The organism is Qipengyuania sp. R86523, from assembly GCF_044596365.1.
Classification (GTDB): Bacteria; Pseudomonadota; Alphaproteobacteria; order Sphingomonadales; family Sphingomonadaceae; genus Qipengyuania; species Qipengyuania citrea.
Genome location: NZ_CP138997.1, coordinates 58,506 through 112,709 on the forward strand (window position 1 = coordinate 58,506; position 54,204 = coordinate 112,709).

Genomic DNA, 54,204 nt, shown 5'->3' on the forward strand with positions numbered 1-54,204 from the left:
GTCTTGCCAAGTTCAAGGTGCCGGTGCGCATCGCCTTCGTGCAGGACACGCTGCCGCGCAATGCCAACGGCAAGATCCTCAAGAAGGATCTGGGTGCATTCTTCGCATGATCCGGCCAGCGGCGACCCGCAAGTTCGGCGAGAAGCGCGAAGCGATCGTCCATGCCGCGGCGGTGTTGATAAACGAGGTCGGGGTCCAGGCGACCACGCTGGCCGAAGTGGCGCGCGCAATCGGGCTCAACGCCACCAGCGTCACCTATTACTTCCCGCGCAAGGAACAGCTGGTCGTTGCCGTATACGACCAGACGCTGACGTTGATGGAAGACATTGCGCGCGATGCGCTGTCGCAGGCCGATCCCGCCGCGCGGCTGCGCCATTTCATCGCTGCGCATGTCGAGCTGAGGAAGCGTATCCGCGCGGGCGAACGCGGGCTGACGGTGGCGCTGTCGGAAATCCGCACGCTCGATACCGAAGTGCAGGATCCGCTGATGGCGCATTACCTGCGCGTGGTCGATCTGGTGCGGCGTTTCTTCGGCGAATGGCACGACAACGCCGAACGCGCGCTGTTTTCGGCGCGCGCGCATATCCTGCTCGAAGCGGTGATGTGGTGGCCGGTGTGGTCGATCCGCTATTCGGTGCTCGATTTCGCGCGCATCGAGGAACGGCTGTTCGACGTCCTGGCGCACGGCCTGCCGGCGCAGCGCGGCCGGTTCGAACCCGAACCGCTGACGGGCGGCTGGCGGACGGGGGAAGACGACGATGCGACGCAGAACGAGGCCTTCCTGCGCGCCGCGACCGTTATGATCAACGAGCGCGGCTATCGCGGCGCCTCGGTCAACCGCATCGCGGAAAGCCTGAATGTCACCAAGGGCAGTTTCTACCACCACCACGAGGCCAAGGACGATCTGGTGCTGGCCTGTTTCCAGCAGAGCTACGACCGGCTTTCCACCGTGCAGATCGCGGGCCGCGATATCGGCACCGATTACTGGAAGCGCCTGTCGAGCGTGCTGGCGGAGCTGGTCGACCTGCAGTTCTTCGACCGCACGCCGCTGCTGCGCACCACCGCGCTGCAGGCGCTGGATACCGAACACAAGAGCGGCGTCGTCACGCGGTCCAACCGGCTGGCCCGCCGCTTTGCGGGCATGCTTATCGACGGGATTGCCGATGGTTCGGTGCGCCCGATCGATCCGCTGGTGGCGGGCCAGGTGATCATGTCGACGGTCAACTCGGCCTATGAGGCGCGGCACTGGGCGGCGCGTTTCGAACAACCGGAAAAAGCGATCGAGACCTATCTGTCGGTCATGTCGGAAGGCGTGCTGGCACCGTCACGCTGAGGTGCGCGGTTCGCGCACGCGCCACAGCATCAACGCGAGGCTGGCCAGCAGCGAAGCGAAGGCGGCAACGATCAGCGGGGCATAGCCCAGTGCCGCGATGCTCAACCCGACGAGGATCGGGCCGACCGAGGACACGCCGCCCTCGACCGTGGTCGTCAGCGCCAGTCGCATGGGAATGTCCTCGTGCTCGCCGAATTCGAGCACCAGTGTGACCGCGGCCATCATCCAGCCCGAAAACCCGAAGCCGAGGAAGACGAAGCTGGCATAGACCAGCCAGCCTTCGCCCAGCACGAGCAGCAGCATGCCCACCAGGCTGCTGATCAGCGCGCCGAGATAGACCGCGCGGAAACCGAAGCGGTCTCCCAGCGAGCCCCAGACGAGGTTCGACATTGTGTCGGCCGCGAGGAAGGCGAAGCTCAGCGTCCCGATCAGCGCGCCGTCGAGGCCCAGCCGGTCGCCGACATAGAGCGTCCAGAAGGGCAGGCCGACGCGCGCGATCGCGGCGAGCCCATGCGCCCACAGGAACGCGCGGAAATCGCGGTGGCGAAGCAGTTCGCCGAACTGGCCGATCCGTTCACGCAGCGGGATGGCGGGCCGCCGCCGCGGGGCATCGGGTTCGCGGATCCCCAGCCGCAATACGAACAGCCCGACCGAGGTCAGGATGAAAGCCAGCAGGAAGGTGGTGGCATAGCCATTGCCCAGCCATTGCTGCTCGATGAAATAATGGCCCGCCACCCAGGCGAGCACGGCGGCAATGAGGCCGCCGACCATGTTGCGTATGCCCTGGAGCCGGCCGCGCCGGTCGATCGGGATCAGCTTGGCCATCAGCATCTGGAACGCCACCCGCTGCGCCCCGCTGAAGAAACCGAGCAGCAGGAAACTGGCGAGCGTGACCACCAGCAATGCGGTGCCTTCGAGCGTCCAGGCCGCGATCGCCAGCACGAGGACCATCACCCGCATCATCGACCCCACGGTGATCGCATAGGGCAGGATACGCTTGCGGCTTTCGACCTGCGCCCCCGACAGGATCGGCGATACTGTGCCGCCCAGCTGCAACAGCGCGGTGCCGAGGCCGACTGCGGCGGCGCTGCCGGTCAGCAGGTAGAGGTAGGCGGGGATGATCGTGGGGGCGTAGATCAGGCGAAAGCCCGTCATACCGAATACGCCATGCGTCAGGTTGGTAGTGTAGTTGCGCCGGAGATTGGCTTCCATGAAGGCGCTGTGGCGCCCCCAGACATCGTCGTCCGGGAGCGCCCCTGCGGTGTCGCCCGAAGAGGCGTTAGCGTCGCTCAATCGCCGGTCTCAATAGCTGGACAACTTGGCGAACCGGTCCTTGAGATAGCTCGTCGATCCCCAGCTCGCCTCGAGCACGCGCGCGCGCTTGAGGTAGAAGCCGATGTCGTATTCATCGGTCATGCCGATGCCGCCATGCAGCTGGATGCCCTGGTTGCTGATCACGTGCAGCACGCGGTTGGCTTCGGCCTTGGCGATCGTGGCCGCGCGGGCCACACCGAAGCCGCCATCGACCGCCTGCAGGCCGGCTTCCACCGCCGAGCGCATCTGCGCGAGATCGGCGAACAGGTCGGCCATGCGGTGCTGGAGCGACTGGAAGGTGGCGAGCACCTGGTTGAACTGCACGCGCTGCTTCAGATAATCGAGCGTGGTGTCGAACACCTGCTGCGCCATGCCGAGCATTTCGGCAGCCGCCAGCACGCGCGCCCGGTCGAGCACGTCGTCGAGCAGCGTATCGCCGCCGCCTTCGAGCTTGTCCGCCGCGGCGCCATCGAACGCCACATCGGCATGGCTGCGCTGGTCGGTCAGCTTGCGCGTGGTCAGCGTGACGCCGTCACCCTTTTCGACCAGGTAGAGCCCGTCCGTGGCCGCGACCACGAACAGGTCGGCGCCATGCGCTTCGTGGACGAAGGCCTTCTTGCCCGACAGCTTGCCGCCCGACACGCTGGCTTCGATGGCGGAGGGATCGTGATGCGCGCCTTCATCGACCGCGAGCGTCGCCACGGTTTCGCCGCTGGCGAGTTTGGGCAGCCACTTGGCTTTCTGTTCGTCGCTGCCGCCGAGGATGATCGCGCTTGCGGCGATCGTCGTTGCGACCAGCGGGCTGGCGGTCAGCGTCTTGCCCAGTTCCTCGACCACGAGGCCTGCCGACATGAAGCCGAAATCGGACCCGCCATGCGCTTCGGGGATGATCACCCCGGCCCAGCCCATTTCCGCCATCGTGGCATAGGCTTCGGTATTATAGGCCTGAGGTTCGCCGGCCGCACGGACCTTGCGAAATTCGGCCACGGGGCTTTCATTGGTCGCCCAGTCGCGCGCCATGTCGCGCAGCATTTCCTGTTCTTCGTTGAGAACTGCCATTGTCTGTGCTCCCCTATCTTACTGGTGGTCGAGCATGCCGAGCACACGCTTGGCGATGATGTTGTTCTGGATTTCGGTCGAGCCGCCGTAAATCGTGGTGGCCTTGCCGAAGAGCCAGCCGCGCACTGCTTCGAGTTCGCCGTCGGTGAAATCGTCGCCTTCCCAGCCGAGCCCCTGCAGGCCGCGGATCTCGATCAGCAACTCGCTGCGTTCCTGGCTCAGCTTGGTGCCGAGCTTCTTGAGCACCGAGCTGATTTCCGACACGCCGCCCTGCGCCTTGCTTTCCTCCACCGCGCGGCGCGCGGTGAGCAGGAAGCTGTTCCAGCGGATTTCGAAGTCGGCGATCTTGTCGCGCAGGACCTTGTCGGCCAGTTCGCCATCGGCATCGGTCTTGCCGTAGCGCTTGGCAATCTCGCCGAGGCTGCGGCCCATCATGCTGGCGAGCCGCCCGCCGCCCGAAATATTGGTCCGCTCGTGTTGCAGCAGGCGCTTGCCGATCGTCCAGCCCTGGCCTTCCTCGCCGACGAGGTTTTCCTTCGGCACCTTGACGTCGCTTAAGAAGGTTTCGCAGAACGGGCTGGTGCCGCTGATCATGGTGATCGGGCGCACTTCCACGCCGGGGGCATCCATGTCGATCAGCATGAAGCTGATGCCGCGGTGCTTGTCGCTCTTGTCGGTGCGGACGATGGCGAAGCACTTGTCCGCCCACTGGCCACCGCTGGTCCAGGTCTTCTGGCCATTGACGATGTAGTGATCACCCTTGTCTTCGGCGAAGGTCTGCAGATTGGCGAGATCGGACCCGGCATTGGGTTCGCTATAGCCCTGGCACCAGCGGATTTCTCCGCGGCAAATCGGCGGGATATGCTCCTGCTTCTGTTTCTCGCTGCCATATTCGAGCAGCGTCGGGCCGAACATCATCACGCCCATGCCGCCGATCGGGTTGTAGGCCCCGACCTTGGCGAATTCCTGGTCGACGATCTTCGCCTGCGCCTTGGTCAGGCCGCCCCCGCCATATTCCTTCGGCCATGTCGGGGTGCCCCATCCGCGCCCGCCCACGGCTTCGCGCCATCTGGTCTGCGCAGGCGTTTCGTCGGTCGGGCCGTCGACCCCGGCCAGCGCATTGGCCTTGCCTTTCAGTTCGGCAGGGAAATTGGCCGCGAGGAATTGCTGCACTTCGGTGCGGAATGCCTCCTCATCGGCATGAATGTCCGGTTCTAGCTGGGTTGCCATGGGTCTCTCCTCCTTCTCCGTCGCAGTGCATATCGCAAAGTTTACGCTTACGGAAATACGCTAGGGCATGCTTGACGAACGCTCCGCTTTGCGTCTCAAGCGCGCGGATGACCGATATTCAGCCTACCCGAATCCGCATGCGCAGCTGGCTGTTCGCTCCCGGCGACAGCGTGAAAAAGATGGCCAAGGCCGCCGAAGGCGACGCCGATATCGTGATCTTCGATCTCGAGGATGCGGTGGTCGAAAGCGGCAAGGAAGGTGCACGCGCGAGCATCGCCGAATTCCTGTCCGGCAAGAGCGAGGACGAACGCGCGCGTCTGTGGGTGCGGATCAACCCGCTCGACGGACCGTGGGCCGCCGACGATCTGGCCGCCGTCATACCCGCCCGGCCGGGCGGGATCATGTTGCCCAAGTCGCGTGGCCGCCACGATGTCGAAGAACTCGACCGGCTCATCACTCCGCTCGAAGACGAGAACGGGATCGCGACCGGATCGACCCCGGTGATTGCACTGGTGACCGAAACCGCCGCAGCCATGTTCACCACCGGCGACTACGGCGGTGCGCCGCGCCTGGCGGCAATGACCTGGGGCGCGGAAGACCTGGCCGATTCGCTCGGCGCGCAGAGCAACAAGGATTTCGAAGGCGATTTCGCCTTTACCTACAAGCTGGCACGCAGCCTGTGCCTGCTGGGCGCCGCGGCGGCCGAAGTCGTGCCGGTGGAAACGATCGACACCAATTTCCGCGATCTCCAGGCGCTGCGCAAGCGCGCGATCGAGGTGCGCCGTCAAGGCTATCGCGGCATGCTGGCGATCCACCCGGCGCAGGTGCCGGTGATCAACGAAGCCTTCACTCCCTCCGATGAGGAAGTGGCCGAAGCGCGCGAGATCGTCGATCTGTTCGAGGCCAATCCCGGTGCCGGCACGATCGGCTGGAAGGGCGGCATGCTCGACCGCCCGCACCTGTCCCGCGCCCGGCAATTGCTGGCACAGGTAGAAGACTGATCAGCCCAGCCGGGCGACCTCTTCAAGCACCCGGTCGGCCCATTCGGTCCGGCAGATAAGCAGGTCGGGCATGTAGGTGTTGCGCTGGTTGTAGGTGAGCGGAGAGCCGTCGATCCGGCTGGCATGCAGGCCATGCGCAAGCGCCACCGCTGCGGGGGCGGCGCTGTCCCATTCGTACTGGCCGCCGGTGTGCAGGTAGATTTCCGCTTCGCCGCGAACCACCGCCATCGCCTTGGCCCCGGCGCTGCCCATGCCGACCAGATCGGCGCCGATCGTTTCCGCCACGCTGACCGCCTCGGCTGCCGGCCGCGTCCGGCTGACCACCATGCGAGGCGTTCCGGCTGCGTCGGGCACCGCGGCAGGCGTGTCGGTGCGCAGCACCAGGCCAAGACCGGGCAGGGCGACGGCCCCGATTTCGGGCCTGCCGTCGATGCATAGGGCGACATGCACGGCCCAGTCGGCGCGCTCCTCGCCATATTCGCGCGTGCCATCCACCGGATCGACGATCCACACGCGGTTCTTCGCCAGCCGTTCGTCGGTGTCCTTGCTTTCCTCGCTGAGCAGGCCGTCTTCCGGCCGCTGTTCGCGTAGCGCATGGACGAGGAACTGATTGGCGGTCTCGTCGCCCGCCTTGCCCAGGCTCTTGCCCTGGAAGACCCCGCTACCGCGCACTTCGAGCAGGATCTTCCCGGCAACCTCGGCCAGGTGGGCGGCGAGTTCGGCATCGGTCATCACGGCAAGGTATTCCTGGCTGGTAAGGGTGGCCGACGCGCATGGCAGAGACCGCCCGCGCTGCGAACCCCCTAAGGCAGGCCAGATGCAATTTTGCCCGCCCCGCGCTGCAGCTTTCTTGCAGCTACGGGCTTTGCGCGTCTCCATGGTTGCCCAAATGCCGGGGCGCGACTAGCTGGGAAGCCGATGTTCGATCCCCAAGCTTTCCGCGATGCGCTCGGCAGCTTCGTCACCGGCGTGACCATTGTGACCGCGCGCGACGAAGCAGGGCGGCCGTACGGGCTGACAGCGAACAGCTTCAATTCGGTCAGCCTCGATCCGCCGATGGTGCTGTGGAGCCTGTCGCTGCGCTCGGGCAGCCTCCCGGTCTTTCGCGATGCCGACAATTGGGCGGTGCACGTCCTCGCGGCGGATCAGCAGGCGATGTCCGACCGGTTCGCCCGCCCGGGCGATGGCAAGTTCGCCGGGGTCGAGGATGTCGATGGGCCGGAGGGCGCCCCGCTGCTGGCGGGTTATGCCGCTCGGTTCGGTTGCCGCGCGCGCTTCGAATATGAAGGCGGCGACCATGCCATCTTCCTCGGCGAAGTCGTCGATTTCGATCGGCGCGAGGCTGACCCGCTGATCTATCACGGCGGGCGCTACGGCCGCGTGATGCGGGCTCCGACCGGCGAAGACCTCGAGCGCGAAGGGCTGGCCGAACGCGCGGGCACTGGACTTTCCCTTACGGCGAGCGGGGCCGACCTGCTGGCCGCTCTCGAAGCTGTGGCGAAGCGCTAGACTCAGCGCGTTTGCGCCGATACCCGTTGCGAAAAGCAACCAAGGGAAGAGGCACAGCACATGAAAACCCGCATCACCGAAATGTTCGGCATCGAGCATCCGATCATCCAGGGCGGCATGCACTATGTCGGTTTTGCAGAAATGGCCGCGGCGGTTTCGAATGCGGGCGGGCTGGGCATCATCACCGGATTGACGCAGGGTACGCCCGAGAAGCTGGCGAACGAGATCGCGCGCTGCAAGGATATGACCGACAAGCCTTTCGGCGTGAACCTGACCTTCCTGCCGACGGTCAATGCGCCCGATTATCCCGGCCTGGTCAAGGCGATCATCGACGGCGGCGTCAAGGCGGTCGAGACCGCGGGCAACAATCCCGCGCAGGTGCTGCCCTATTTCAAGGACGCCGGGGTCAAGGTGATCCACAAGTGCACCAGCGTGCGGCACAGCCTCAAGGCGCAGTCGATCGGCTGCGATGCGGTTAGCGTCGACGGCTTCGAATGCGGCGGGCATCCGGGCGAAGACGATATTCCCAACATGATCCTGCTGCCGCGCGCAGCGGATGAACTCGACATTCCCTTCGTCGCCAGCGGCGGCATGGCCGATGCGCGCAGTCTCGTTGCCAGCCTGGCGATGGGCGCGGAAGGCATGAACATGGGCACGCGTTTCATCGCCACCCAGGAAGCGCCGGTGCACGAGAACGTGAAGAAGGCGATCGTCGCGGCGAGCGAGCTCGACACGCGGCTGGTCATGCGCCCGCTGCGCAACACCGAGCGCGTCATGACCAATGATGCCGTCGAACGCCTGCTGGAAAAGGAACGCAAGCTGGGCGACGACCTCAAGTTCGAGGACATCATCGAGGAAGTCGCGGGCGTCTATCCGCGGATCATGACCGAAGGCGACATGGATGCCGGCGCTTGGTCGTGCGGCATGGTGGCAGGTCTGATCAACGACATCCCCACCTGCAAGGAACTGATCGACGGGATCATGGCGGAAGCGGAAGAAATCATCCGTGGCCGCCTTGCCGGTTTCCTGAACTAGGGGACTGACGCCGCCTTGCCCTACGGCTGATACGTCTTTTTCAGTATAAGGATACAACCTGGATGAATTCGATTGTTTCGGCCGACCGGCCCGCATGGGCGGCGCTGGTTCTGCCGATTGCCTTACTGGCGGCAAGCATGCTGTTGTTCGTCGCCGTCGGGGCGGCGGACTATCCCGGTAAGATTGCCAAGGAGATGGGCCACAGTACCGCGCAGGTGGCGATCGCTGCCGGGCTGGTAGTGCTGCTGCATCGGACAGGACTTGCCCGTCAGACGGGGCTCACGCGGCCCGTGCGTGAGTGGCCGAGGGGGTGGCCGCTTGCAGTGATCCCCATGGCGCTTATCGGATTGATCAATGTGCTGTCGGTCGACTTGCAATCGCTCACATTCGACCTGCCGAGGACCGCAGGCTGGCTCTACAACAGCATCTCGACCGGGCTGTTTGAGGAAATCCTGCTGCGAGGGTTCTGTTTCTATTACCTATATCGCGCTTGGCAGGCGCAGCCCAATGCGCTGGTCAAAGCGGGGCTCGCGCAAGCCCTGATCTTCGGCATAGCGCATGCCTACAACATCTCCCAGGCACCGCTTGGCGATGTGGTCCCGCAGGTCATCTATTCCACCCTGCTGGGCATCGGCTTCGCCGGGATTGCAGCCTATACGCGCAGCCTGTGGCCGGTGATCGGCATCCACGCCTTTATCAACGCGATGGGCGATCTCGATGTGTTTTTCGGCGTTGAAGCACCCGCGGAGGCGGGCAGCGCGTCGGGCTATCTCGCCGCGATCGCGGTCATTTTCGTCGTCTCGACAATCCCCGGCCTGGTCATGCTGCGCCGCAGCCAGGCGCAGATCGATAAGGCGTCGCACAATGCTTGACTTACTGGCGCGTCAGAGTCTGCCGTTGTCGGCCACGGCCCGCCACTCGCACCAGAATTGAGGAGCTCTTCCATGCTCGATACCAGCTATCGTACCGCCTATAACGACGATCACGAGGCCTTCCGCGACACCGTGCGCAAGGTCTTCGCCGAGCACATGACGCCCTATCTCGACCAGCACGAGGAAGAGGGCATCGTCCCGCGTTCGGCGTGGAAGGCGCTGGGCGAGGCGGGCATGCTGTGCCCCACGGTAAAGGAAGAGAACGGCGGGCTCGGCCTCGATTTCGGTTTCAACTGCGTGCTGTGCGAGGAATTGTCCTATCTCGGCAGCTCGGCCGGTTTCACGCTGCAGAACGATATCACTGCCAATTACATCGAGCGTCTCGGAACCGACGAACAGCGGGCGAAATACCTGCCCGGCATGGTCTCGGGCGATGTGATTTCGGCGATCGCGATGACCGAACCGGGCGCGGGCAGCGATCTGCAGGGCATCCGCACCACCGCGATCAAGGACGGCAACCACCTCGTGGTGAACGGGTCCAAGACCTACATCACCAATGGCCAGAACGCCGATGTCGTCATCGTGGTGGCCAAGACCGATCCCGCGCAGGGCGCCAAGGGCACCTCGCTGGTGCTGGTCGATGCGGGCACCGAAGGGTTCGAGCGCGGGCGCAATCTCGACAAGATCGGCCAGCATTCGGCGGACACCTCCGAACTGTTCTTCAACGATGTGCGTGTGCCGATGACCAATATCCTCGGCGGCGAGGGGCGCGGCTTCATCCATCTGATGGAAGAACTGCCGCAGGAACGGCTGGGCATCGCGGTGGGCGCGCAGGCCGCAGCGCAGCGCGCTTTCGACGAAGCGGTCAAGTTCACCAAGGACCGCAAGGCCTTCGGCAAGACGGTGTTCGAGTTCCAGAACACCAAATTCGTCCTCGCCGACCTCAAGGCCAAGATCCAGGTCGGCTGGGCGCATCTCGACTGGGCGATCAGGAAGCACCTTGCGGGCGAGCTCACCACAGACGAGGCCAGCGCGGCCAAGCTGTGGCATACCGACCTGCAATGGGAAGCCTGCGACATGGCGCTGCAACTGCATGGCGGGGCGGGTTACATGAACGAATATGCAATTGCCCGGCTGTGGCGCGATGCGCGTGTCACGCGCATCTTCGGCGGCACCAACGAGATCATGAAGGAAGTGATCAGCCGCTCGATCTGAGGAGCAATACCGCATGACCGATCCGCTCGACTTCTCCGGTAAGACCGTCCTCGTCGTGGGCGGGACGAGCGGGATCGGCAACGGCATTGCGCATGGCTTCCGCCAGCACGGGGCGCTGGTCCATGTCACCGGAACCCGCGCTGCGGCATCCGATTATGCGGCCTCCGAAGGCAGCGATCTGGCGGGGCTGACCTTCCACCGGCTCGACGTGTCGGACGCCTCCGCCACTGCCAGCTTTGAACTGCCCGAGCGGCTCGATGTCGTCGTGCTGTGCCAGGGCACGGTGCGCTATCGCCGCGAGGAATTCGAGCGCGAGGGCTGGGACGCGGTGATGGAGGTCAATCTCAACTCGCTGATTGATTGCGCGCGGATCGTCCGCCCCCGGCTGGCCGAGCGGGGCGGATCGCTGATCGTGGTCAGTTCGGTGGGCGCCTATCACGCCATGCTGGGCAACCCAGCCTATGCCGCCAGCAAGGCGGGTGCGGTCAGCCTGGTGGGCAGCCTCGCGCAGGCCTGGGCGGGAGAGGGCATTCGCGTCAACGGCATCGCGCCGGGCCTTGTCCCGACCAAGCTGACCAAGGTCACGACCGAGAACGAGCAGCGCGCGGCAGGCGCGGTGGCGCGCATACCGGCAGGCCGGATGGGCACCCCGCAGGACATGGCCGGGGCGGCGTTGTTCCTTGCCTCGCCGCTGGCCGATTATATCGTCGGCCAGACCATACGCGTCGATGGCGGAATGACGCTCGCCTGAAACCGGCCTGCTCCTGAAAGGGGATACGATCATGGATTACGTCAATCTCGGGCCTTCGGGCCTCAAGGTTTCGCGGCTGTGCCTCGGCTGCATGAGCTATGGCGACACCAGCAAGGGCTGGCATGGCGACTGGGTGCTTTCGGAGAACGAAAGCCGTCCCTTCATCCGCGAAGCGGTGGAGGCGGGGATCAACTTCTTCGATACGGCGAACATGTATTCGCGCGGTGCCTCGGAAGAGGTGATCGGGCGCCTGCTGCCCGAATTTGCGCGGCGCGACGAGATCGTGGTCGCGACCAAGGCTTTCCTGCCCTGGCAGCAGGCCCCCAACGCGGGCGGGCTGTCGCGCAAGGCGCTGATGCAGGCGGTGGACGACAGCCTGACGCGGCTGGGGATGGACTATGTCGATCTCTACCAGATCCACCGCTGGGACGATGCCACGCCGATCGAGGAAACGATGGAGGCGCTGCACGACATCGTGAAGGCGGGCAAGGCGCGCTATATCGGCGCCTCGTCGATGTTCGCCTGGCAGTTCGCCAAGGCGCAGGAAGTGGCCCGCGCGAATGGCTGGACGCGGTTCATCTCGATGCAGAATCACGTCAATCTGCTCTACCGCGAGGAAGAACGCGAGATGCTGCCGCTCTGCGCCGATCAGGGCATCGGCATCATTCCGTGGAGCCCGCTGGCGCGTGGCAAGCTTGCCCGCGCATGGGACGAAACCACCGTGCGCAGTGAAACCGACGGCTTCGGCAAGATGCTTTACCGCCAGCAGGAAGACGCCGATCGCGCAATCGTAGAAACCGTCGGTGCGATTGCCGCGGAACGGGATGTATCGCGCGCGAGCGTGGCGCTCGCCTGGCATTTCGCCAAAGGCGTGACCGCGCCGATCATCGGAGCGACCAAGACCGGTCATATCGACGCCGCCTGCGCGGCGATGGATCTGGCACTGACCGAGGACGAGGTCCGCCGGCTGGAAGAGCCCTACCTGCCGAAGAACCCGGTCGGCGTGGCCTCCACCGTGGCCCGCGACTGGTCGCTCACGATCGCCAGACCGTAACACTGCGGCGCATTTTGCGCCGCAGTGTTACAAACGCACAGGCGAGGTCACATACGAGTCATATGACTGCGGCATCGCTGCCACCTCACTGGTGGGGTGACGGCTGCGTGCGTACGATCAACATATTCCTGACCGACCCGATGGCAGGCGATTTGCCAGACTTCGAGAACGGCGATCTGTGCTACGCCTTCGCGCGGCTTTATCCCGATGGACCGCGGCGGCTGGTCGAAGGACCTGTCTGCGCTTTCGTCGACTGGGTGATGGATGATCTCTCGGGGCTTGAGATGTGCCGGCGGCTGCGTTCCGACCCGCGAATGCAGGATGCCCACATCACCATCGTGCTCGAGGAAGACGATGCGCAGGACAAGCGCCGCGCGCTCCGCGCCGGGGCCGACGACTACATCACCGGCCCGATCGATCGCACGATGGTGCTCGACCGCGTGATGGCGCTGCAGATGGGCGGCGCACAGCCACGCGTCAACGAACGGCTCGAACTGGGCGCGCTGCTGGTCGATCTCGCGGCCTTGCAGGCGCGGTGGAACGGCCGGGCGCTGGATCTGCGGCCCAATGAATTCCGTCTGCTGCATTTCCTGGCGCAGAATCCCGACCGTGTGCTGTCGCGCGGCGATCTGATCGCGGCGCTGGGCAAGCAGGAGCCGCCGATCGACGAGCGCACGGTCGATGTCTGGGTCGGCCGGTTGCGCCGCGCGCTGCGCAAGGTCGGCGCGGGCGAACGCGTGCGGACGGTGCGCTCGCTGGGGTATGTCTACGACAGCTACGACTGAGCGTCGGGCGAAAGCGGTCTGTCTTTGTACGACCCGATTGGTGACATTGTGGACCTAGAGATCAAAGCCCATAACCTAATCGAATTTACTCGGATCGAGGGGCTACGCATGAGAATGGGGCGAGGAATTGCAGCAGCTCTGTTCATCTCGGCAGTGATTACTGCCTCGTGTTCGAAACAAGAGGTTCCCGGCCTGACCGCCGAGTTTCAGCAGATTTCGATGCGCTCAACACTCTATGCGGAAGCGCCTAAGGTCGTCGCTTCGCCAAAGCCGACTTTTCCAAACGAACACGCCAGCGCAGTCTCTTCTCAGATTGGCATCAGTTATGATGTAAACTTGGCATACTTCGAGACAGTATCCTTGGCCGATAAATCGTATGATATCTACGAGGTGGTCGGGGTGCCTGACACTTTTGTGGGCGTCCCACAAACTGGCAGAAAGCTACTCCTCATCACCCTTTGAACAGAGAAGCTTTAGTCCGCTTCCCACCCAACTTCAGCCGCGCATCAACGAAAAAGGGCCGCCCGAAAGCGGCCCTTTCCGAGGGGTATGGTGGCGTGATCAGAACTCGGCAGATACCGACAGACTGAAGCTGCGGCCGACGTCGTAGCTGTTGTTCTCGATCCGCGTGGTGCCGGTGGTCTGGTATTCGAAATGGTCGCGGCCCGTCAGGTTGCGCGCTTCGAACTTCACTTCCATGTCCGTCCCGGCCAGTTCGAAACCCTGCCGCGCGACGAAGTCGATCGTCAGGCCGGGGTCCTCGAGGATGTCCGGGCGCGACAGCGTGCTGCGGCTGATCACGCGCTTGCTGCCGTAGTTGAACAGGAAGGTCACCTGGCTGACGCGGTCGAGGTCTTCAAGTCCCAGCTGGATGTTGGCGATATGGTCCGACTGACCGGTAAGAGCGGTACCGTCCTCGAAGAAGTTGGACGCCGACTGCAGGCCGCCCAGTTCGGGGACATTGACCTGGTCGCCCGCCTGCACGCTGATGTCGGACTGGGTGTAAGTGTAGTTGGCAATCGCGACGAAGCGCTTGCTGTCCCACCAATCGCCCAGCGTGTAGAGGTCCTTGTTCCACTGGACTTCGACTTCCGCACCGTAGAGTTCGGCCTGGGGCGCATTGGCGAAGCGGCTAACCACGGTGTTGTCGTTGAAGCTCGAAAACACCTCGATCGGGTTCTCGATGTCCTTGTAGAACCCGGCGAGGCTGAACTTGCTGCCCGAGCCCCAGTAATATTCGACGCGGGCTTCGTAATTGGTCAGCTCGCTATCGACCAGCCCGGGGTTGCCGGTGAACTGGCGGTTGCTTTCCGGATCGTAATAGGTCTGCAGGATCAGCTCGCGGAACTGGGGGCGCGCGATGGTCTTGGATGCGTTGAAACGCGCCTGCAGGCTGTCGGCGATTTCCCAGGTCAGCGTGGCTGCGGGCAGCCAGTAATCGTTGTTCAGCAGCGTGGCATTGGCCGATCCGCTGGGCAGGCCGTCGAGCCCGAGCGGCACGACCTGCTGCGTCGCGTCTTCGTAGCGCACACCCGCATCGAGCGAGACCCCGGCAAGCGGTTCGATCCGCGCCTGCGCATAGCCAGCCTTGATCTCGAGCCCGGCGGAAAAGGCCGGGTCGGCTGCGGTGGTATCGATAATGGTGTAGGAGAACGGCCCGATCCCGCCGGCAGTCTGCGCTTCCGTATCGTAACCCAGCGCGATCAGCGCATCGCCCAGCAGATTGTCGGGGCGCAGCGCGCCGAACGCCAGCGGGTAATCGCCCGTCGTGCGAATGTCGAATTCGCGGCGCCGCGACAGGCGTTCGGTGTCGGTATAGGCGCCGCCCACCGTCACGCCCAGCCAGTTGGCCAGCTGGTAACTGACATCGAGACCGCCGTAATAGAGGTCTTCGGTCAGGTCGGAGAACGCCACCGTGGTGCGACCACGCTGCCCGCCGTTCTGCAGGTTGAGATAGATATCGTCGAACCCGCCCGAGGGATTGAGGTCGCGCGAATAGACGAATTCCCATTCGTTCGGCGCTTCGCGCTGCGTCTGGGCATAACCGCCGCGCAGGTCGATCGACAGGTCGCCGAATTCGAGCTCGCCGACAAACTGCGTGTCGATCAGCTCGCGCTCGTACCAGCCGGTATTCTGGAACAGATCGTCATCGTCATCGGTGAGGTCGGAAATCTGCGCCAGCGACGCGCGCTTGAGCGAATCGCGGATGTAGAGGTTCGTCAGGCGGAAGCGGTGCTCGCCCACTTCGAGCCCGAAACCGAGCATGGCATTGGCGAGGATCCGCTGGTCGGTCTGGAACTGGTTGCCCGTCTGGTCGAGGTCGAGATCGCCGTTCAGCGCGGCCTGCCGCGTGATGAAGCGATTGCGGTACTTGTTGCTGAGCGAGGCAGTGGCGATCACGCCGAACCGGCCGTCGGAGAAGACATCGACGCTGGTGCCCGCGGTGATGCCGCCCGACCAGTTGACGGGCAGTTCGTCGGTGCTCTGCAGGAGGATCAGATTGGGATCGCCCAGTTCGGTCAGGATGGCCTGCTGGTCCACGCCGGGGTCGTTGAGCGACTGCCCGCTGTCGAGGAAGGATTGCAGGTTGGGGCCGGGGTCGCGGCGCCCATCGTCGAAGCCGAACCAGTCGTAATCGGACCCGTAATAGGTGTAGCCCGTGCCGAAGGTGGTTTCAGTATCTCCCGAAATGCCCGCGCTGACCTTGACGAAGCTCTCATCGGGCACCGCGCGGGTCGTCAGATTGATGACGCCGCCGCCGAATTCGCCGGGGAAGTTGGCCGAATAGGTCTTTTGCACCAGGCTCGATGCGATGACGCTGGTCGGGAAGATGTCGAGCGGGACCACGCGGCTGAGCGGCTGCGGCGAGGGCAAGGGCAGGCCGTTGAGCAGCGCGAGCGAGTAGCGATCGCCCAGGCCGCGAACATAGACGAGACCGTTGCCCACGGTCGACAGGCCGGTGACGCGGGTCAGCGCGCCGGCGATGTCGCCTTCGCCCGTCCGCGCAATGCTGGCGCTGTCGAGCACCGAGACGACCTGCGACGAGGCGCGGGTAACGTCCTGCCGGCGGCGACCGGTGACGACGATTGCGCCCCCGGGGACCGAAATATCGGTTTCCTCGAACGCTTCCTCCTGCGGCGTGTCGTCGATGCCCTCGGCCTGCTGCGCCATGATGGCGTCGGTGGCGGGATCTTCATCGGCGGGTACGCCTTCGGCGCCGGTGCTCGCTGCCTGGGCGAATGCGGCCCCGGCAGGGAAGGTGAGCGCGGTGGAGAGCAGGAGCAGCGCGGAAAGCTGCTTGCCGGTCGACATGGTTCGAGACCCCCTCATATTCAGGTCTTAAAAACTGTGCTGGAGCCCTGCGAAGGCGCCGATGCGAAATGCGAAACCGGCCGCGGGACGCGCGGAATGCGCGCCCCGCAGCCGTCGATACGGATCAGTAGACCGGGAGGCTGCTGCAGTCGGAGACCGCGGCATCGAAGGTCACCGTTGCCGAATTGCAGGTCCAGCCCTGGATCCAGGTGTCGTTGCCCGGATAGACCGCGCCGATGTTGGTGGGGGTCTGGAAGAACGACGAGATCGCGGTCGGATCGAACACGGCGACACCGTTCTCGTTGGTGCCGTTTACGAAGCCCATCGACAGCGTGTTGGTCAAATTGGCATCGTTGTTCGAACCGGCGTTGAAGCGCGTTTCGATCTGCGCCGCGGTCACCCCGCCCGAACTGTCGCGGAAGTCCACCGAGCAATCGAGCACGAAGGAATTGAACACCACCGGGCCGGCTTCGTCGATCGCGCCATTGGCAGCGCGGTTCAGCGTTTCGGGATTGTCGATGCGCAGGCACGGCGTGGAGCCTTCATTGTCGACCAGGACCGAATTGACGATCGTGTAGTCGGCGAAACCGCGGATACGGATCGCCTGGTCGCCGGTGCCGCTGTTGGCGATGAAGGTGGCGTTCGAGATGCGCGTGTTCTGGCGCGGGGTGTCTTCTTCGAGACCGTTCGACGAGTCGGCTTCGATGATCGTGTCGCCGACGCCGGGGCGCTGAATGGCAATCACGTTCTGCATGTCGACCTTTACGCCGGTGTCGGTGTCGAGGCTGTCGTCTTCGGCGCCGACCACGATCAGGTTGCGCAGGTTGAACTGGCCGCCGAAGAATTCGACGCCGTCATCCGAGCTGTTGTAGCTCATGATGTTGCTGAGCTGCGTGCCCGAACCGGTGCCGCCGGTAGTGAGCGCCTGCAGTTCGCTGTCGCCCGACAGGACGAAGCCCGAGTAGCGGATCTGGACGTAGCTCATGCTGCCCGAGCTGTCGGTCGGGGTCGCGCCGCCGAACAGGGCCGGCTGCGCGGCGCCTTCGACCTGGCGTTCGCAGGCGGTGGTGCCCGAGGTTGCGCCCGGGGCGATGCAATCGGTTACCGGAGCGCGGCCCGACAGGACGACGCCGCCCCACTGGCCCGAGGAATTGGCCGTGTTCAGCCCCTGCACATTGTCGCGGCTGGTGAAGATGATCGGACGCGCGGCAGTCCCGTTCGCATTGATCGTGTTGCCGCGGTTGACGTTCAGCCAGCCGGAGCCCGACGAGAACAGGATCACGCCTGGTTCGATCGTCAGTTCGACGTCGGTGTCCGCGCCGGTATCGGCAGCCCCGCCGTCGGTGCCGACATCGACGCGGCCGTCGATGCGGTAGAGCAGGCCTTCGATGTAGGGCAGGGTCGAAGAAGCGGTGAAGCGCGCGGGCAGAGTGCAGACGCGGTATTCGCCGGTGGGGCCGGTGATGGTGTTGCCATCGGTCAGGCCGACCGGGTCGGAAATGGTCGGGCAGCCCGCGGCCGGGGTCACCAGCGTCGACGTCGGGGTCGGCGTGGGGGTCGGCGTCGGGGCCGGGGTCGGGTTGTTGATGATCACGTCACCGCCGGTACCCGGCGAGACGATTTCGTCGGCGCCGCAGCTGGCAAGAGCCAGTGCAGAGCAGCCAAGGACGAGCGAACGATGGAAATTGGTCACGGGTAACGGTCCCCTCAAAAACCGGATGAATCGGATGCGAAATCTCGGATCGCGAATCCCCCGCTAGGGATCGTTCGTGACAGTTTTTGTCGAAAGATGACCGTTGTGTTGCAGAACCTCGGATCATTCCGGGCGGCCTGGCCGAAATGGCGGAAAACCGTTTCCGTGGGGTCGGATTACGGTTTTATGACAAAGTTACAGATTTGTTGCAGTCGGCAGGGCCGGGGTTCAAACAGGCACTCACAACATAAAAGGAGAGCTGTCATGGCGATCATTACCAGCGTTGCCCTCGTCCTTCTCGCGCAGGGCCCTGTTGCCACCGCGCAGGCCCCGGACACCGCGTTCGACGTCGGCTATGAAGAACTGGTGGCCAACGACAATGCCGCAGCGCGGCAGGCCATCGAGAATTGCGACGAACTGGCCGCGAACGATCCGGCACGCCTGATCAACCACGGTATCGCGCTCGCGCGGATGGGCAATTACGATGCGGCCCGCACCGAATTCGCTACCGCTGCGAACATGCGCAGCAGCGTCGAGCTCGAGACCGCCACGGGCGAATGGGTCGATTCCCGCTGGCTTGCCCGCAAGGCGCTGGCCATGCTCGAGCAGGGCGAATTCGCACGCTATTACGCGCTATCGCTCCGCTGATCTTCGCAACGGCCGAGCCGCAGGGCCCGCCTTCCACAGGGAGGCGGGCTTTTTCATGCGGTCACCGGATCCAGCCCTCACTGATTCGCCGCTTCGTCACGTTCTTGTCATGAAACGTGCCCAGACGCGGTGGGACGGAGGGTGCAATGATTCTCGCACGCTGGGCCTTGGCAATCGGATTGTCCTGCGCCGCGCTTCCCGCCCTTGATGCAAGGGCGGATGTCTTGGAGATTGATGCGGACGGTGCGCGCTGGGTAACCGGCGCAGGCCGCGCGCAACCGGCTGCGCCCGATGAATCGATGACCTTCGGCACGGCCGAGGTCCCGGGCGACATCGTCGTGCCCGACATCGCCGTGGCGGACCCGGTCCGCCACGCAAGGCTGGTGCCCCCGGACTACCAGGCCAAGGTCGCCGAACTCGCCGGACGCTTCGATCTCAGCCCGACGTTGATCGAGGCGCTGGTGTGGCAGGAAAGCCGCTGGCGCGCGAATGCAGTATCGCCGGTGGGCGCGCGCGGACTGGCACAACTCATGCCCGGCACGGCGCGCGATCTGGGCGTCGACCCCGACGATCCCTTCGCCAATCTCGAAGGCGGCGCGCGCTACCTGCGCGAACAGCTCGACCGGTTCGACGGCGATCTCGAGAAGGCGCTTGCCGCCTACAATGCCGGGCCCGGGCGGGTGATCCGCGCCGGCGGTGTCCCGCGCATCCGCGAAACGCAGCTTTACGTGGCGGCCATCATGGGCCGCTTGTCCGATCATTCACGGGAGTAATCAATTGAGTCGCAAGTTCACCCTTCCGGCAGTTCTGGCCGCCTTCCTGACCCCCAGCGCTGCTTTCGCGCAGGCTGCCGATCCCGCGGGTTCGGGGCCGATCGTTGCCGCGCTCGGCTGGCTTCAGGGCACGCTGCTTGGCAATGTCGCAACGGCGGTGGCAGTTATGGCGGTTGCTGCAGTCGGCTTCATGATGCTGACCGGCCGCCTCAACTGGCGTTTCGGGGCGACCGTGATCATCGGCGTGTTCATCCTGTTCGGCGCGGCATCCATCGTGGCCGGCATCCAGGGCGTGGCCGCGTGAGATGACCACGCTCGTGCGCCATCCCGTGCATCGTGCACTCACGCGGCCGCAGATGTTCGCGGGAGTGACATATAACTATTTCATCATCAACGGGATGGTGACGACCGAGGCCTTTCTGATCACCGGCAGCTGGCTGGCACTGCTGGTCTTCGCTGTCATGCACGGGATCGGATATTTCGCCTGCCTGCGCGAGCCGCGCATCTTCGACCTGTGGATCACCAAGGTATCGAAATGCCCGCGGGTGAAGAATTACCAGCGCTGGGGGTGCAATTCCTATGCCGCATAAGACCAAATGGATGGGCGCTGCCGCCTGGAGCGCGAAGGAAGTGCGGGCCGGCGACCGGCTGCCCTATCTACGGCTGATCGACGAAAGCACGCTGCTGCTGCGCGACGGTTCTGTCATGACCGCGATCCAGGTTCCCGGGCTGCTGTTCGAAACCGAGGACAGCGAAGCGCTCAACGCGCATGCGGCCACGCGCGAAGTGGTTCTGCGCTCGACACTCGATGCGCGGTTCGTGCTGTACCACCACGTTATCCGCCGCCGCGTATCGGTCGATCTCGAAGCCGAATTTCCCGATCCGATCAGCCGGCATATCGATGCATGCTGGCGCGACCGGCTGGGTTCGGGCCAGCTGTTCGTCAACGACCAGTTCATCACGCTGATCCGTCGTCCCGCGCGGGGCAAAGCGGGCCTGGTCGAACGGGTCGGCAGGAAATTCCGCCGGCAGGACGGCGACCGGCTTGAACCCGATCCCAAGGACCTGCGCTCGCTGCGCGCGGCTTCGCAGGGTCTCGTCGCAGCGCTGAGCGCATATGGGGCGACCCCGCTGGGCGAATACACGGGCCCGCAGGGCAGCACCAATTCGGAAATGCTCGAACTGCTGAGCGCGCTTTACAATGGCGAAATGCGCCCGGTGCGCAAGCCAGCCGACGATGTCGATATCGGCCATATGCTGCCCTATCGCCGCGTGAGTTTCGGGCTCGATGCAATCGAAACGCGCGGCTCGGGTGCACCCGAATTCGCGGCAATGCTCGGGATGAAGGACTATCCCGAAGCGACTTCTCCGGGCCTGCTCGACAGCCTGCTGCGGCTGCCGTTCGAAATGGTGGTCAGCGAAAGCTATGCCCCGACCGAGCGACAGACCGCGCGCGAGCGGATGGATCTGGCAATGCGCCGGCTCAAATCGGCGGACGAGGAAGCCGCTGCCGAACGCGCGGACATGCTGGCGGCGCGCGATGCGCTGGGCAATGGCGCGGTCGGCTTTGGCGACCATCACCTGACCGTCATGGTCCGCGAGCGGCAGCTCGGCCAGCTCGATGACGCCATGGCCGCCTGCGCTGCCGCGCTGGCGGATACCGGCGCGATCGCAGTACGCGAGGATACCAATCTCGAACCCGCCTTCTGGGGACAGTTCCCGGGCAACGAGGCCTATCTCGTAAGGCGCGCGCTGATCTCGAGCGCGAACATGGCGAGTTTCGGGAGCTTGCACGGCTTCGCGCTGGGGCAAGCCCAGGGCAATCACTGGGGCGAGGCGGTGACGCTGCTCGAAACCACCAGCGCGACACCGTTCTTCTTCAATTTCCACCATGGCGACCTGGGCAATTTCTCGGTCATCGGACCCTCGGGTTCGGGCAAGACGGTGGTGATGAACTTCCTCGCCGCGCAGGCGCAGAAATTCAGCCCGCGCACGATCCTGTTCGACAAGGATCGCGGCGCGGAACTGTTCGTGCGCGGCATTGGCGGACGCTACGACAGCATCCGCTCGGGCGAACCGACGGGGTTCAATCCGCTGGCGCTGCCCGACACGCCTGGCAACCGGGCCTTCCTGCGTGACTGGCTGGGCGTACTGCTCAAGGCCGAGGGCCCCGAAGAAGAGCAGACCATCGCGGCGGCGGTCGATGCCGCCTATGCCAACGATGCTTCGCTGCGCCGCCTGCGGCATTTCAGGGAACTGCTGTCGGGCACGCGGCGTCCGCAACCGGGCGATCTGGCCGACCGGCTCGGCGCATGGATCGGCGCGGGTGAGGGGCCAGGGGGCGAACATGCCTGGCTGTTCGACAATTCCGAGGACCGGCTCGATCTTGGCGCGCGCGTCCTCGGTTTCGACATGACCGCGCTGCTGGAAAACCCGCGGCTGCGCACGCCCACCATGATGTATCTCTTCCACCGGATCGAGGAACGGCTCGACGGCAAGCCGACCATGATCCTGATCGACGAGGGCTGGAAGGCGCTCGACGACGAAGTCTTCGCTGCGCGCATTCGGGACTGGCTCAAGACCTTGCGCAAACGCAACGCGCTGGTCGGTTTCGCTACGCAATCCGCGCGCGATGCACTTGAAAGCCGCATTTCGACGGCGCTGGTCGAACAGACCGCCACCATGGTGTTCATGCCCAACAGTCGCGCGCGGCCCGAAGACTATTGCGATGGTTTCGGACTTACCGAGCACGAACTCGCCTTGATCCGCACGCTGCCTGCGCACAGCCGCTGCTTCCTCGTGCGGCAGCCCGATGCCAGCGTGGTGGTGCGGCTCGACCTGTCGGGCGCGCCCGAAGTGCTGACGCTGCTGTCGGGACGGGAAAGCTCTGTCCGCCGGCTCGACCTGTTGCGCGAAGCGCTGGGCGACGCGCCGAGCGAGTGGTTCCCTGCCTTGACCGGAACCCGGTGGCCGGGCGGCGCTAATGATGCAGGGGAGGCCGGGGTCGAGGCACTGCGCCTCGCGGCCGAGTGAGCGTGAACTGCCAGCAAGCCGCCGATCGGGTCGGCAATGGCGTCGCCGCGGCGCTGCGCGGGGTCGACTGCATCGCGGGCGAAGCCAGCGCGGCCGCCTTCGGCCGGCTGTTCGCTCCCGGGGGATCGCTCGGCACGGTGCTCACGCTCGTCCTGACGCTGTTCATCGTGCTTTTCGCGTTCGCGCTGCTGACCGGACGCACCAATATCGGCGTGCGCAGCCTCGTCCCGCGCATGATGACGCTGGGGCTGGTGCTGACCTTCGCCACCAGCTGGCTCGCGTATCAGAGCGTGGTGTGGAACCTCGCGGTTGCCACTCCCGATTACCTTGCCGGGGTTCTCAGCGGGACACGGGGCTCTGCCACCGATCTCTTCGCGCAGAAGATCGATGTCGTGTTCCTCGCGGTGCAGGAAGCCAGCGCGGGCGCGCAGGATATCTCGACCTTTTCGCCTGCCGGGATGATGTGGTTCGGCGCGCTGCTGTTCATGCTCGGAACCGTGGGGCTGCTGGTAACCACCAAGATCGCCCTGGGCGTGCTGGTCGCGCTGGGTCCGCTGTTCGTGGTCATGGCGCTGTTCAACGGCACGCGGGGCCTGTTCACCGGGTGGGTCAAGGGCCTGACGCTGTGCGCGCTTGCACCGCTGTTCGCGGTGCTGGGCGGCAGCGTGATGCTCGAACTCGCCGTGCCGATCCTCGGTGCGCTGACCGCCACCCCCGGGCAGGTCGATCCGCAGGCCGGAATGGCCTTCTTCATGATCGGCGCGGTGCATGTCGCGCTGATGGCGCTCGTGCTCAAGGTAGCGGGCGCGATGGTGGCTGGCTGGAGCGTGTTCGGCCTGGCGAGCGAGCGCGAGGAACAGTCCTCGCCCGCCGCGGCGCCGCAGCAGGCAGCGCCTGCCGCTGCTCTCGCGCAGGCGCAGGCCGCCAGCCAGGCGAGTTCGCAGGCCCGCCGGATCGATGTTGCCGCGATCCCTGCCGCCTATGCCGCGAATGACAGTGGCGGCACTGGCGGAAGCGGCGGTTCGCGCACGGTGAAGGTCTATGCGACCTCGTCCGGCTCTGCCCCAACATCCCCCACCAGTTCCGCCCGTGCGCGCGGTTCCGGCATCGGAAGCCGGTTCAAGTCCGCCGCGCCGAAGGCCCTTGATCGATCCATGGAGAAAACCGCATGATCCGCGCCCTTATTCCCGCGCTCGCCCTCGCGCTGATGGCCAGCCCGGCCGCCGCGCAGGATGCTCGCCTCGTCGAAGTGCTGTACGACGAAGCCAAGGTGGTGCGTATCGATGGCCGCATCGCGGTCCAGGCGAGCATCATGTTCGGCGACGACGAGGTGATCGAGAATGTCGCCATCGGCGACAGCGCGACTTGGCAGGTGACGCCCAACAAACGCGCGAATATCCTGTTCGTCAAACCGCTCGAGCCGCGCGCCGCGACCAATCTGACGGTCGTCACCAGCAAGCGAACCTATCTGTTCGACCTCGTCGCCAGCCCGTCGGCCAAGCCGCTCTATCTGATGCGCTTCGCCTATCCGGACGAGCCGGAGGAAGAGCTGGTAGAGGTGGCCGAAGCGCCCAACGCAGTGGAGCGGCAGGCCGCGGGCGATCCCTATGCCGTGGTCGATCCGGCGGATCTCAATTTCGCGTGGAATGCATCCGGCGATCCCGAACTGCTGCCCGAGAACACCTATGACGACGGGACTGCCACTTTCCTGACTTGGCCGGGCGGCAGGGAGGTCCCCGCAATCCTGGTGACCAATAGCGAAGGCGTCGAGGGGCCGGTCAATTTCACCGTGCGGGGCGATACGATCGTGGTCGACGGTGTGCCGCGCAGCATCGTTCTGCGTTCGGGCGAAGACAGCGCCGAACTGGTCAACACCGGCCCCCAGCGGCCCGCGAACAGCGCGGGTGCCAGCCCCGCTTTCGCCGCGAGAAGGAAGTAACCCATGCGTCTTGCCATGCGCCTGCCCGAAAAGAAGCCCGGCGATAGCGGGGTCGCCAACGATATCGATCCGCGCGAGGGCAGCGATGCCGAGGTCATCGACCTTGCCCAGCGCAACGCCTTTCCCGTGGTCGCACGTCCGGCGGGCAAGTCCGATGCGCTTGGCCTGGTGGCGGGGATCGCAATCGTCGCGGGGCTCGGCCTTGTGACCATGTGGAGCATGAATTCCGCGCGCATCGCGCCGAGCGAGGGGATAGGCGGCGGCCAGCAGGCGCCGGTCGAAGCCGCATCCACGGTGCCGCCGCAAGCGGCCCCGGCGCCGATCGCGCCGCAGGTTGCCGCCGCGCCCATTGCCCGGCCCGATCCCGCGCCGCAGCCCGTGCTGTCGGCGCAGCCGCAGCCGGGACTTGCCGCCAATCCCTATGCCAGCCCCACCGTGGTGTTCGATGCCGGCAACGCCCCCGCTACTTTGGCACTGGGAGAGGCAAGCGGGGCCGGCGAAGCGGCCGGAAACGGAGCCTCTGGCAACGGCGCCAGCGATTTCGCCAGCCGGATCGGCGGTGTGGGCGGGGCGCCGGCGCAGGCCAAGGCGATGGGCAATCCCACTACCACGGTGACGCAGGGCACGCTGATCCCGGCGATCCTCGAAACGGCGATCGACACCAATGTCCCGGGCTATGTCCGCGCCGTGGTAAGCCAGGACGTGCGCAGTTTCGACGGGACCAAGGTACTCGTCCCGCGTTCGAGCCGTTTGATCGGTCAGTACCAGTCGGGCCTGCAGAACGGCCAGAAGCGCGCCTACGTCATCTGGACCCGGCTGATCCGTCCCGACGGGGCTTCTGTCAACCTGGCTTCGCCTGCGATCGGTTTCGACGGGACCACGGGTCTTGCGGGCAAGGTTTCGGGTGACGGTTTCTTCAGGCGGTTCGGTTCGGCCCTGCTGCTGTCGGTCGTCGGCGGCGTCGGCTCGCTCGCCACCGGCGGTGCGGCAGGCGTGCTGATCGGCGGGGCCAGTTCCTCGGCCGCGGCCACTGCAGCCCAGCAGGACGGCCAGCGCGGGCCGACCGTGCGGGTGCGACAGGGCGAACCGATCCGCATCTTTACCGCGCGCGATCTCGATTTCTCTTCGGTCAGCTGATCCGGAAGCCCTGCCGTGAGCGCCGACATCCACCCTTTCCAACCCGACGGACAGCCTGAAGCGGATGCCCCGCCGGTCGATCTGCACGGCGAACGCAGCGTCTATCTCGACGCCTATCTCGCGCCATTCCGCGATTGGCTCGAATGCGACACGGTGACCGAGATCCTGGTCAACAGGCCGGGCGAGGTCTGGGTCGAGGATGCGGCGCGGGGCGGCATCCACAAGGTGGTGCGGCCCGATATCGACGACCGGCTGATCCAGCGCCTGGCCGAACAGGTTGCGCGGGTCAGCCACCAGGGGATCAACCGCGAACATCCGCTGCTCGGTGCGACGCTGCCCGGCGGCGCGCGCGTCCAGTTCTGTGGTCCGCCCGCGGCGCGCAAGCACTGGGCCATGGCGATCCGCCGCCATCGCCGACTCGACCTGCCGCTCGATGCCTATGACACCGGTCCGCTGAGGCCGCAGGGGCGGGACGCCATGCCCGATACGCAGGCGCAGCCGATCGCCTTTCTGCGCGAGGCGATCCGCCAGCGGCGCACCATCCTCGTCTCGGGTGGGACAAGCACCGGCAAGACTACGTTCCTTAACGCCATGCTCGGCGAAATCCCGCGTCACGAACGCGTCGTGCTGGTCGAGGATACGCCCGAGCTCAGGTTGCCCGGCGAAAACGGCGTCGGGCTGGTCGCGGTCAAGGGCGAACTGGGCGAAGCCAAGGTCACCGCCAACGAATTGCTGCAGGCCGCGCTGCGCTTGCGCCCCGACCGGATCGTGCTGGGCGAACTGCGCGGCGCCGAAAGCGTCAGCTTCCTGCGCGCGATCAACACCGGCCATCCGGGCAGCTTCTCCACCGTCCACGCCAACTCGCTGCGGGGCGCGCTCGAGCAATTGTCCCTGATGGTCATGCAGACGGGAATCGGGCTGACGCGGAGCGATACCATTGCCTATGCGGCCAGCGTGATCGACGTGTTCGTGCAGCTTGGACGCGATGAATCGGGCAGGCGCGGCATTATCGAACTGGCCGAAAGCCATACTCTCGTCTGACAGCGGTATTTTTGTACACACCCTGCGCGGCATCGGGTGCCGTAGCGTCAATGAACGCTCGCCTAGCGTCCCTAAAACAACACTCGCCAAAATTCGCCGTCCTTTTGCGCAACAATCATGCGCCCGTGCTTGCGTGCATACGAATGTGTGTTAGCAATACGCCATAAGCCGCAAAGACGGCACATGGAGAGGAGAGGGTTAATGAGGGTAAGGGCTTCCCTGCTCGCGGGTATCTGCGCGAGCGCTATTTCGTTCCCGGCATTTGCGCAGGACGCTGCCGAGGATGGCTTCGATGATCCGCGGTTCGATAACAACGTCATCATCGTTACCGCGCAGCGTCAGAACCAGTCGCTGCAGGAAGTGCCGATTGCAGTCAGCGCGTTCGACAGCGAGGCGCTCGAGGCGCAGCAGATCGAAAACGCCAGCGATCTCCAGCTTACGCTGCCGAATGTCTCCTTCACCAAGTCGAACTTCACCAGCGCAAGTTTCACGATCCGCGGGATCGGCGACCTTTGCGTGGGTGTGACTTGCGATAGCGCGACTGCGATCCATACCAACGGTTCGCCGCTGTTCGGCACGCGCCTCTTCGAAACCGAATATTTCGATCTCGAGCGCGTCGAAGTCCTGCGCGGACCGCAGGGCACGCTGTTCGGTCGCAACGCGACTTCGGGCGTGGTCAATGTGGTGACCGCCAAGCCCGAACTGGGTACTTTCGGGGCCGCTGCCGAATTCGAATACGGCAATTACAACAGCATCAAGGCCAAGGGCATGGTGAATGTGCCGCTCGGCGACACGCTGGCCTTCCGCGCGGCCGGGTTCTATCTCAATCGCGACGGGTTCACCGACAACCTCGACGACGACTCCGATATCGACGGGCGCGACATGTATGCAGTGCGCGGGTCGTTGCGCTTCGAGCCCACCGCCGACACCACGCTCGACCTCATGGCGTTCTACTTCCGCGAGAACGACGACCGGTTGCGGATCCAAAAGCAGGCCTGCCAGCGCGATCCCACCGGCGTGCTGGGCTGCCTTAACAACCGCCGCGACTTCGACAGCACCAATGCCAATTCGACGCTGGGTTCGGTCCTGTCTTCGGTAGAACTGTTCCGCATCCAGGGCATCCCCGAGGCGCTGGCCTTGGGCAGCGTCTACGGACCCGACGGATACGCCAATTTCGACGAGCCCAACGATGTGCGCACGGTCAACACCGCGTTCACGCCCGAATACTTCGCCGACGAACTGCAGTTGCAGGCCCATCTCGATCAGCGGATCGGGCCCATGAACCTGTCGCTTACGGGGATATATCAGGAAACCTCGGTCGATTCCCGCCAAGACTACAACCTCGGTATCCTCGATCGCAGCGGTTATGCCGGCGCCCTGAACACGCTGGCTTTCTTCGCGGCGAACGGCATTCCCACGGGCGTACCGGCCCAGCCCTTCGTTCCGGGGTCGAACGCCTATTTCGCGCCGATCGCGAACGCGCTGATCCCGAACGGGCCCAACGGCGTGCTGTGCACATCGGATAACGATGCGGGCAATCTGGGGGCGTTCGAGGGCAATTCGATCTGCGCCGATGTACCGCTGGCCTTCGACCGGTCGAGCCAGGAGCAGACCTCGTGGTCGGGCGAGGCGATCCTCTCCAGCGATTTCGACGGACCGTTCAACTTCCTGCTGGGCGGTATCTACGCCGAATCCGAAGTCGGCGAGAACAGCTATTACGTCAACAACTTCGGGCTGGACTACGCCAGCGCGATCCTCGGGACATTCTCGGCATTCGGGGCAGGGGCACCGCCATCTTACCTCGCGACTTCGATGTACCGGAACAACACGACCGACTTCAAACTGGAAAGCTTCGGCATCTTCGGCGAAGTCTATGTCGACATCACCGACCGGCTCCAGTTCACGGGCGGCATCCGCTACAATGACGACAGCAAGAGCGTTGCCGCGCGGACGACCTACGCAAGCTTCCTCAATCCCTTCGGCAATGGCGAACCGTTCACGTCGCCATTCGTCGGAAGCTTCGATGCGGACGCCGGGACGCCAGGGAACCAGTTGTTGCAGCAACGCGAAGTCAGTTTCGACGCGATTACCGGGCGCGCGGTCCTCGACTTCGCGATCTCGCCGGACAACAACCTCTATTTCTCCTATTCGCGCGGCTACAAGTCGGGCGGGATCAACCCGCCGCTGTCACCGGTCTTCGCAGTTTCCGAAAGCTTCGATTCGGAGAAGATCGACGCTTTCGAAATCGGTTCGAAGAACAGTTTCCTGAACGGTGCGGCTCAGGTGAACCTCACGGGGTTCTACTACAAGTACAAGGGCTTGCAGCTTAGCCGCATCGTTGCTCGGACTTCGGTCAACGATACGATCGATGCCAATATCTGGGGCGTCGAGCTCGAGACCATCCTGCGGCCCAGCTACAACTGGATGGTCAACATGAACGTCAGCTACCTCAATGCGAAGGTGGCGGGCGACCAGTTCTTCAGCAATCCGCGCGATCCGGGCGGCGGCGATCCCGACGCCGTGATCATCAAGGACTTGTCGAACGGCTCGCTGTGCGCGGTGACCGGCGCGGGGGCCAACGCTTTCGTCGGGGCGGTGAACGCCGGACTGGGACTGCAGGGCCCGGCCGCCTTCCCCGCCGACGGGGGGATTGCCTCGACCGGTGCGTTCAGCATCTGCAGCGTGCTCGACGCGCAGACCGCCAACCCGGCTTTCGCAGCTCTGGGTCCGATCGACGTGCTGAGCCCGGGCGTGGAGGTCAATCTGAGGGGCAATCGCCTGCCTCAGGCGCCTGAATACAAGGCTTCGGTGGGCGTGCAGTACACTGCCGATTTCGACAATGGCATGTCGCTCGTCCCGCGGTTCGATCTGGCCTATACGGGCGAACAATACGGCAATGTGTTCAACGGCAACGTCAACCGGATCGAACCGTTCGTCCAGGCGAACGCCTCGATCACGCTGAACGGGAACGACAACCGCTGGTTCGTACGCGGTTTCGTGCAGAACATCTTTGACAGCGACTCGGTAACGGGCCTTTATGTCACCGACGCTTCGTCGGGCAATTTCACCAACATCTTCACGCTTGATCCGCGGCGCTACGGCATCGCGATCGGGGCGAAGTTCTAAGCTACCCGCAAGAGCGGGGGGAGAGGGAAGGGGCGGCCTGCGGGTCGCCCCTTTTTCGTGAAGGTCCCGGCCTCCCGCCGTGTTCAGCGCTTGCTGGATGCAAAAGGCGAGAAGTCGGTATCGGTGTCGAACAGCTCGACCCCTTCGGCGCGTTTGAGCGCGCCGACCGCGGCATAGGTGACCGGGGTCAGCAGCGCCTCCCACAGCGTCTTGATCGCCCATTGCGACAGCACGACCTGCCACAGCAGTTCGACCGGCCATCCGGCCAGGCCCCAGAAGGCCAGCGGGTAGAAGATCAGGCTGTCGAGACCCTGGCCGATCACCGTCGACCCGATCGTGCGCATCCACAGATGGCGCCCCTGCGTCCACACCTTCATCTTGGCGAGGACATAGCTGTTGGCGAATTCGCCAGCCCAGAAGGCGACCATCGACGCCAGTACGATCCGCCAGCTGTTGCCGAACACGAACTCGTAGGCTTCCTGTCCGGGCCAGCCCTCCGCCGGCGGCAACTGCACCACGACCCACGCCATGAAAGCCATGAACAGCAATGCGGCAAAGCCCGTCCAGATGACCCGCCGTGCACGGGCATAGCCGTATACTTCGGTCAGGATGTCACCGATGATGTAGCTGACCGGGAAGAACAGCACCCCGGCGCCGAACGACCATTCGCCGATGACCGGCAGTATGACGTAGCTCGGTTTCGATGCGCCGATCAGGTTCGACAGCAACAGGATGGTGACGAAGGCCGCCATCACCAGATCGTAATAGCGAAAATGCGGTGCGGGCGTATTCGTCGGAGCGTTTTCCATCGCAAACACGGTTAGTGCCGATTGGCCAGCCGCGAAAGGCACGTTATGGCAGCCCCGGAGCGCGCCCGTAGTTCAACTGGATAGAGCACGAGCCTTCTAAGCTTGGAGTTGCAGGTTCGAGTCCTGCCGGGCGCGCCAGTTTACCATGGAAGTGCGCACCGGTGCCGTATCGGCACCGGGCGTGCATACCGCCTGAACTAGGCTGGCCACCGGGCCACGAACGGTAAGCTGTTCCTTGGTCATCACGACCTCACTGACGAACGCCTGCACGTAATTCTTGCGCAGTGCGGGGTTATCGGGATCGGTAAGCTTTTTCTTCAGACCGGCAGCGAACGCGGCGAGCGCGTCCCTGTCGATGCGGTCCCCCTTGCTACCGCATTGGCGTTCGAGCAGATTGATCTCTTCGTCGAGCGCGGCGCGTCTCGACTGGTGGCCCGCGAGGCGCTTCTTGAGATCCTTGTCCTTGGAATCGACGAGCCCTGCCTCGATCGATTCGAAGAGACGCTGGATGGCGGTGTCGGCGGCAGTGCGCTCGTTGCGCAGAGTGACGATGTCGCGTTTGCGCTTGGCATCGGCACCTGCCGAGCGCTCCAGCAACTGCGCCAGAAGCTTCTCGAGGCGGACAGGATCGAGCAGACGCTGCTCAAGAACCTCGACGACGGCGTTGTCCACCTGCTGCATGGGAACATTGTTGCCACCACAGGTGCGATCCTTCTTCCGGCGCACGTTCGAACAGGAATAGTATCGATACTGGCCGCCCTTGCCGTTCATTAGCATCATAGTGCCGTCGCAGCCCGGGTTACCGCAGCGACCGAGGCCAGAGAGCAGAACCGGGCTCGAATGGGAACGCGCCGGCGTCATCTTGGGGTTGCGTGACTTGAGGATCGCCTGGACCTTATCGAAGGTCTTTTCCGAAATGATCGCGGGGACTTCGACCTCGATCCATTCTTCGCGCGGACGCTTCGTATTGGTGCGGCTGTCTTTCGTGTTGTAATAGTGCCGACCGACATAGGTCTCGCGCGTCAGGATCGTATGGACCAGCGCGGGCGTGAACTTGCGACCACGGTAGCTCAAACCCTTTTCATTAAGATGCTGAGAAAGCTTGCCGATGCCCATTGATGCCTTGCCACCGGCACCGACATAAGCGCCGTAGACATACTCGACCGTAGCGGCCTCCGACGTGACGACCCTGATCTTCTTCTTGTGCTTCTTACCTCTGATCTCCGCCGTGTATGTTTCATAACCGAGCGGAGGCTGCGATCCGTTCCAGAAACCGTCTTCGGCATTACGGCGCATCACCGCCGTCACTATGCCGGCGACGAGCTGATTGCCGAACTCAACGCCTCGGGATCGATCCTGCGCCGTTATGTCCACGGTCCGGGCACCGACGATCCGGTAATCTGGTTCGAGGGGGGCGGCACTTATCCAACCGCATCTACCCGCCGCTTCCTCCACCGCGATGAGCGCGGCAGCGTGGTCGCTGTGACGAACAGTTCGGGCAGTGTTCTCCAGCGCAACAAGTACGACGAGTGGGGCACGCCTGATACGGGCAATCTCGGCCGGTTCCAGTATACTGGCCAGACTTGGATCCCCGAGATCGGCATGTATTACTACAAGGCCCGCATCTATTCTCCACTGCTCGGCCGATTCATGCAGACCGACCCCATCGGCTACGAGGACGGCATGAACATGTATGCCTATGTCGGCAACGATCCGGTGAACCTTGCGGACTTCTCGGGCAAGCAAATGCGGCGGGTTGTGCCTATGCCTGGCACCATCCCGATGCCTGGCTATCCAACACCTCAAGACAAAGACGGGAATGGGTTCAACGATTGGGCAGAAGACGGTGCGCGGCAAGTTCAACGCGGGATCGACAATATTAAGGATTTGGTGGTTCGAGGCGTTGATTGGTTGTTTAATGACGGTGCGCTTGAGACTGACGCGACGGGTAAAGTTCATGGTGACCTGCCCGACGCAGGCGACGTTCCTGATGGTGCAGTTGATGATAGCGTCAAAGCGCTTAATGATAGCCTAGGAACCCGACAGAAAGAGTTGGACGCCCATCCCGTGGGTGATCCGAATGGTTCTGCTAAGGAACGCCGCCAGTATCGACAGCATGAGAATCGCAAAGAGCGGATTCGCCGTGAAACCGAACTTCGTGACAAGCTTAAAGATCGACAATGACCAATATCAGTGATGAATGTGATCAGACTTTTGAGGAAGTTGTCAAAATGACTTCGACTTCCAACGACGTTCTGTTCAGGTTGGCCCAATGCTTCATTTCCGGATACGATATCAGCAAACTGATAGTGATGCTCAACTCGGATGACACTGGGGTTGTTCTCGATGGCCTGTTCGTTTGCAAAGAAATCGGCAGCCTCGTCTGCGAGGTCAATCAATCTCTCTTGCTGCTGCAGTCGAACGAAGACGCCGACGTAAAAGAAATGGCAAATGAGGCTATTTCTTTGTGCGAGCTATATCTGAGGGACGCTCGTTGAACGTGCAGACCCGATCGTCGGGTCGCCATGCAGGAAGCTGGCGACGACCGACACACCGAACCTCACACGTGGCTCTACCCCATAGCTACTTCCGCTTCCCGCCGCACCCCATCGATGGCCCCGATCAGGGCGCCGTCGCGTAGACCGAGCGCTTCGGTGAGCTTGGCGCGACAGTCGGTGTAGAGCGCGACAGCATCCCTGGCGCGGCTGATCGCGACATAGACCGCCGGAGCATCGACGGTGTTGGCGCGGAAGCTCTCCAGATGGGCCATGACCCGATCGGCGGTGGCGCCCTGGGCGGAATGTATCGTCCGCACCCATCCGGGCCGGATATGCCGATCGGCGAGCCGGGAGAGGTCAAGCACTTCGTGCTTGCCGTCCTCGCGCTCGACCGTGATCCCGCCGCGCTGCGGATCGGTCCCGACGACGCTGGCGGTATGGCCGTTGAGGCGTCCGGCGCGCCGGTTGTTGCGGGTGAACTGGATGCGGTCCCCGGTGCGCAGCTCCTGCTCGACCTCGACGAACGCCTCGGCCTGGTCGCCGCCCCATCTGGCGGGAGACCAGCGAACCGCCTTGCCCTGCGGGGTGGCGAGCGAGACCGTGCCCGCCTCGGCGTCGATGCTCTCGACCCGGTAGGCGCGTCCCCGGCTCAGCCGCTGTTCGCGACTGCCGCGCCGGAACGTGACGATCTGGCCGGGGGCGTAGCTGGCGGCGTTGGACGCCTCGGCACGGGTCAATCCCAGCGGCTCCAGCGTGGTGGCGGTGATGGCGTCAGCCCCCAGCGTGCCGTCGCGGACCAGCTCGGCACGGATGGCGTCGGTGAGCCGCTGGCGTCCCTCGCGGGTCGGATCGAGCACGAGGGTCCGGGCGCGATCGGCGGGCGATAACTGCGCGTAATTCCGCGCCTTACCGGACAGAAATTTTGCAAGCGTAAATAAGACCTTTGGCGCAGGTGCCGCGCCGATACAGTCCTTCGCTCAGGCCGCTGCAACGCCCTGGATGCCGGCCACGATCGAAGCCGCGCCGAAGAGGATAAAGACCCCAATGATGACTGTTGCACCGAAGCGCCAATTGAGCCGGCCGGTCAGCATCATGAAGCCGACCGCCGCGACGGCCATTACGGCCACTGCAGTTGCGACATTGCCGAGCAGCGTCCCCTGAAGCCAGCCCAGCGCATTGACGATCGGTCCAGAGCCGGCCGGGTCCATTCCCTGCGCCATGGTCATGGTGGGCGTGGTTCCCACGACAAACGCTGCGACAAGATTGGCAATACGCATTTCGATCTGCTTCCTTTGGCGGCGCTGTGAAATTTTCTGTCGAACTTAGGTTCGCGCGCCCCGCGCCAACTGTACGACTAGGTGAAGGTTTCTGGCAGGGTCAAGGGCCGCACGGGCTACCGTGCGACATATCACCGGAAGGTCAATGGCGGCAAACCGTGCGCTACTAATCTCTCCCTCTCCAGGAATAGGACTAGCGATGCCTGACGGTTCCTCTCAGTCCCATTGGCATGGATTCCAGCCGTGGGTGATGCCGACCCAACGGCCCGGGAATGCTATTAACGAGGCGGGAAAGGTTGAGTGCTTCATACTTACCGTTTTCACACTCGAGCGTGGCGTCAATTCACTTGAATCGCACCTAGTCACGCCACTATTGTGTATGTCCAATCGCCAGGCGCCGCAGCTATCGCGGGTACACCGGGTGAGGGTTTCGGGGCGCAGTCCTTGTTCGACCTCAACGAACGCTTCGGCCGGGTCGCAGCACTAGTGGGCGCAGGCGACCAAGCGATGCTCATGCATTTCGGTCATCCGGCCCGGGGCTGGGAGGTCACCCTGCGCCAACGCAGCATATTTCACCGCATCTTCAACTGGCTCGCTGATGCGCCTGCTATCCTCGTTAATTGCCCCGAATGCACGCGCCACCTATCTAGACTAGGCCAACAATAATTTCCCAATGTTTCGAGTGCCCATTTTCGTCACGCCGGGCGCGCCAATTTCCCCAAGAGGTAGACCCCGCGCCGTTCTTGCAGGATGGCGCTTGCGGCCGGATCGCAATCGATCTCCCGTCTAACCGTTTACCGGGTCCCCTGCGCTTCAGGACGGTGGGGTTTCGCAACCTGCCAGGCATGGCCGCAGCATTTCGAGCAGCTGGCGGGTTTCCTGCTGGTCTGCGGATTGCAGGAGGCGGCGTTCATCGACCCGGCACCGTTCGCCGAGGTCGGCTTCGCCGAAATAGGCGGCCACCCCGGTGACCTGGTGGAGAAGCTCGGCAATTTCCTGCTTCTGCTCAGCATCGATAGAGTGGCTGGCAAGAGCGGCATCGACCGCGTCCAGGCTGGCTTGTCGGCGCTGTTCGAACAGGGCGCGCAGTTCGGGATCCGTTTCCTCTTCGATCGGGTCGTCCACGGGCGGCCTGCCTTTCATCGCCGGTTTCCTCCGTCATGCGCCTCCCGAGCGCTACTATCCCACCCGCGCGCTTGCCGGGCCGCGCACCGCAAAGTCTGCCTGCAAGTCTGCGGCTTGGCAACGGCCGATCACCCCGCTTGCCGGAGTGCCCGCGCGCGGCTGATCGCTCAGGTGTCGAACCAGTGCCGCAGTTCGTCGAGAGCGCGGCCGATATTCGCGTCGTCGGCGGCAAGCTTCAGATCCCGTTCGATCCGGCCTGCAAGCTGGCCGAGTTCTTCGTCACCGAAGTATTTGGCGATGCCGGCCATGACGTGGAGCTTGTCGCGCAGCAGGTCGCATTGCGCGGAACCAAGCATGTCCTCGCCCTCGAGCGCGGCAAGCTGGTTACGCAGTTCGAGCTTGCGCTGTTCGTACATGTTCCGGGCATCGTCCACATCCACCGAAAGGTCGGTTTCCGCCAACTCGCCGGATCCCGGCGCCGGTTTGGTGAGCCATTGTTCGAGACAGGGGCCAAGCCGTTCTGCCGAGATCGGCTTGGCGACATGGTCCTGCATGCCGGCTTCCATGCACAATTCGATATCGTCGGCATAGGCATTCGCGGTAACCGCGATGATCGGCAGTTCGCGCGGACCGACGCCATTCGCGCGGAGCGCGCGTGATGCGTCGAGCCCGTCCATGACCGGCATCTGCATGTCCATCAGCACGGCATCGAACGGTCGGCCCTGTGCCTTCGCCTCCATGACCTGCTGGACCGCCTGCTGACCGTCGTCGGCAACCTGCGTTTCCACTCCCAGGCGCGCGAGCATCGCGACGATGAGCTTCTGGTTTATTTCCGCGTCCTCCGCCAGCAGCACCCGCCGCCCGGCCAGCGCCGTGCGGTAGCTCGATGCCGAGTTGTCCTGTTTGGCGGCGGACTTCTGCGCAGGGCATTTCACCAAGGGCAAGACAAGTTCGAAAGTCGACCCCTTGCCCGGCGTGCTCTCGGCGGTCAGCCGGCCGTCCATCAGTTCGGCGAGTTGGCGCGCAATCGCCAGGCCGAGCCCCGTGCCACCGCCCGAAGCGCTGGCCTTGCCCTTGCCGAAATTATCGAGCTGAGCGAATTCCTCGAAGATGTAGGCAAGCTGGTCGGGCGGCACGCCGATACCGGTATCGATCACCCGGAACACGATCTTGCCGTCTTTTTCGCAGGCCTCCACGCGCACCGATCCGCGCTCGGTGAACTTGATTGCATTGCCGACGAGGTTGAGGACGATCTGGCGGATGCGCAACTTGTCGCCAATGCCTTCGGGCATGTCCGGGGGGACATCAATGTCGAGCCTGATACCCTTGGCCTTGGCATTGGGTTCGAACAAGCGCGCGCTGCTGCGTACGATATGCCCGAAATTGACCGGCTCGCGGGTCAATTGCATCCGGCCGGCCTCGATCTTCGACAGGTCGAGCAATTCGTTCAGCAGGCGCAGCATGGCCTTGCCCGAATCCGAAATCATCCGCGCATAGTCGTGGTGCTCTTTCTCGAGCTCGCTTTCGAGCAGCAGATCGGCGAACCCGATCACGCCGTTCATCGGCGTGCGGATTTCATGGCTCATATTGGCCAGGAAATGTGCCTTGGCCTGCGAAGCACGCTCGGCAATGTCGCGCGACTGGCGGAGTTGCTCTTCGGCCTCCACCGTTTCGGTGATATCCTTGAAAATGCCGAATACCGTTACGACTTCCCCCGTGGGCGCGGTTTCGGCGTTGCCCAGGCTGGCCACATGGCGCAGCTCACCGTCGGGGCGCACGATACGGGCCTGGAATTCGAAATTGGCCCCTTCGGAAAACGCCTTGTCGACCATTTCGGAAACCCGCGCGCGATCTTCTTCACAGTAGAAGTCGAGGCCGGAAGCCACGTCGGGGACGAAGTCCTTGTCCACGCCATGGATGCGATAGACCTGGTCGGACCAGAACAGCGTGCCTTCCTGCACGTCGACCCGCCAGTGTCCGATATTGGCGCTCTCCTCTGCCATCTGGAGCAGGCGGTTGTTTTCGCGCAATTGCGCATTGCGCTCGCTGTCGCGCAATTTCTGGCGTCGCCGTCCCCCTATATCGCGCACGACGCCCACGAAATCGCGTATCTCGCCATCGTCGTGCCAGCGCGTCGTCATATGCGCTTCGAGCCACACATAATGGCCATCGGCATGCTTGTGGCGGTAAGTGGTCAGCGTCGACGAAACCTCGCCTCTGAACAGCTTTTCGCTGGCTTCCATGGTGAGGGCGCGGTCATCGGGATGGATGGCGTTGATTGGCGAGAGGCCGATCATTTCCTCGGGCGTAAAGCCCAGCAGCCATTTGCATGATGGGCTGACATAGCGGCGGACCCGATCGGCCCCGATAGCCACAATCATGTCGGGCAGACCCTCGACGACTTCCTCGATCGTGGGGGCGACAGGCGCTGTCTTGCCGGGCAGACCAGCGACGGCTTCGGTCTTGCCACGGTTGCTGCTGCGTGCGGTACGCCACAGCGCCAGCAGCACGACCGCGACGGCACCGAGAGCGAAGCCAAGCAGACCCGATTGCAAATCCATGCTCATGTCTACGACGCCCGACCCCGAGTTTTGCGCACTATTGCTCCTGCGGTATGCAAGATAGCGGCTGTTGGTACAATCCCGCCGGAAAGAACCGAAAAGGCCGTCGAGAAATGGCGGGCACTATCAACAGGCTGTACATGACGGGCGCTTAAAAAAGCTTTGGGCCGCAATGTGGGAAACCCTGATGTTTTTCGCATAAAAGCGCTCTGGCCAGACGGGTCGCATTACGGATCGCCAGCCCGGGGGCCTGGTCGATCCGGCGAGATTAGCCGCGCGCCGCATTCTCCAGCGGTTCACCGGTGACCGGATAGCCGAAATCCTCACCTATATGCAGCCATGACCGGCCATCGGTATCGTCGATGAAGGGGGTAATGGTGCGCACGGGGATGGCTTCCGCCTGCGCGCGCGCGGCCGCGAAACTGTCGAACATCGCCAGCCGTTCGAGATTGCGCCGGGTCGGAAAGATCACCTTGATGTCACCCTGTTCGGCAGCGTCGAGCGCGCCTTGGGCGCTGATCCAGAACAGATGCGTGTTTTCCGACAGGTCGGCTTCGATCTCGACCGCCCCGGTGCCCAAATCGGCCAGATAGAAGCGCGTATCGTAGACACGCGGGATCCGTTCGTTCTTGGGAAACCAGCGCGCAAACGGCACCAGCTGGGCCAGATCAAGTTCCCAGTTGAAATGTTCGAGCACGGGGGCAAGCTCACCGGTTTGCTGAAGGAACCGGCGTGCGGCACGCGCCTTGTCGGCATCGATTTCGCCTGCAAGCCCGATCGCGAGACCCGTCTCCTCCAGCGTTTCGCGAACCACTGCGACCTGATGGGCCGCCTCTTCGGGATCGAGCGGTCCGCCGATCCGCGCGCCGAGATCGAAATCGGCGGGATCGACCCGGCCGCCCGGGAACACCGCCATGCCGCCGGCGAAGACCATTTCGCGCGAACGGATCGTCATTAGGATTTCCGGCGGGCCGCCGGCCGGCGCATTGCGGAATATGACGACGGTGGCAGCGGGAATGCCTGCGGGCCCGGCTTGTGGTTGTTCGCTCATGCCCATGTTGTGGCGGGGGGAGGGGGGAATGCCAAGCGCAAAGGTAAACAGCGCCTGTCGGGCTATTTTACACTAAGTATCGCGGGAAAAATCGCGTTTACCATTGAGGTGCGCCGGATAGCGGCGTTGCATGGAGTTTGGCACGGGGGATGCATATCGATGGGTATCATGTTCGGTCTTCAACGGAATGCTCCCCCCAGCATCCGGACGAACAAAAGGCCCGCCCGGTTCTCCACCCGGCGGGCCTTACCCGTTCTGGGAGGATACGGCGCGCGTGACGCCGTATCGCAAAATCATCAAGACGCCTTGGCGACCTGCTTTTCGTCGAGCATCTGCTGGAGTTCGCCGGCTTCGAACATCTCCATCATGATGTCGCTGCCGCCCACGAATTCGCCCTTCACATAAAGCTGCGGGATCGTCGGCCAGTCCGAATAGGCCTTGATACCCTGGCGGATCTCCATGTCCTGCAGCACGTCGACGCTGTCATAGGCGACACCGCAGTGATCGAGAATGGCCACCGCGCGGCTGGAAAAGCCGCACTGCGGGAAGAGCGGCGTGCCCTTCATGAAAAGCGTGACGTCGTTGGCGCCAACGATGTCGGCGATGCGCTGGTTGGTGTCGGACATCGGCCCGTCCTTTGTATGAATCTGGTGGTCGGAATCAGGTGGGGGCTTGGGTGGTGAGTTGCAAGGCGTGCAGTTCGCCGCCCATGCGCCCGCCCAGCGCGTCATACACCAGCTTGTGCTGCTTGACGCGTGTCAGCCCCGCAAATTGGGGCGCCGTGACCTTGGCCGCCCAGTGATCGTTATCGCCCGCAAGGTCGCGCATCTCGACGCTGGCACCGGGCAGGGCTTCCTCGATCAACGCGACAATGTCGTCGGCAGCCATCGGCATCCGATCAGGCCCCGTCGCTCATGAACTGGCGCCGCGCTTCGACAGCGCATTCTTCCAGCTTGGTGCGGATATCGGACTCGCTGACGTCGCAGTCGGCCGCGGTGAGATCGCCCAGCAGCTTGCGGATCACGTCTTCGTCGCCCGCTTCCTCGAAATCGGCCTGCACGACCGCTTTCTTGTAAGCGTCGGTTTCCTCGTCGGTCAGTCCCATCAGGCCTGCCGCCCATTCGCCGACCAGGCGGTTGCGCCGGGCGGCGATCTTGAAGGCGTTTTCCTCGTCAAAGGCGAACTTGGCTTCCTCGCCGCGTTCGCGATCCTTGAAATCGGTCATGATGGTCCTCTCGGGATGGAATGTCGGGGGCCGGAATAGGCGCGGCCCCGCAAGCCCGCAAGGGCGCTTGTGTGATCCTCCCGCGCGAGCGGCTATTCCATTGTGACCACGAGCTTGCCAATCGCGCCGCGGTTTTCGAGCTTGGCGATGGCCTCATGCGCGCGTTCGATCGGATAGGTCTCGCTGACCAGCGGATTGATCTTGCCCGCCTTCCACAGGTCGAACAGTTCCTCGATATTGCGCTGATTGCGCTCGGGCTCGCGCGCGGTAAAGGCGCCCCAGAACACGCCGCGGATGTCGCAGCTCTTGAGCAGGGTGAGGTTGAGCGGCATCTTGGCGATCCCGGCGGGGAAGCCGATCACGAGGAAACGGCCTTCCCAGGCGATCGCGCGCAATGCGGGTTCGGAATAATCGCCGCCGACGATGTCGTAGACGATATCCGCGCCATTGGGGCCGACCGCCGCCTTGAAGTCGCTCGCCAGTTGCTTGGAGGTATCCTTGTCGAACGGCGCGCGCGGATAGATCACTACTTCGTCGGCGCCGTGCTGCCTGGCGACTGCGCCCTTTTCCTCGGTCGAAACCGCGGCCACGACGCGGCAGCCATAGGCCTTCGCCAGTTCGACCGCCGACAGGCCGACACCGCCCGCTGCGCCGAGCACGAGGACGGTTTCGCCCTCCTTGATATCGCCGCGGTCCTTCAGGCCGTGGATCGTGGTGCCATAGGTCATCAGCAGCGCGCTGGCTTTTACCAGGTCGATCCCCTCGGGCACCTTGAACAGCCGTTCGGCCGCCACCGCGACCTTTTCCTGCAGCCCGCCATTGCCGATGCCGCACATCACGCGGTCGCCCACGGCGAAGCCTTCGACGCCCTCGCCCAGTGCCTCGATCGTGCCCGAGATCTCGCCACCCGGAGCAAACGGGCGGGGCGGCTTGAACTGGTACATGTCGCGGATAATCAGCGTGTCGGGAAAATTGATGGCACAGGCAGCGACCTTGACCAGCACTTCGCCCTTGGCGGGGGTGGGGGCGTCGATATCCTCGACGACCAGGGTTTCGGGTCCGCCGGTTTCCTTTGAAAGGACTGCCTTCACGCTGCTTCTCTCCTCTGTGGTTTGTCGAGCCAGGGCAGGGCGCCCCCGCGCGTCTGTTCGTGTTGTGTGATGGCGCTTTCGCTGCCCAGCGTCAGGCCGATCTCGTCGAGTCCCTCGAGCAGGCAGCGTTTGCGGAACGGATCGATCTCGAATGCGAAGCGATCCTGGAATGGCGTTGTGACGACCTGGTTCTCGAGGTCGATGGTGACCGGCTGCTCTTTCGCGACTTCGAGCAGGCGATCGACATGTTCCTGCGGCAATTCGACCGCGAGGATTCCGTTCTTGAAGGCGTTGCCGGCGAAAATGTCGGAAAAGCTGGGCGCGATCACCGCGGCAAGACCCATGTCGAGCATCGCCCATGCGGCATGTTCGCGGCTCGATCCGCAGCCGAAATTGTCGCCCGCGATCAAGATCGGCGCCTGCGCGAAATCCTCGACATCGAAGGGGTTGCCCGGGGTTGCGCGGATCGTCTCGAACGCGCCTTCGCCGAGGCCTTCGCGGCTGACCGTCTTCAGCCAGTGCGCGGGAATAATCACATCGGTGTCGATATTTTTCAGCCCCAGCGGAATCGCGCGGCCTTCGATCGTGGACACGGCTTTCATCGCACGGCCCCCGCCACGCGTGGCGCGGTCCCAAATCCTGATTTCGGCGCCATGGCTCTCCCCCCAGCGACGTGTGAGATCAATCGGTTTCGGGATTTTCCCCCGAAGGGATCGGACCCGGCTGGCGCGGTCCGTTCTTCTTCTCCTTGCGCTTGTTCGCATAGAGCAAGGCTGCGGCAACGGCGGCGGAGCCGATGGCCCCGACGATGGCGGCTTTTCCGGAAAGCTTCTTGGTCATCGGTTCTCAATGGTCAGCCACCGTTCGCTTGGCAAGGGGTAGCTTGCGCACATCGGCGAGCCGCCCCGTAACCGCGGCGGCAGCCGCCATTGCCGGGCTGACCAGATGGGTGCGTGCGCCCGGCCCCTGGCGGCCGACGAAATTGCGGTTGCTGGTCGATGCGCAGCGTTCGCCGGGTGGTACCTTGTCGGGATTCATCGCGAGACAGGCCGAACAGCCCGGTTCGCGCCATTCGAAACCGGCGTCCATGAATATCCGATCGAGTCCCTCGGCTTCGGCGGCCCGCTTGACCAGTCCCGAACCGGGCACGACAATCGCCCAGCGGACATTGGGCGCCTTGGTGCGGCCCTCGAGCACCTGCGCCGCGGCGCGCAGGTCCTCGATCCGGCTGTTGGTGCAGCTGCCGATGAAGACATTCTCGACCGCGATGTCCTCGATCCGCATGCCGGGTTCCAGCCCCATGTAATCGAGGCTCTTGCGCGCGGCTTCCTGTTTGGAAGGGTCGGCGAAGCTGGCGGGTTCGGGCACGGTCCCGCCCACCGGCACGACATCCTCAGGGCTGGTCCCCCAGCTGACCGTCGGCTCGATGTCGGCGGCATCGATCACGACCGATTTGTCGAACACCGCGCCATCGTCGGTCACCAGCGAGCGCCACCATGCGACAGCGCGGTCCCAGTCGTCGCCGCGCGGCGCATAGGGGCGGCCGCGAAGGTAGTCGAAGACGATATCGTCGGGGGCGATAAGTCCGGCGCGGGCACCGCCTTCGATACTCATGTTGCAGACCGTCAGGCGGCCTTCGACGCTCATCTTGCGGAACACCTCACCCCGGTATTCGATGACATGGCCGGTGCCCCCGGCAGTGCCGATGACGCCGATGATATGCAGGATCAGGTCCTTGGGCGTGACGCCCGGGCCCAGCGCGCCATCGACGCGGACTTCCATCGATTTCGAACGGCGCAACTGCAGCGTCTGCGTGGCCAGCACGTGTTCAACCTCGCTGGTCCCGATCCCGAAGGCCAGCGCGCCGATGCCGCCGTGCGCGGCGGTATGGCTGTCGCCGCATACGATGGTCGCACCGGGCAGCGAGAAACCCTGCTCGGGGCCGACGACATGGACGATGCCCTGCTCGGGCGCGACCGCATCGATGTAATCGATTCCGAATCCGGGGGCGTTGCGTTCGAGCGCGGCGAGCTGGGCAGCGCTTTGTGCATCCTCGATCGGCAGCCGCGAACCATCCGCGGCCACCCGCGGCGTGGTGGGCAGATTATGGTCGGGGACCGCCAGCGTCAGGTCGGGACGGCGCACCTGCCGTCCGGCCAGGCGCAGCGCGTCGAAGGCCTGCGGGCTGGTGACCTCGTGAACCAGGTGACGGTCGATATAGAGCAGGCAGGTGCCATCGTCGCGCTGTTCGACGACATGCTGGTCCCAGATCTTCTCGTAAAGCGTGCGCGGTGTGTTGCCCATGGCCCGGGAATGTGCGGGAGGAAGCCCACCTGCGCAAAAAGGCAAAACAAGAGTCTTCCAAACTTAACCTTTCCCTGCTCTACTGACATAAATGTCAGCAAAGCCATTCACCTTTCCGATCAAGGTCCTCCCGGACGATATCGATTTCATGGGGCACGTGAACAACGCGCGCTATCTCAACTGGGTGCAGGACACAGTGCTCGCGCACTGGCAGAAACTCGCCCCCGCCGAGGAAGTGGCCAGCAAGGCCTGGGTCGCGCTCAAGCACGAGATCACCTATCGCCGCCCGGCCTTTCTCGACGATGATGTCATCGCCGAAACCGTGCTGGAGAAGATCGCCGGCGCGCGCAGTTTCTACAATACGGTGATTCGCCGCGGCGAAGACGTGCTGGCCGAAGTGCAGAGCATGTGGTGCTGCATCGATGCCAAGAGCCTGCGACCGGCACGAATCAGCCGCGAAGTCGCCGAAACCTGTTTCGGCCTGCCCGGCAAGCCGAAGGCGCAAACCGGCAGCTAAAGCGCCGACCGCCCTTTGCCTGCCGCGCGCTAGCTCCTATATTCACGCAATGGCCGTTTTCATCCCCGCACTGATCGTTCTGGCGACCGTGGTCGCGATGGAATGGGTCGCATGGGCGAGCCACAAATACATCATGCATGGCTTCGGCTGGGGGTGGCACCGCGACCATCACGAACCGCACGACAATCTGCTTGAGAAAAACGATCTCTATGCGGTCGTCGGCGCGGCGATGAGCATTTCGATGTTCGCGCTGGGCAGCGAATGGGTGATGGGCGAGGGGGCCTGGTGGCCGGCCACGTGGATCGGGCTCGGCATAATGGCATATGGCCTCATCTACACGCTGGTGCATGACGGGCTGGTTCACCAGCGCTACTTCAAATGGGTGCCCAAGAGCGGTTACGCCAAGCGTCTGGTCCAGGCGCACAAACTGCACCATGCCACGATCGGCAAGGAAGGTGGGGTCAGCTTCGGCTTCGTCTTCGCCCGCAGCCCGGCAGCACTCAAGGCCGAATTGCGCCGCCAGCGCGAAGCGGGCATCGCCATCGTACGCGAAAGCGCCGGAGCCTGAGGCCCCGGCGCTTCCAGTCCGCCGTGTGCGGTCTTACTTGGCGTAGTTTACATACAATCCGTGGATCAGGCCGGGGATATAGCCCAGCAGCGTCAGCACCAGATTGATCAGCGCGGTCTTGCCGAGCCCGTGCTTGGCGGCAACGCCGAGCGGGGGCAGCAGAATGGTCGCGATAAGAATAAGAATTGCCATGGGAAATGTCCTTTTGTCGTCCCTCCCGTCGTTCGGGTCATCAACGGGCCGGGGCGCGCGCGGTTCCGCCGGCCTATTCGTTGCGCGTGGCAATCCAGCTCCCGCAGATCACCAGCACGGCGACTGAAATCCAGTACCAGGGATGGCCGAGCGTATACCAGGTGAACACCGCGCCAGTGGCCATCGCGCCGATCGCCATGGTCTTCGACCTGCGGCTGATCGCACGGCGCTCGCGCCAGTCTTTCACATGCGGCCCCCAGTGGGGATGATCGAGGATCTTCTGCTCGAGCTCGGGACTCGACCGGGCGAAGAAATAGACTGCCAGGAGGAGAAAAGGCACGGTCGGCATGATCGGCAGGGCCGCACCCACGGCGCCAAGCCCGACGGCAAGGAAGCCGAGGCCCTTGTAGAGCGGCCGTTTCAAGTCACCCGGCCGCGATTCGCGCCGCGTGCTCCCGGACGAGTGCAATCATGTTCGGCACGCCCTGCGTGCGATTGCTCGAAAGCTGGTTCTTAAGATCGAAGGGTTTAAGCGCGCCAGCCACGTCCATGGCCGCGACTTCGTGGGCAGGGCGATCCTGCACGGCGGCAATCACCAGCGCGACGATCCCCTTGGTGATCGCAGCGTTGCTGTCGGCCAGGAAGTGCAATGTGTCGGCCTCGCCAGTGGGATAGACCCACACCTGTGCCGAACAGCCGCGCACCAGCGTGGCATCGGTCTTGAGGGCATCGGGCATCGCTTCGAGTTCGCGGCCCAGTTCGATCAGCAGGCGATAGCGTTCGTCGCCTTCGAGGAACTCGTATTCTTCGGCAATGTCGGAAAGTGTGCGCATGGCGCGCCTTTAGCGGGCGTGCCTGCGGGCGTCCATCGGGCTTAGCCGAACAGGCCGCCGGGCCGGGTGAGCGCATGGTAGAGCACGTAGAACCAGCCGAAAAAGCCATGGATCGCGGCCCAGACGATCGAGCCGTGCAGGCTCCAGCTGATGGCCACCGCAATGGCACTGCCAAGGCCGATCCCGGCGCGCGCGGCGTCGGTGCGGACCACGGTCACAGGTCGACGCCGCTGGCGATGGCTTCGAGTTTCTTGATCCGTTCCTTCAGGTCGGCCAGCTCGATCCGCGCCGCGCCGATCGTCGATCCGCTGTCGGGCCGGTCGGCCGCGGGGTGGCGGTCCAGCTCCTCGCGCTTGAGCGCCAGCCAGCCCTGCCAGGCGCGCAGGAGGGCGGCGGCCACGATGGTCAGGCCGACCAGCGCTGCGCCTGCGATTATCAAAGTCGGTTCGAACATAACCTCATGTCCTCCTTGAACCTCGCCGCCTCAATCGGACTGCTTGTCGCGCAGTTCTTCGATTTCGGCTGCGATCTGCTTGGTTTGCCGTGCATCGAGCGAATTGTTGTCGGTTGCGATCCGTTCGAGCACCTTGATGCGTTCGCGCAATTCCTCGACTTCGCGTTTCTCGGCGGCAGAGATACGATCCTCGCTCTCTTGCTGCCGGCCGCGTTCGATGCGTCCCATTGCCCGGTAACGCTCGCGCATGACGGCGGCGATCGTGGCAATCGCGACGATTGCGACAATGGCGGTCCAGAAACTCATCGGGTCGCTCCCTGCGGCATGGTGCGGTCCTCGATTTCCTGGAGGTCGCGCAATTCGTCGATCTGCGATGCCAGCGCGTGATTGCCGTCGGTGGCAATGCGTTCGAGCACGCGGATGCGTTCTTCCAGCTGGCGATGTTCGGTATTGCCCGTGGCCGCTTGTCCGGCCTTGGCTTCGGCGATCCGCGCTTCCAGCTCGAGCCTCTGCAACTTATGGGCCCGGCTGCGGTTGCCTGCGAGCGTACCGAAGGTCAGCACGATCAGCAGGATGGCGAGCACGAAACCGAAGATCAGAAGCAGGTCGGCATCCATCAGTTGGCATCCTTCGTGTCGCGAAGGCGATCGATCTCATGGGTAAGGTGATAACCGCTGTCGGTGACGATACGTTCGACATTGCCGAGCCGGTCCTTCACCGAACCGAGTTCGGCGCGGAGTTCGGCATTTTCCTGTGTGAGCAGCTTCACCCGTTCGACCGCCTGGTCGTTCTTGGGATAGACCGACTTGCCCCAGCTGTTTTCGAGCGGGTAGCCGTTCTTGACGCGGATCCAGGTATTGGCAACCCAGGCCAGCGACATGGCGATCACGCCGCCGATGACGGTGGTTTCGGTGATGAATTCCATTACGCTTTCTCCCCGCGCTTGAGGTTCAGCGGCAAGCCGGCATCGCTTGCCGGCTTGTCGCGCAGCGCCTCGATCTCGTCATGCAGCGAATAGCCGCGGTCGGTGACGATCTTCTCGAGCACCACCATGCGGTCCTGCATGGTGTCGAGCTTGTCATGCAGCTGGCGGTTCTCGGCTTTCAGTGCCTTGGTTTCCGCCGTGTCGCTGCGTTCGGTCTTGCCGCCCCATTCATCCTCGAGCGAATAACCGTGTTTGGCACGGATCCAGTTGTTGATCAGCCAGCCACCGGTGCTCAGCGCGATGATGGCAATGACGAATTCGGGTCCACCCCAATTCATGACCTGTGTTCTCCCTGTTTCATATCGAGCGGTGTTCCGCTGTCGGTCGCTTCCACGCTGCGCTGGTCGCGCAGGGCTTCGATCTGTGTTGCCACGTTGTAGCCGCTGTCCGTGACGATGCGTTCGAGCACCCGGACCCGTTCTTCGAGATCGCCCACGCGGCTGGCATATTGGGCGGCCTTTTCGGCAGTGCTCTCGGCGGTCGCGCTGAGCTGCATCTCTGCCATCTTGTGCTGGTGGCGGGTCCAGATTGCCAGCCCGCCGATCAGGAACGGCGCCAGCGGAATGAGATAGGCCCAGTCGAACATTGCTTGTGCTCCCCCTGTGTCGGTTGCCGGATTACCGGAGGCGTTCGATCTCGGCGGTCAGCCGCGGGTTGTTGCTGACGTAGAAGGTTTCCACTTCGGCCAGGCGGCGGTCGACGTCCTTCATCCGGGCGCGGATTTCGCGCGCGGTACGCTTGGGGTTCTGCCGCACGCGCTGCCAGTAGGTCTGCTCTTCGCGGTCGACATAGAGGTGCGCAGGCTTCTTGTTCAGCAGCAGGCCGGCGATGAAGTAGAACGGGATCGTCGATCCACCGGTCATGAAGGTCAGGCCGAGAAAGCCGAGCCGGACCCAGAAGGCGTTGACCCCGGTGTAATCCGCGATGCCCGAGCACACACCCATGAGCTTCGCGTTCTGTTTGTCGCGGTAAAGTGTCGTGCGGGGGCTGTTCACTGGCTGGCTCCTTTTTTCTCGGCAATCAGCTGTTCGAGTTCGCGCAGCTGCTGGTTGTCCTGTTCGCTGTCGTGGACGATGCGGGCGGGACGGAATTCGGGGTTGTCGCTGGCGACGAGGCGTTCGACCGTGTCCATCCGGTCATCGAGCCGCTTGGCGAGGTTGTAGAGTTCCTCGAGCAGCGCTTCGTCGTCGCCGGTGATCGTCGCGGAGGTCTTCCACTTGGTGATGTAGTGGAGGATGATCCACGGAAGCCCGATGAAGATCGCGGGAATGATGATAATCTCTTCCATGGGTTCAGTCCTCCTTGCCGGCGCTGCCCTTGCCGAGCGCCTTTTTCATCTGTTCGAGTTCGTCGTCGATCGCATCGGCGCCCTCGAGCGCGGCGATCTCGTCTGACAGGCTGGGCTTGTCCGACTGATCCGCAATGTTCAGCGCATCGGCGCGGCCTTCGGCATAATCGACCCGGCGTTCGAGCTGGTCGAAGCGGCTGAGTGCATCGTCGACGCGTTCGTTGGTCATCAGGCTGCGCAGCTTGACGCGGTTCTCGGCGCTTTCGAGACGCGCGGCGATCGCGGTCTGGCGGCTGCGGGCTTCGCGCAGGCGGTTCTGCAGCTTCTGGATGTCCTGCTCGTAGGCGCGCAGCGCATCGTCGAGCACGGCGATTTCCTGCTTGAGCTGCTCGCTCATGTCGCTGGCTTTCTTCTTCTCGACCAGCGCGGCGCGGGCAAGATCCTCGCGATCCTTGGACACGGCCAGCTGCGCCTTCTCGCCCCAGTCCGCCTGGAGCTTGTCAAGCTTGACCGTGTGCCGGTGCATTTCCTTCTGGTCGGCAATCGTGCGCGCGGCGCTGGCGCGGACCTCGACCAGCGTTTCCTCCATTTCGAGGATGATCATGCGGATCATCTTCTGGGGGTCGTCCGCCTTGTCGAGCATGTCATTGAAATTGGCAGCGATGATATCGCGGGTGCGGCTGAAAATGCCCATTAAAGGTGCTCCACTGGAAAAAAAGTCCGATCCCTTCGACCGTCCGCTGTCGCGCGTCGGAGTTGGCGAGCGGCGCAGCCGTTCTACCTCCTCCTCGATACGCGACAAGCGAGGGCGGGCCGAAGCGTCGCCGGTGTCGTTGTCCCGGCGGTTTTCGGGGGACTGCCGCTCCGGCCCTAGGGGATCATGATCGGGGGGCAGGGTCATGCAATCTCGACCTGTTCATATGCGGCCAGCACCGGCGTGGGCGTCGTCACCGCGATCTGCGAGCTCAGTACGACGAAGGTGGCCATCGCAGCGATGCTGGCGATTGCGGCCTGTCCAAGCTGGCTGCGGAAGAAGCTGCGGTTGTACATTTGTGGGTTACCTCCCTTGGGGCCGGTGGGCCAATTGCTGTTGTCCTAGGTTAAGCAAGCGGTGTGCCAAACCCCGGAAACGGGAGGATAGCGGGGGTTTTTGCAGATACATCAAATGGCGTGTTGGTTTTTCTTGCCAAGCATTGGGAAATATTCCTATCTCTTGGCCATGGAGCGGGGAAATCAGTTTGTCGGCCAGTCGGGGGCGTTCCTCGATGCGGTCGAACGGGCCAGCCGGGCAGCGCCGATGCGGCGGCCCGTGCTCGTCGTGGGCGAGCGCGGAACGGGCAAGGAACTGATCGCCGAACGCCTGCATCGCCTTTCCACCCGCTGGGACGAACCGCTGGTCGTCATGAACTGCGCCGCCTTGCCCGAAACGCTCATCGAAGCCGAACTGTTCGGACACGAGGCGGGCGCGTTCACAGGTGCTACCAAGGCGCGCGCCGGAAGGTTCGAGGAAGCCGACAAGGGCACGCTATTTCTCGACGAACTGGGCACTTTATCGACCGGTGCGCAGGAACGGTTGCTGCGCGCGGTGGAATATGGCGAGGTTACGCGGATCGGATCAAGCCGCCCGATGCGCGTCGACGTGCGGATCGTCGGCGCGACCAATGAGGACCTCCCGGCCAAGGCGGAGCAGGGCGAGTTTCGCGCCGACCTGCTCGACCGGCTGAGTTTCGAGGTTATCACCCTGCCGCCGCTGCGCGTGCGCGAAGGCGATGTCGAGGTGCTGGCCGATTATTTCGGACGCCGCATGGCCGCAGAACTCGGCTGGGAAGGCTGGCCCGGTTTCGCGCCGCATGTCGCCGACCAGCTCGAACGGCACGACTGGCCGGGCAATGTGCGCGAATTGCGCAATGTCGTCGAACGCGCGATCTATCGCTGGGACGATTGGGACCAGCCGATCGGGCACGTAGTGTTCGATCCCTTCGACAGCCCGTGGAAACCCGCCGGCCCGGGCCCGCGCAAGGACAGTCCGGCGCAGCAGTCGGCTGCAGCGGCTGCGCCTGCCACGCCCGATTTCGATCTCGTCGCGGACCTGCGCGGAGCGGTGGATGCGCATGAGCGCGCGATCGTCGAGCATGCGCTGGGCAAGCATCGCTGGAACCAGCGCCAGACTGCCAAGGCGCTCGGCCTGACTTACGACCAGCTGCGCCATTGCATCAAGAAGCACGGGCTGACCGACGACGACTGACCGGTGCGGGCCCGGCCGGGCGCCCGCCAAGCTGTTGCAATCGCGCGCTGTTCGGCGCTTCCCGCTTACCGCTTGCTTTTCGCAGGACTCGCGCCTATCTGGCTGGGCATCCCGACATTGTCGCGACACTGGAGGGGCTGGCGCCGCGAGGGGCCGGCACGAAACCCCATTGTCGCATGGGGCGCGTATTGGAGACTGCATGGCCGACCTGGACCGCTTGACCGAAGTAATCGAACCCGAGGCACAGGCCCTTGGATTCGAGCTCGTGCGCGTCAAGATGATGCCGTCCGAAGCCGGTGATGGCGGCGAGGCGCTCCAGATCATGGCCGAAGATCCCGCCACGGGCCAGCTGGTGATCGAACAGTGCGCCGGCCTGTCGCGCCGCGTGTCCGATCGGATCGATGCGCTCGAAGAGCAGGGCGATGTGCTGATCGCCGGGGCCTATCACCTCGAAGTATCGAGTCCGGGGATCGACCGGCCGCTGACCCGGGCGAAGGATTTCGCCAATTGGGCCGGGCACGAAACCAAGATTTCCATGGCCAAGAGCTATGACGGCCAGCGCAACCTGCGCGGCGAACTCAAGGGCATCGACGGCAACATCGTCACCATCGAAGACCGCAAGCAGGGGCTCGTTACGATCCCTCGCGACCAGATCCATTCGGCGAAGCTCGTCTTGACCGACGAACTGATTGCCGCCACCCAGCCGCTCGACACGAGCGGTGCCGACGAAATTGTCGAAACCCCCGACATTCCTGACGAAGAAAAGGCAGACGACTGATGGCCAGTGCCATTTCCGCCAACAAGGCTGAACTCCTCGCGATTGCAAACTCGGTCGCTTCGGAAAAGATGATCGACAAGGCGATCGTCATCGAGGCGATGGAAGAAGCGATCCAGAAATCTGCCCGCAACCGTTATGGTGCGGAAAACGACATCCGTGCCAAGCTCGATCCGCTGACCGGCGATCTGCGCCTGTGGCGCGTCGTCGAGGTCGTCGAGGAAGTCGAGGACTACTTCAAGCAGATCGATCTCAAGGCCGCCGAAAAGCTGCAGGACGACGCCAAGGTCGGTGACTTCATCGTCGATCCGCTGCCGCCGGTCGATCTCGGCCGTATCGACGCGCAGAGCGCGAAACAGGTGATCTTCCAGAAGGTCCGCGATGCCGAACGCGAGCGCCAGTATGAAGAATTCAAGGACCGCGCGGGCGAAGTCATCACCGGCGTGATCAAGTCGGTCGAGTTCGGCCATGTGATCGTCAACCTCGGCCGTGCCGAAGGCGTGATCCGCCGCGACCAGCAGATCCCGCGCGAAGCCGCGCGGGTCGGCGAACGCGTGCGCGCGCTGATCACCAAGGTGGAACGCAACAACCGCGGCCCGCAGATCTTCCTCAGCCGCGCGCATCCCGATTTCATGCGCAAGCTGTTCGCGCAGGAAGTGCCCGAAATCTACGACGGCATCATCGAGATCAAGGCCGCCGCCCGCGACCCGGGCAGCCGGGCCAAGATCGGCGTGATCAGCCACGACAGCAGCATCGACCCGGTCGGCGCCTGCGTCGGCATGAAGGGCAGCCGCGTCCAGGCGGTCGTGCAGGAACTGCAGGGCGAAAAGATCGACATCATCCCGTGGAGCGATGACGGCGCGACCTTCATCGTCAACGCGCTCCAGCCGGCCACCGTCGCCCGCGTCGTGCTCGACGAGGAAGAGGGCCGCATCGAAGTCGTCGTTCCCGATGACCAGCTGTCGCTCGCCATCGGTCGCCGCGGCCAAAACGTGCGTCTCGCCAGCCAGCTAACAGGCAACCAGATCGACATCATGACCGAGGAAGAAGCCTCGGAAAAACGCCAGAAGGAATTCGCCGAGCGCTCGAAGATGTTCGAGGAAGAGCTCGACGTCGACGAAACGCTGTCGCAGCTGCTCGTCGCCGAAGGCTTCGCCGAACTCGAGGAAGTCGCCTATGTCGAGCTCGACGAGCTGGCGGCGATCGAAGGGTTCGACGAAGACCTGGCCAGCGAATTGCAGAACCGCGCACAGGAAGCGATCGACCGCCAGGAGGCCGCGCACCGCGAGGCACGCCGCGAACTGGGCGTCGAGGACGACCTCGCCGAACTGCCGCACCTCAGCGAAGCGATGCTCGTGACGCTGGGCAAGGCGGGTATCAAGACGCTCGACGACCTGGCGGATCTCGCCACCGACGAGCTGATCCAGAAAAAGCGCGAAGCCCCGCGTCGGCGCAACAATGCCGACGGTCCGCCGATGCGCCGCCCCTCGGTCCGCGAACAGGACAAGGCCGGCGTGCTGGGCGAATACGGGTTGAGCGAAGAGCAGGGCAACGAGATCATCATGGCTGCCCGCGCGCACTGGTTCGACGACGAAGAGGAAGCCCCGGCACCTGCCGCAGCGACCGACACGCAGGAGGCCGCCGATGCGGACTCCACCCAATGAGCGCCTGACGTCCGACATCGCTGGCACGCCCAAGGCACGGAAAGCTTCCGAGCCCGAACGGCGGTGCATTCTTTCGGGGGAGACCGCCCCGCGCGAAACACTCGTGCGGCTGGCGGTTTCGCCTGCCGGACTGGTGCTGCCCGATGCGCATGAAAAAGCGCCCGGACGCGGCGCCTGGACCGGTGCCCCGCGCGCGGAATTCGCAGCGGCGCTGGCCTCGGGCAAGCTGAAGGGAGCGCTTGCGCGCGCGTTCAAGACCGGCGATCTGGAATTGCCCGAAACGCTGCCGCAGATGGTCGAGGATGCGCTGACTCGCGTGCTGCTCGACCGACTGGGGCTCGAAATGCGCGTCGGAAGCCTTATCTTGGGCACCCAGCGCATCGCGGAAGCGGCGCGCGGGGGCGCAGTGGCCATGCTGTTGCATGCCAATGATGCCAGCGAAGACGGGCGCAAGAAGCTCGACCAGGCGTGGCGCGTCGGACGCGATGCGGAAGGGTCGGGCGAGCGCGGTCTCGAACTGCCACTGGACCGGAGCGCTCTGTCTGTGGCATTGGGCCGCGACAATGTCGTCCATCTGGCGCTGGCCGATGATGCTGCGGTCGCGAGGGTCATGAAACCGCTGACGCGCCTCATGCACTATCTGGGGCATGACCTGCCCACCGCTGAGCGGCGCGCCTCCGTATGCGCGCCGGATGACGAACTGAACGAGACGAACGAGAGAAACGAGCAATAATGAGCGACGACGACAAGAAACCAGCCCGCAAGCCGCTGACCCTCAAGGGTGCTCAGCCGGGCGAGGTCAAGCAGACCTTCAGCCACGGCCGCACCAACAAGGTCGCGGTCGAGGTGAAGCGCCGCCGCAAGCTCGTGAAGCCCGGCGAA

At 64.0% G+C, this 54,204-nt stretch carries 64 protein-coding genes and 1 tRNA gene (2 of these 65 running past the window's edge); 31 read left to right on the forward strand and 34 right to left on the reverse strand.

Annotated features, from left to right (window positions below; all coding sequences use genetic code 11):
* On the forward strand, nt 1-110 hold the final stretch of the coding sequence (locus tag SJY12_RS00305) for a class I adenylate-forming enzyme family protein (protein ID WP_063512099.1). Its footprint begins 1,627 nt before the window's first position; 110 of the gene's 1,737 nt are visible here — the last part of the coding sequence; the start codon falls outside the window, past its left edge; the stop codon is at nt 108-110.
* Nucleotides 107-1,333 (forward strand): TetR/AcrR family transcriptional regulator, encoded by a 1,227-nt coding sequence (locus SJY12_RS00310; protein WP_397505627.1) that lies wholly within the window; start codon nt 107-109, stop codon nt 1,331-1,333. The genes SJY12_RS00305 and SJY12_RS00310 overlap by 4 nt, the downstream gene beginning before the upstream one ends.
* Here SJY12_RS00310 and SJY12_RS00315 read toward each other — a convergent pair.
* Genes SJY12_RS00315 through SJY12_RS00325 form a run of 3 tightly spaced genes read right to left on the reverse strand, consistent with a single transcriptional unit; the run spans nt 1,325 to nt 4,936 of the window.
* Nucleotides 1,325-2,626, reverse strand: a complete 1,302-nt coding sequence (locus SJY12_RS00315) for an MFS transporter (protein ID WP_397505628.1) — start codon at nt 2,624-2,626, stop codon at nt 1,325-1,327. The genes SJY12_RS00310 and SJY12_RS00315 overlap by 9 nt on opposite strands.
* Before the next feature lie 9 nt (nt 2,627-2,635).
* Entirely contained in the window at nt 2,636-3,706 is a 1,071-nt protein-coding gene (locus SJY12_RS00320) for an acyl-CoA dehydrogenase family protein (RefSeq protein ID WP_397505629.1), read from the reverse strand.
* A gap of 18 nt (nt 3,707-3,724) precedes the next feature.
* Entirely contained in the window at nt 3,725-4,936 is a 1,212-nt protein-coding gene (locus tag SJY12_RS00325) for an acyl-CoA dehydrogenase family protein (RefSeq protein ID WP_397505630.1), read from the reverse strand.
* 107 nt (nt 4,937-5,043) lie between these two features.
* On the opposite strand from SJY12_RS00325, the gene SJY12_RS00330 reads away from it, so the two are divergent.
* On the forward strand, nt 5,044-5,937 hold the full coding sequence (locus SJY12_RS00330) for a CoA ester lyase (protein WP_348345113.1): 894 nt from the start codon (nt 5,044-5,046) through the stop codon (nt 5,935-5,937).
* Here the strand turns inward: SJY12_RS00330 and SJY12_RS00335 are convergent, their stop codons facing one another.
* Nucleotides 5,938-6,669, reverse strand: coding sequence for a 3'(2'),5'-bisphosphate nucleotidase CysQ (locus SJY12_RS00335; RefSeq protein WP_397505631.1), 732 nt, complete (start codon nt 6,667-6,669; stop codon nt 5,938-5,940). It lies immediately after the preceding gene.
* A gap of 186 nt (nt 6,670-6,855) precedes the next feature.
* Between SJY12_RS00335 and SJY12_RS00340 the strand changes: the two genes are divergently transcribed.
* The 8 genes from SJY12_RS00340 to SJY12_RS00375 all read left to right on the forward strand — a co-directional run bounded on the left by SJY12_RS00340 (nt 6,856) and on the right by SJY12_RS00375 (nt 13,620).
* On the forward strand, nt 6,856-7,446 hold the full coding sequence (locus tag SJY12_RS00340; protein WP_050600115.1) for a flavin reductase family protein: 591 nt from the start codon (nt 6,856-6,858) through the stop codon (nt 7,444-7,446).
* A gap of 60 nt (nt 7,447-7,506) precedes the next feature.
* Nucleotides 7,507-8,481, forward strand: a complete 975-nt coding sequence (locus tag SJY12_RS00345) for an NAD(P)H-dependent flavin oxidoreductase (protein ID WP_397505632.1) — start codon at nt 7,507-7,509, stop codon at nt 8,479-8,481.
* A 62-nt stretch (nt 8,482-8,543) separates the two neighbouring features.
* Nucleotides 8,544-9,353: a CPBP family intramembrane glutamic endopeptidase gene (locus tag SJY12_RS00350; RefSeq protein ID WP_397505633.1), complete on the forward strand. Its 810-nt coding sequence runs from the start codon at nt 8,544-8,546 to the stop codon at nt 9,351-9,353.
* 72 nt (nt 9,354-9,425) lie between these two features.
* Nucleotides 9,426-10,568 carry an acyl-CoA dehydrogenase family protein gene (locus SJY12_RS00355; RefSeq protein WP_397505634.1) on the forward strand — a complete coding sequence of 381 codons (1,143 nt, stop codon included), beginning with the start codon at nt 9,426-9,428 and terminating at the stop codon, nt 10,566-10,568.
* Between the two features lie 13 nt (nt 10,569-10,581).
* Nucleotides 10,582-11,319: an SDR family NAD(P)-dependent oxidoreductase gene (locus tag SJY12_RS00360; RefSeq protein ID WP_397505635.1), complete on the forward strand. Its 738-nt coding sequence runs from the start codon at nt 10,582-10,584 to the stop codon at nt 11,317-11,319.
* A gap of 31 nt (nt 11,320-11,350) precedes the next feature.
* Nucleotides 11,351-12,373 carry an aldo/keto reductase gene (locus tag SJY12_RS00365; RefSeq protein ID WP_397505636.1) on the forward strand — a complete coding sequence of 341 codons (1,023 nt, stop codon included), beginning with the start codon at nt 11,351-11,353 and terminating at the stop codon, nt 12,371-12,373.
* Between the two features lie 107 nt (nt 12,374-12,480).
* Nucleotides 12,481-13,158: a response regulator transcription factor gene (locus tag SJY12_RS00370; protein WP_050600120.1), complete on the forward strand. Its 678-nt coding sequence runs from the start codon at nt 12,481-12,483 to the stop codon at nt 13,156-13,158.
* Nucleotides 13,159-13,182: 24 nt separating this feature from the next.
* Nucleotides 13,183-13,620, forward strand: coding sequence for a hypothetical protein (locus SJY12_RS00375; RefSeq protein WP_397505637.1), 438 nt, complete (start codon nt 13,183-13,185; stop codon nt 13,618-13,620).
* A gap of 99 nt (nt 13,621-13,719) precedes the next feature.
* Here the strand turns inward: SJY12_RS00375 and SJY12_RS00380 are convergent, their stop codons facing one another.
* Nucleotides 13,720-16,470, reverse strand: coding sequence for a TonB-dependent receptor domain-containing protein (locus tag SJY12_RS00380; RefSeq protein WP_397505638.1), 2,751 nt, complete (start codon nt 16,468-16,470; stop codon nt 13,720-13,722).
* Between the two features lie 124 nt (nt 16,471-16,594).
* Nucleotides 16,595-18,163, reverse strand: coding sequence for a hypothetical protein (locus SJY12_RS00385; RefSeq protein ID WP_397505639.1), 1,569 nt, complete (start codon nt 18,161-18,163; stop codon nt 16,595-16,597).
* A 264-nt stretch (nt 18,164-18,427) separates the two neighbouring features.
* On the opposite strand from SJY12_RS00385, the gene SJY12_RS00390 reads away from it, so the two are divergent.
* The 10 genes from SJY12_RS00390 to SJY12_RS00435 all read left to right on the forward strand — a co-directional run bounded on the left by SJY12_RS00390 (nt 18,428) and on the right by SJY12_RS00435 (nt 29,860).
* On the forward strand, nt 18,428-18,811 hold the full coding sequence (locus SJY12_RS00390) for a hypothetical protein (protein WP_397505640.1): 384 nt from the start codon (nt 18,428-18,430) through the stop codon (nt 18,809-18,811).
* A gap of 146 nt (nt 18,812-18,957) precedes the next feature.
* The gene (locus SJY12_RS00395; protein WP_397505641.1) at nt 18,958-19,584 is read left to right on the forward strand and encodes a lytic transglycosylase domain-containing protein; all 627 of its coding nucleotides are present in this window, start codon (nt 18,958-18,960) and stop codon (nt 19,582-19,584) included.
* Between the two features lie 4 nt (nt 19,585-19,588).
* Complete coding sequence (locus tag SJY12_RS00400; RefSeq protein ID WP_156488709.1) at nt 19,589-19,888, forward strand: TrbC/VirB2 family protein; 300 nt, start codon at nt 19,589-19,591, stop codon at nt 19,886-19,888.
* Between the two features lies 1 nt (nt 19,889).
* On the forward strand, nt 19,890-20,174 hold the full coding sequence (locus SJY12_RS00405) for a type IV secretion system protein VirB3 (RefSeq protein ID WP_050600125.1): 285 nt from the start codon (nt 19,890-19,892) through the stop codon (nt 20,172-20,174).
* On the forward strand, nt 20,164-22,617 hold the full coding sequence (locus tag SJY12_RS00410; RefSeq protein WP_397505642.1) for a VirB4 family type IV secretion/conjugal transfer ATPase: 2,454 nt from the start codon (nt 20,164-20,166) through the stop codon (nt 22,615-22,617). Before SJY12_RS00405 ends, SJY12_RS00410 begins: the two co-directional genes overlap by 11 nt.
* Nucleotides 22,614-23,789, forward strand: coding sequence for a type IV secretion system protein (locus SJY12_RS00415; RefSeq protein WP_397505643.1), 1,176 nt, complete (start codon nt 22,614-22,616; stop codon nt 23,787-23,789). The genes SJY12_RS00410 and SJY12_RS00415 overlap by 4 nt, the downstream gene beginning before the upstream one ends.
* Entirely contained in the window at nt 23,786-24,556 is a 771-nt protein-coding gene (locus SJY12_RS00420; RefSeq protein ID WP_230833359.1) for a TrbG/VirB9 family P-type conjugative transfer protein, read from the forward strand. The genes SJY12_RS00415 and SJY12_RS00420 overlap by 4 nt, the downstream gene beginning before the upstream one ends.
* Nucleotides 24,557-24,559: 3 nt before the next feature.
* Entirely contained in the window at nt 24,560-25,693 is a 1,134-nt protein-coding gene (locus SJY12_RS00425; RefSeq protein ID WP_397505644.1) for a TrbI/VirB10 family protein, read from the forward strand.
* Nucleotides 25,694-25,708: 15 nt separating this feature from the next.
* Nucleotides 25,709-26,734, forward strand: coding sequence for a P-type DNA transfer ATPase VirB11 (gene virB11 / locus SJY12_RS00430; protein ID WP_397505645.1), 1,026 nt, complete (start codon nt 25,709-25,711; stop codon nt 26,732-26,734).
* A gap of 201 nt (nt 26,735-26,935) precedes the next feature.
* The gene (locus SJY12_RS00435; RefSeq protein WP_397505646.1) at nt 26,936-29,860 is read left to right on the forward strand and encodes a TonB-dependent receptor; all 2,925 of its coding nucleotides are present in this window, start codon (nt 26,936-26,938) and stop codon (nt 29,858-29,860) included.
* 83 nt (nt 29,861-29,943) lie between these two features.
* Here SJY12_RS00435 and SJY12_RS00440 read toward each other — a convergent pair whose 3' ends face one another.
* Nucleotides 29,944-30,669 (reverse strand): queuosine precursor transporter, encoded by a 726-nt coding sequence (locus SJY12_RS00440; RefSeq protein ID WP_063510573.1) that lies wholly within the window; start codon nt 30,667-30,669, stop codon nt 29,944-29,946.
* Nucleotides 30,670-30,730: 61 nt separating this feature from the next.
* Here SJY12_RS00440 and SJY12_RS00445 point away from each other — a divergent pair.
* Nucleotides 30,731-30,807: transfer RNA gene (locus SJY12_RS00445), tRNA-Arg, on the forward strand.
* Here the strand turns inward: SJY12_RS00445 and SJY12_RS00450 are convergent.
* The gene (locus SJY12_RS00450) at nt 30,766-31,965 is read right to left on the reverse strand and encodes a recombinase family protein (protein WP_397506609.1); all 1,200 of its coding nucleotides are present in this window, start codon (nt 31,963-31,965) and stop codon (nt 30,766-30,768) included. The genes SJY12_RS00445 and SJY12_RS00450 overlap by 42 nt on opposite strands.
* Between SJY12_RS00450 and SJY12_RS00455 the strand changes: the two genes are divergently transcribed.
* Entirely contained in the window at nt 31,873-32,853 is a 981-nt protein-coding gene (locus tag SJY12_RS00455) for an RHS repeat-associated core domain-containing protein (RefSeq protein WP_397505647.1), read from the forward strand. The two genes, SJY12_RS00450 and SJY12_RS00455, sit on opposite strands and share 93 nt — an antisense overlap.
* A complete protein-coding gene (locus SJY12_RS00460; protein WP_397505648.1) occupies nt 32,850-33,167 on the forward strand; it encodes a hypothetical protein in 318 nt (105 codons plus the stop codon). Before SJY12_RS00455 ends, SJY12_RS00460 begins: the two co-directional genes overlap by 4 nt.
* A 74-nt stretch (nt 33,168-33,241) precedes the next feature.
* On the opposite strand, the gene SJY12_RS00465 is transcribed toward SJY12_RS00460, so the two are convergent.
* The 12 genes from SJY12_RS00465 to leuC all read right to left on the reverse strand — a co-directional run bounded on the left by SJY12_RS00465 (nt 33,242) and on the right by leuC (nt 43,801).
* On the reverse strand, nt 33,242-34,024 hold the full coding sequence (locus SJY12_RS00465; protein WP_397505649.1) for a hypothetical protein: 783 nt from the start codon (nt 34,022-34,024) through the stop codon (nt 33,242-33,244).
* 120 nt (nt 34,025-34,144) lie between these two features.
* Nucleotides 34,145-34,444, reverse strand: coding sequence for a TrbC/VirB2 family protein (locus SJY12_RS00470; protein ID WP_397505650.1), 300 nt, complete (start codon nt 34,442-34,444; stop codon nt 34,145-34,147).
* An 813-nt stretch (nt 34,445-35,257) separates the two neighbouring features.
* Nucleotides 35,258-35,587 carry an Hpt domain-containing protein gene (locus tag SJY12_RS00475; protein ID WP_063510572.1) on the reverse strand — a complete coding sequence of 110 codons (330 nt, stop codon included), beginning with the start codon at nt 35,585-35,587 and terminating at the stop codon, nt 35,258-35,260.
* A gap of 149 nt (nt 35,588-35,736) precedes the next feature.
* Nucleotides 35,737-38,136 carry an ATP-binding protein gene (locus SJY12_RS00480; protein WP_397505651.1) on the reverse strand — a complete coding sequence of 800 codons (2,400 nt, stop codon included), beginning with the start codon at nt 38,134-38,136 and terminating at the stop codon, nt 35,737-35,739.
* Nucleotides 38,137-38,398: 262 nt separating this feature from the next.
* Nucleotides 38,399-39,187, reverse strand: coding sequence for an NUDIX hydrolase (locus SJY12_RS00485; protein WP_397505652.1), 789 nt, complete (start codon nt 39,185-39,187; stop codon nt 38,399-38,401).
* 290 nt (nt 39,188-39,477) lie between these two features.
* A complete protein-coding gene (gene grxD, locus SJY12_RS00490; protein ID WP_050600158.1) occupies nt 39,478-39,807 on the reverse strand; it encodes a Grx4 family monothiol glutaredoxin in 330 nt (109 codons plus the stop codon).
* A 34-nt stretch (nt 39,808-39,841) separates the two neighbouring features.
* The gene (locus SJY12_RS00495) at nt 39,842-40,075 is read right to left on the reverse strand and encodes a BolA/IbaG family iron-sulfur metabolism protein (protein WP_050600159.1); all 234 of its coding nucleotides are present in this window, start codon (nt 40,073-40,075) and stop codon (nt 39,842-39,844) included.
* Nucleotides 40,076-40,079: 4 nt separating this feature from the next.
* Nucleotides 40,080-40,406, reverse strand: a complete 327-nt coding sequence (locus tag SJY12_RS00500; RefSeq protein ID WP_050600160.1) for a DUF1476 domain-containing protein — start codon at nt 40,404-40,406, stop codon at nt 40,080-40,082.
* A gap of 92 nt (nt 40,407-40,498) precedes the next feature.
* Nucleotides 40,499-41,497 (reverse strand): NADPH:quinone oxidoreductase family protein, encoded by a 999-nt coding sequence (locus tag SJY12_RS00505; RefSeq protein WP_063507103.1) that lies wholly within the window; start codon nt 41,495-41,497, stop codon nt 40,499-40,501.
* Entirely contained in the window at nt 41,494-42,099 is a 606-nt protein-coding gene (gene leuD, locus SJY12_RS00510; protein WP_397505653.1) for a 3-isopropylmalate dehydratase small subunit, read from the reverse strand. Before leuD ends, SJY12_RS00505 begins: the two co-directional genes overlap by 4 nt.
* A gap of 79 nt (nt 42,100-42,178) precedes the next feature.
* Nucleotides 42,179-42,337, reverse strand: a complete 159-nt coding sequence (locus SJY12_RS00515) for a hypothetical protein (RefSeq protein ID WP_063507105.1) — start codon at nt 42,335-42,337, stop codon at nt 42,179-42,181.
* 6 nt (nt 42,338-42,343) lie between these two features.
* On the reverse strand, nt 42,344-43,801 hold the full coding sequence (gene leuC / locus SJY12_RS00520) for a 3-isopropylmalate dehydratase large subunit (protein WP_397505654.1): 1,458 nt from the start codon (nt 43,799-43,801) through the stop codon (nt 42,344-42,346).
* 91 nt (nt 43,802-43,892) lie between these two features.
* Here leuC and SJY12_RS00525 point away from each other — a divergent pair, with 91 nt between their 5' ends.
* Both SJY12_RS00525 and SJY12_RS00530 read left to right on the forward strand, forming a co-directional pair.
* Nucleotides 43,893-44,318, forward strand: coding sequence for a thioesterase family protein (locus tag SJY12_RS00525; protein ID WP_063512490.1), 426 nt, complete (start codon nt 43,893-43,895; stop codon nt 44,316-44,318).
* Between the two features lie 49 nt (nt 44,319-44,367).
* A complete protein-coding gene (locus tag SJY12_RS00530) occupies nt 44,368-44,886 on the forward strand; it encodes a sterol desaturase family protein (protein ID WP_050600166.1) in 519 nt (172 codons plus the stop codon).
* Nucleotides 44,887-44,919: 33 nt separating this feature from the next.
* On the opposite strand, the gene SJY12_RS00535 is transcribed toward SJY12_RS00530, so the two are convergent.
* The 14 genes from SJY12_RS00535 to SJY12_RS00600 all read right to left on the reverse strand — a co-directional run bounded on the left by SJY12_RS00535 (nt 44,920) and on the right by SJY12_RS00600 (nt 49,688).
* Nucleotides 44,920-45,078 carry a YqaE/Pmp3 family membrane protein gene (locus SJY12_RS00535; RefSeq protein WP_082835542.1) on the reverse strand — a complete coding sequence of 53 codons (159 nt, stop codon included), beginning with the start codon at nt 45,076-45,078 and terminating at the stop codon, nt 44,920-44,922.
* Between the two features lie 73 nt (nt 45,079-45,151).
* Nucleotides 45,152-45,502, reverse strand: a complete 351-nt coding sequence (locus tag SJY12_RS00540) for a YbaN family protein (protein ID WP_050600167.1) — start codon at nt 45,500-45,502, stop codon at nt 45,152-45,154.
* 1 nt (nt 45,503) lies between these two features.
* The gene (locus SJY12_RS00545) at nt 45,504-45,911 is read right to left on the reverse strand and encodes a SufE family protein (RefSeq protein WP_063506911.1); all 408 of its coding nucleotides are present in this window, start codon (nt 45,909-45,911) and stop codon (nt 45,504-45,506) included.
* A gap of 41 nt (nt 45,912-45,952) precedes the next feature.
* Entirely contained in the window at nt 45,953-46,123 is a 171-nt protein-coding gene (locus SJY12_RS00550) for a hypothetical protein (RefSeq protein ID WP_197470561.1), read from the reverse strand.
* 2 nt (nt 46,124-46,125) lie between these two features.
* Entirely contained in the window at nt 46,126-46,365 is a 240-nt protein-coding gene (locus tag SJY12_RS00555; RefSeq protein ID WP_050600169.1) for a hypothetical protein, read from the reverse strand.
* A gap of 30 nt (nt 46,366-46,395) precedes the next feature.
* Complete coding sequence (locus tag SJY12_RS00560; protein WP_063512488.1) at nt 46,396-46,671, reverse strand: hypothetical protein; 276 nt, start codon at nt 46,669-46,671, stop codon at nt 46,396-46,398.
* Entirely contained in the window at nt 46,668-46,982 is a 315-nt protein-coding gene (locus SJY12_RS00565; RefSeq protein WP_397505655.1) for a hypothetical protein, read from the reverse strand. The genes SJY12_RS00560 and SJY12_RS00565 overlap by 4 nt, the downstream gene beginning before the upstream one ends.
* On the reverse strand, nt 46,982-47,290 hold the full coding sequence (locus SJY12_RS00570; RefSeq protein WP_397505656.1) for a hypothetical protein: 309 nt from the start codon (nt 47,288-47,290) through the stop codon (nt 46,982-46,984). Before SJY12_RS00570 ends, SJY12_RS00565 begins: the two co-directional genes overlap by 1 nt.
* Nucleotides 47,290-47,628 carry a hypothetical protein gene (locus SJY12_RS00575; RefSeq protein WP_397505657.1) on the reverse strand — a complete coding sequence of 113 codons (339 nt, stop codon included), beginning with the start codon at nt 47,626-47,628 and terminating at the stop codon, nt 47,290-47,292. Before SJY12_RS00575 ends, SJY12_RS00570 begins: the two co-directional genes overlap by 1 nt.
* Nucleotides 47,625-47,936: a hypothetical protein gene (locus tag SJY12_RS00580; RefSeq protein WP_050600173.1), complete on the reverse strand. Its 312-nt coding sequence runs from the start codon at nt 47,934-47,936 to the stop codon at nt 47,625-47,627. Before SJY12_RS00580 ends, SJY12_RS00575 begins: the two co-directional genes overlap by 4 nt.
* 31 nt (nt 47,937-47,967) lie before the next feature.
* Nucleotides 47,968-48,345 carry an envelope stress response membrane protein PspC gene (pspC, locus tag SJY12_RS00585; RefSeq protein ID WP_050600174.1) on the reverse strand — a complete coding sequence of 126 codons (378 nt, stop codon included), beginning with the start codon at nt 48,343-48,345 and terminating at the stop codon, nt 47,968-47,970.
* Nucleotides 48,342-48,638 carry an envelope stress response membrane protein PspB gene (gene pspB, locus SJY12_RS00590; RefSeq protein WP_050600175.1) on the reverse strand — a complete coding sequence of 99 codons (297 nt, stop codon included), beginning with the start codon at nt 48,636-48,638 and terminating at the stop codon, nt 48,342-48,344. Before pspB ends, pspC begins: the two co-directional genes overlap by 4 nt.
* A 4-nt stretch (nt 48,639-48,642) precedes the next feature.
* Nucleotides 48,643-49,440, reverse strand: coding sequence for a phage shock protein PspA (gene pspA / locus SJY12_RS00595; protein WP_197458143.1), 798 nt, complete (start codon nt 49,438-49,440; stop codon nt 48,643-48,645).
* Between the two features lie 95 nt (nt 49,441-49,535).
* Nucleotides 49,536-49,688: a hypothetical protein gene (locus SJY12_RS00600; RefSeq protein ID WP_197458144.1), complete on the reverse strand. Its 153-nt coding sequence runs from the start codon at nt 49,686-49,688 to the stop codon at nt 49,536-49,538.
* 169 nt (nt 49,689-49,857) lie between these two features.
* Between SJY12_RS00600 and pspF the strand changes: the two genes are divergently transcribed.
* The 5 genes from pspF to infB all read left to right on the forward strand — a co-directional run.
* On the forward strand, nt 49,858-50,883 hold the full coding sequence (gene pspF / locus SJY12_RS00605; RefSeq protein WP_397505658.1) for a phage shock protein operon transcriptional activator: 1,026 nt from the start codon (nt 49,858-49,860) through the stop codon (nt 50,881-50,883).
* A gap of 199 nt (nt 50,884-51,082) precedes the next feature.
* On the forward strand, nt 51,083-51,661 hold the full coding sequence (gene rimP / locus SJY12_RS00610; protein ID WP_397505659.1) for a ribosome maturation protein RimP: 579 nt from the start codon (nt 51,083-51,085) through the stop codon (nt 51,659-51,661).
* Nucleotides 51,661-53,322 carry a transcription termination factor NusA gene (nusA, locus tag SJY12_RS00615; RefSeq protein ID WP_397505660.1) on the forward strand — a complete coding sequence of 554 codons (1,662 nt, stop codon included), beginning with the start codon at nt 51,661-51,663 and terminating at the stop codon, nt 53,320-53,322. The genes rimP and nusA overlap by 1 nt, the downstream gene beginning before the upstream one ends.
* Entirely contained in the window at nt 53,303-54,055 is a 753-nt protein-coding gene (locus tag SJY12_RS00620; RefSeq protein WP_050600180.1) for a DUF448 domain-containing protein, read from the forward strand. The genes nusA and SJY12_RS00620 overlap by 20 nt, the downstream gene beginning before the upstream one ends.
* A protein-coding gene (gene infB, locus SJY12_RS00625; protein WP_050600181.1) for a translation initiation factor IF-2 crosses the window boundary here: on the forward strand, nt 54,055-54,204 show its 5' portion. The gene runs 2,394 nt beyond the window's last position; only the first 150 of its 2,544 coding nucleotides appear in the window; its start codon is at nt 54,055-54,057; the stop codon falls past the right edge of the window. Before SJY12_RS00620 ends, infB begins: the two co-directional genes overlap by 1 nt.

What these genes read in the sequence shown, in the direction of transcription:
- SJY12_RS00530 (WP_050600166.1), top strand. Translation starts at nt 44,368, where the DNA reads ATGGCCGTTTTCATCCCCGCACTGATCGTTCTGGCGACCGTGGTCGCG.
- SJY12_RS00495 (WP_050600159.1), bottom strand. Translation starts at nt 40,075, where the DNA reads ATGCCGATGGCTGCCGACGACATTGTCGCGTTGATCGAGGAAGCCCTG.
- SJY12_RS00570 (WP_397505656.1), bottom strand. Translation starts at nt 47,290, where the DNA reads ATGGAATTCATCACCGAAACCACCGTCATCGGCGGCGTGATCGCCATG.
- SJY12_RS00555 (WP_050600169.1), bottom strand. Translation starts at nt 46,365, where the DNA reads ATGTTCGAACCGACTTTGATAATCGCAGGCGCAGCGCTGGTCGGCCTG.
- SJY12_RS00320 (WP_397505629.1), bottom strand. Translation starts at nt 3,706, where the DNA reads ATGGCAGTTCTCAACGAAGAACAGGAAATGCTGCGCGACATGGCGCGC.
- SJY12_RS00405 (WP_050600125.1), top strand. Translation starts at nt 19,890, where the DNA reads ATGACCACGCTCGTGCGCCATCCCGTGCATCGTGCACTCACGCGGCCG.
- leuC (WP_397505654.1), bottom strand. Translation starts at nt 43,801, where the DNA reads ATGGGCAACACACCGCGCACGCTTTACGAGAAGATCTGGGACCAGCAT.
- SJY12_RS00450 (WP_397506609.1), bottom strand. Translation starts at nt 31,965, where the DNA reads ATGCGCCGTAATGCCGAAGACGGTTTCTGGAACGGATCGCAGCCTCCG.
- SJY12_RS00485 (WP_397505652.1), bottom strand. Translation starts at nt 39,187, where the DNA reads ATGGGCATGAGCGAACAACCACAAGCCGGGCCCGCAGGCATTCCCGCT.
- SJY12_RS00390 (WP_397505640.1), top strand. Translation starts at nt 18,428, where the DNA reads ATGGCGATCATTACCAGCGTTGCCCTCGTCCTTCTCGCGCAGGGCCCT.
- nusA (WP_397505660.1), top strand. Translation starts at nt 51,661, where the DNA reads ATGGCCAGTGCCATTTCCGCCAACAAGGCTGAACTCCTCGCGATTGCA.
- SJY12_RS00620 (WP_050600180.1), top strand. Translation starts at nt 53,303, where the DNA reads ATGCGGACTCCACCCAATGAGCGCCTGACGTCCGACATCGCTGGCACG.
- grxD (WP_050600158.1), bottom strand. Translation starts at nt 39,807, where the DNA reads ATGTCCGACACCAACCAGCGCATCGCCGACATCGTTGGCGCCAACGAC.
- SJY12_RS00435 (WP_397505646.1), top strand. Translation starts at nt 26,936, where the DNA reads ATGAGGGTAAGGGCTTCCCTGCTCGCGGGTATCTGCGCGAGCGCTATT.
- SJY12_RS00365 (WP_397505636.1), top strand. Translation starts at nt 11,351, where the DNA reads ATGGATTACGTCAATCTCGGGCCTTCGGGCCTCAAGGTTTCGCGGCTG.
- pspB (WP_050600175.1), bottom strand. Translation starts at nt 48,638, where the DNA reads ATGGAAGAGATTATCATCATTCCCGCGATCTTCATCGGGCTTCCGTGG.
- SJY12_RS00515 (WP_063507105.1), bottom strand. Translation starts at nt 42,337, where the DNA reads ATGACCAAGAAGCTTTCCGGAAAAGCCGCCATCGTCGGGGCCATCGGC.
- SJY12_RS00565 (WP_397505655.1), bottom strand. Translation starts at nt 46,982, where the DNA reads ATGGATGCCGACCTGCTTCTGATCTTCGGTTTCGTGCTCGCCATCCTG.
- SJY12_RS00330 (WP_348345113.1), top strand. Translation starts at nt 5,044, where the DNA reads ATGACCGATATTCAGCCTACCCGAATCCGCATGCGCAGCTGGCTGTTC.
- SJY12_RS00325 (WP_397505630.1), bottom strand. Translation starts at nt 4,936, where the DNA reads ATGGCAACCCAGCTAGAACCGGACATTCATGCCGATGAGGAGGCATTC.
- SJY12_RS00535 (WP_082835542.1), bottom strand. Translation starts at nt 45,078, where the DNA reads ATGGCAATTCTTATTCTTATCGCGACCATTCTGCTGCCCCCGCTCGGC.
- SJY12_RS00410 (WP_397505642.1), top strand. Translation starts at nt 20,164, where the DNA reads ATGCCGCATAAGACCAAATGGATGGGCGCTGCCGCCTGGAGCGCGAAG.
- SJY12_RS00580 (WP_050600173.1), bottom strand. Translation starts at nt 47,936, where the DNA reads ATGTTCGACTGGGCCTATCTCATTCCGCTGGCGCCGTTCCTGATCGGC.
- SJY12_RS00475 (WP_063510572.1), bottom strand. Translation starts at nt 35,587, where the DNA reads ATGAAAGGCAGGCCGCCCGTGGACGACCCGATCGAAGAGGAAACGGAT.
- SJY12_RS00440 (WP_063510573.1), bottom strand. Translation starts at nt 30,669, where the DNA reads ATGGAAAACGCTCCGACGAATACGCCCGCACCGCATTTTCGCTATTAC.
- pspF (WP_397505658.1), top strand. Translation starts at nt 49,858, where the DNA reads ATGGAGCGGGGAAATCAGTTTGTCGGCCAGTCGGGGGCGTTCCTCGAT.
- SJY12_RS00560 (WP_063512488.1), bottom strand. Translation starts at nt 46,671, where the DNA reads ATGAGTTTCTGGACCGCCATTGTCGCAATCGTCGCGATTGCCACGATC.
- SJY12_RS00335 (WP_397505631.1), bottom strand. Translation starts at nt 6,669, where the DNA reads ATGACCGATGCCGAACTCGCCGCCCACCTGGCCGAGGTTGCCGGGAAG.
- SJY12_RS00470 (WP_397505650.1), bottom strand. Translation starts at nt 34,444, where the DNA reads ATGCGTATTGCCAATCTTGTCGCAGCGTTTGTCGTGGGAACCACGCCC.
- SJY12_RS00345 (WP_397505632.1), top strand. Translation starts at nt 7,507, where the DNA reads ATGAAAACCCGCATCACCGAAATGTTCGGCATCGAGCATCCGATCATC.
- leuD (WP_397505653.1), bottom strand. Translation starts at nt 42,099, where the DNA reads ATGAAAGCCGTGTCCACGATCGAAGGCCGCGCGATTCCGCTGGGGCTG.
- SJY12_RS00460 (WP_397505648.1), top strand. Translation starts at nt 32,850, where the DNA reads ATGACCAATATCAGTGATGAATGTGATCAGACTTTTGAGGAAGTTGTC.
- SJY12_RS00480 (WP_397505651.1), bottom strand. Translation starts at nt 38,136, where the DNA reads ATGAGCATGGATTTGCAATCGGGTCTGCTTGGCTTCGCTCTCGGTGCC.
- SJY12_RS00500 (WP_050600160.1), bottom strand. Translation starts at nt 40,406, where the DNA reads ATGACCGATTTCAAGGATCGCGAACGCGGCGAGGAAGCCAAGTTCGCC.
- SJY12_RS00420 (WP_230833359.1), top strand. Translation starts at nt 23,786, where the DNA reads ATGATCCGCGCCCTTATTCCCGCGCTCGCCCTCGCGCTGATGGCCAGC.
- SJY12_RS00545 (WP_063506911.1), bottom strand. Translation starts at nt 45,911, where the DNA reads ATGCGCACACTTTCCGACATTGCCGAAGAATACGAGTTCCTCGAAGGC.
- SJY12_RS00525 (WP_063512490.1), top strand. Translation starts at nt 43,893, where the DNA reads ATGTCAGCAAAGCCATTCACCTTTCCGATCAAGGTCCTCCCGGACGAT.
- SJY12_RS00425 (WP_397505644.1), top strand. Translation starts at nt 24,560, where the DNA reads ATGCGTCTTGCCATGCGCCTGCCCGAAAAGAAGCCCGGCGATAGCGGG.
- SJY12_RS00380 (WP_397505638.1), bottom strand. Translation starts at nt 16,470, where the DNA reads ATGTCGACCGGCAAGCAGCTTTCCGCGCTGCTCCTGCTCTCCACCGCG.
- SJY12_RS00350 (WP_397505633.1), top strand. Translation starts at nt 8,544, where the DNA reads ATGAATTCGATTGTTTCGGCCGACCGGCCCGCATGGGCGGCGCTGGTT.
- SJY12_RS00310 (WP_397505627.1), top strand. Translation starts at nt 107, where the DNA reads ATGATCCGGCCAGCGGCGACCCGCAAGTTCGGCGAGAAGCGCGAAGCG.
- SJY12_RS00600 (WP_197458144.1), bottom strand. Translation starts at nt 49,688, where the DNA reads ATGTACAACCGCAGCTTCTTCCGCAGCCAGCTTGGACAGGCCGCAATC.
- SJY12_RS00395 (WP_397505641.1), top strand. Translation starts at nt 18,958, where the DNA reads ATGATTCTCGCACGCTGGGCCTTGGCAATCGGATTGTCCTGCGCCGCG.
- rimP (WP_397505659.1), top strand. Translation starts at nt 51,083, where the DNA reads ATGGCCGACCTGGACCGCTTGACCGAAGTAATCGAACCCGAGGCACAG.
- SJY12_RS00575 (WP_397505657.1), bottom strand. Translation starts at nt 47,628, where the DNA reads ATGAATTGGGGTGGACCCGAATTCGTCATTGCCATCATCGCGCTGAGC.
- SJY12_RS00360 (WP_397505635.1), top strand. Translation starts at nt 10,582, where the DNA reads ATGACCGATCCGCTCGACTTCTCCGGTAAGACCGTCCTCGTCGTGGGC.
- SJY12_RS00340 (WP_050600115.1), top strand. Translation starts at nt 6,856, where the DNA reads ATGTTCGATCCCCAAGCTTTCCGCGATGCGCTCGGCAGCTTCGTCACC.
- SJY12_RS00355 (WP_397505634.1), top strand. Translation starts at nt 9,426, where the DNA reads ATGCTCGATACCAGCTATCGTACCGCCTATAACGACGATCACGAGGCC.